Raw genomic sequence first — 55,722 nt, 5'->3', positions numbered from 1 at the left:
CAGCGCGGCGCTCATCCACCACCAGCCCTTCGAGCCTAGGCGGAAGGCCCTTGCCATCACGCACGAACAGGGTCAGCACGGTTTTCTCATGGGGGTGGGTGCTTGAGGCGCGGCGGTAGGTGGCCCGCAGGCCAAAGGCCCGCTCCTCCTCGCTCAACTGGTAACGCCCGGTATCGATCTGCAACCCCTGCAAGGCCAAGCCATCGGAACGCCGGGCCAGGTCCTTGTTGTAGCTGGCCACGGCCCAGCCGCTGTCGTCGAGCAGCAGCGCCACATCCAGGTTGTAGCGAGGTACCTTGGCATTTTCGGCCCCTTGCACCGGCGTTGCTCGAACCCCGATGTTGATGCCGTCTTCCGCCGGCCAGGGTTTGCAGACGTGGAGTTCTCCCGGGGAATTGGGGCTGTTGTCGCACTCGGCCAGCGCCATCGTCGCCACACCCAGCAACGCGCACAGCACCAGCCCGCGGGTCGATTGTTCAAGCAGGTTCATCAAGCTTCCTTATCGCTCGCCGGTATCAGATGCCACTGAAGCCATTGGGCAGGACGTAGCGTTGGCCATCGTAGTGCAGGGTGCTGACCACCGGTTTGGCGGCCACGGAGGTGGACTGGCATTCTTCCCCGACTTTTTTGCTCTGGGTACTGACGCTGACCGAACGCACGATCAGGTCGGCGTAACCGTGGCTGCGGGTCTTGGCGATATCCAGGGTGCGCGTGGTTTTAGTGCCCTCGCCGGCGCACTGGCCATCCCATTCGCCGTTGTAGGAATGGGCCACGAACTTCTCCAGCACCGGGCGCAGGGTACTGCCCTCGCGCACGTAGAGGCTGAGCCAGGTCTGATTGAACGGGTTGACCCGGGAGGAACCCTCGAACGCGGCCCGGACCCCGAACGCTCGAACCTGAGGCGTCAGTTGGAAGCGCCCGGTATCGAGCTTCACGCTCTCCAGGCGAAAGGCGTCGGAGACAAAGGCGGCAGGCTGCTCATAGCTGGCCAGGGCCTGTCCGCTGCTGCGGTCCAGCACTGCCAGTTGCAGGTTGTAGGTGCCGTCATCGGTGCCGGTGTCGCTGGGGTCCGGAACCTGCTCGGACAGCAGGCTGATGCTCTGGTCGGCAAAGGCCGGCCAGTCCTTGCACAGGGAAAAGCCCGGGACTTCGGCATTGCGTGGCGGCGGCAGGCACTGGGCGGCGGCGGATGTGGCACCGGCCAGCAGGGCCAGGCTGCCCAGAAGCGGGGCCAGGGAAGAGCAACGGATCATTCACGACTCCTTGTGACAGGCGGATAGAGCGCCATTTCAGGTCGCACTATCCTCCGCGGCGCGGGCGCTTTCAACGCCGGGAGCAGTTGCTCGGGAGTCTGTGGTGCCGGGCGTGCGGATGAACCCTTCGCTGGCTTGCCAGCGAAGGGTCCCGTCCCTCAGAACGCGTTGCGGAAAATCTCCTCGATCTGCCGCTGATCCGCCGGACGCGGGTTGGTCAGGCCGCAGGCATCCTTGAGGGCATTGGCCGCCAATAGCGGAATGTCCTGCAACTTGGCGCCCAACTCGCGCAAACCGGCGGGAATCTCCACATCACGGGCCAGGGTGCGGATCGCCGCGATGGCCGCCTGGGCGCCCTCTTCCGGGCTGAAACCGCGAATGTCCGCTCCCAGCGCGTGGGCCACATCGGTCAGGCGCTGGGCGCATACCGTGGCGTTGAAGCTCTGCACATGGGGCAACAGCACCGCGTTGCACACGCCATGGGGCAGGTCGTAGAAGCCGCCCAGCTGGTGGGCCATGGCGTGCACGAAACCCAGGGACGCATTGTTGAATGCCATGCCGGCGAGGAACTGCGCATAGGCCATGTTCTCCCGTGCCAGCAGATCGTTGCCGTCGTGCACCGCCTGGCGCAGGTTGGCGCTGATCATTTCCACGGCCTTCAGGGCGCAGGCGTCGGTGATGGGGTTGGCGGCGGTGGACACATAGGCTTCCACCGCGTGGGTCAGGGCATCCATGCCGGTGGCGGCGGTCAGGCCCTTGGGCATCGCCACCATCAGTGCCGGATCGTTCACCGACAGCAACGGCGTGACGTTGCGGTCGACGATGGCCATTTTCACGTGGCGCGATTCGTCGGTGATGATGCAGAAACGGGTCATTTCGCTGGCAGTGCCGGCGGTGGTGTTGATGGCGATCAAGGGCAGTTGCGGCTTGGCCGACTGGTCGACGCCTTCGTAATCGCGGATCTGCCCGCCATTGGTGGCACACAGGGCAATGCCCTTGGCGCAGTCATGGGGCGATCCGCCGCCCAGGGAGATGACGAAATCGCACTGTGCCTGCTGCAATTGCGCCAGGCCCTGCTCGACGTTGGCAATGCTGGGGTTGGGCTTGGCACCGTCGAAGATCACCGAATCGATGTCCTGCATGGCCAGCTTCTCGGCCACCATGCTGGCCACGCCAGCCTTGGCCAGGCCCGTGTCAGTGACGATCAGCGCCTTGCGAAATCCATAGTTGCGGATGGCGCTCATGGCCTCGTCGAGACAGCCGATGCCCATGATGTTCACGGCTGGAATGAAAAAGGTGCTGCTCATCAGAAGGTCTCCCGGCGAATGCCGATTTCACGGTGTCGATGCAATGTTTGCCAAACAGGATCGACCGATCGGTCACCGGCGTTGTTGATCTGGCTCAAGGGTCGGTCGTGATAAAGTCGCCAGCCGAAATACCTCCAGCCTTGAGACCGATGACCGCGATGATGGATTTCCAGGAATTTGATGCCGAACTTGAAGACTGGAACGCCCTGGGTGCCAGCACACCGTTCAGTGGCCTGCTGATCGGCAACGGCGCCAGCCGTGCCGTGTGGGAAGACTTTGCCTACGACTCACTGTTCGAAAACGCTCGCACAGTGGAAGAAAAACCCCTCAGCCAGTCCGAGCTCAGCGTATTCGAGGCCCTGCAGACCCGCAGTTTCGAGCAGGTACTGGGCGCCCTGAAAACCACCAGCCGAGTCAACAAGGCCCTGGCAGTCAGCTCGGCGGCGCCGCGCAATCGCTACTACGCCATCAAGGAAGCGCTGATCAACACCGTGCACGCGGTGCACATTCCCTGGCGCCTGGTCCAGGAGCAGAGCCTGGCGGCGATCAACCAGGAACTGCGGCGCTATCCCACGGTGTTCACCAGCAACTATGACCTGCTCAACTACTGGGCCGTGCAACAGGACAGCCAAGGCATCGACGACCTGTTCCACGGTGCCGATCCGGCCTTCGAACTGGGCAGCGCCCCTAGCGCCCCGACCCGCATTCTCTACCTGCATGGCGGCCTGCACCTGGTGCGCAACCTGGACGGCAGCGCGCGCAAGCTGACCTCCACCGAAGGCACCCTGCTGGGCAGCTTCGCCATCAACAACACCCTCAAGACCCTGGACGACGTGCCGCTGTTCGTCAGCGAGGGGCCGCTGGCGGACAAGCTCAAGACCATCCGCAGCTCGGATTACCTGTCGTTCTGCTACCAGCAGTTGCTGGATCACAGCGGCGCGCTGTGCATCTTCGGCCACAACCTGGGGCCCCAGGACAGCCACCTGGTCCAGGCGATCCGCCAGTCGGCGACCCAGACCCTGGCGATCTCCATCTACCCGCGCAGCGCGGCGTTCATCCAGCACCAGAAACGCCACTACGCCAAGCTGTTCGAAGGCCTGGACCTGAGTCTGCGTTTCTTCGACTCCAAGACCCACGCCCTGGGCAACCCGGCCCTGTCGGTGCCCGTGGAGCGCTGAGCACTCCCGCCCTGTAGGAGCTGGCTTGCCAGCGAAGACGTCCGCCAGGGCGATGCATGTCTTGGTGCTCATTCGCCAACCAGCCGGCGCCTGGCGGCGCTGAACGCCTTCAGTCCTCGCTGCTGTGCACCACCACCAGCAACTGCGCCTGCTCGTCCCCCACGGAACGGATGCGGTGGGGTTTCTGCGCATTGAAGTGCAGTGCATCGCCACGGTTGAGAATCACCCGCTCGTTCATGAAATCCACTTCCACCTGGCCTTCGTGGACGAACAGGAACTCCTCCCCCAGGTGTTCCTTGAAGGTCTTGTCACTGAATTCCCGGGCCGGGTAGATGATGAACGGCAGCAGGTTGCGCTCGCTGACCTGATGGGCCAGCACCGCATATCCCGGCGTCTGCCCGTTGGCTGCCAATGACTGGCGCTGGTCGCTGCGCACCAGGCTGTAGCTGTCGAGGCTGATGCTGTCCTCGGCGAACAGTTCCTCGACCTTGACGTTCAGCGCCTTGGCCAGCTTCAACGCGGCAGCGATCGACGGCGTGTTCAGCCCGCGCTCGACTTTCGACAGATAGCTCTTGGTCATCCCGGATTTCTCGGCCAGGGCTTCCAGGGTCACGCCCAGTTTTTTTCTCAGTAATTTCAAACGGATAGACATGTAGAGCGGTTAATCCATCTAGAAAACAACGATTGGCGCTTGCCAATGACACAAAGTGTCATATAGCCTCTTAAGTGTCATCGCGATTCACCAAGCGCCGTCGCAAGCAGCAGGTGAAGCGCAGATCCGACGTCCATTGCACTTCTCAAAGGACCTTCGACATGGCCAAGACATTAGCATTGCCCAAAGACCAACTGGTCAAGCAAGCCCTGACCCAGATGCAAAATACCCTGGCGGATAATACGTGGACCGACCGACAAAAGCTGGCCCTGACCTGCCGCATTCTGTTCGAGAACGGCCACGACTCGGGCCTCGCCGGGCAGATCACCGCCCGCGGCCCGCAACCCGGCACCTACTACACCCAGCAACTGGGCCTGGGCTTCGATGAAATCAGCGCCAGCAACCTGCTGCTGGTCAACGAAGACCTGGAGGTCCTCGAAGGCCACGGCATGCCCAACCCGGCCAACCGCTTCCACAGCTGGGTGTACCGCGCCCGGCCGGACGTGAACTGCATCATCCACACCCACCCGACCCACGTCGCCGCGCTGTCGATGATCGAAGTGCCGCTTGCGGTGTCGCACATGGACCTCTGCCCACTGTACGAGGACTGCGCCTTTCTCGAAGCCTGGCCAGGGGTGCCGGTGGGCAACGAAGAAGGCGAAATCATCTCCGCCGCCCTGGGCGACAAGCGCGCGATCCTGCTTTCCCACCACGGCCAGCTGTCCACCGGCGCGAGCATCGAGGAAGCCTGCGTGATCGCTCAACTGATCGAGCGTGCGGCCAAGCTGCAACTGCTGGCCATGGCCGCCGGCACCATCAAGCCGATCCTCCCGGAGCTGGGCCGCGAAGCCCACGACTGGATTTCCAAGCCCAAGCGCCACAGCGCCGCCTTCAACTACTACGCTCGGCAAAACCTGAAAAAACACGCCGACTGCCTGAACTGATCCACCCCTTATGCCTTGCAGGAGTTGCACCATGCCTACTACCCAGATCCACGGCATCATCGGCTACACCGTCACCCCCTTCGGCCCCAACGGCGAAGGCCTGGACCTGGACGCCCTCGGGCGTTCCATCGACCGCATGATCGACGCGGGCGTCCACGCCATCGCCCCCCTGGGCAGCACCGGCGAAGGCGCCTACCTGAGCGACGCCGAATGGGACCAGGTCAGCGAGTTCAGCATCCGCCACGTGGCCAAGCGCGTGCCGACCATCGTCAGCGTCTCCGACCTGACCACCGCCAAGGCCATCCGCCGCGCGCGTTTTGCCGAAGCCAAGGGCGCCGACGTGGTGATGGTGCTGCCCGCCTCCTACTGGAAGCTCAGCGAAGCCGAGATCCTCGTTCACTACCAGGCCATCGGCGCCAGCATCGGCGTGCCGATCATGCTCTACAACAACCCGGCCACCAGCGGCACCGACATGTCGGTGGAACTGATCCTGAAGATCTTCCACGCCGTGGAAAACGTCACCCTGGTCAAGGAAAGCACCGGCGACATCCAGCGCATGCACAAGCTGCAACTGCTGGGCGAAGGCCAGGTACCGTTCTACAACGGCTGCAACCCGCTGGCCCTGGAAGCTTTCGCTGCCGGTGCCAGTGGCTGGTGCACAGCGGCGGCGAACCTGATCCCGCAGCTCAATCTCGACCTCTATCAGGCCGTGCTGAGCAACGACCTGGCCCGCGCCCGGGCGCTGTTCTACCGCCAGTTGCCGCTGCTGGACTTCATCCTCAAGGGCGGTTTGCCGGCCACGGTCAAGGCCGGGCTGGAACTCGCCGGGCTGCCCACCGGCGAGCCGCGCAAGCCGGTATTCGCGCTGAACGAGGGCGGTCGCCAACAGTTGCAGACGCTGCTGCAGAGCCTGGGTTGATTTCCTGAAAAAAAAGCCCGGACAGCTGACACCGTCCGGGCTTTGGCATGGGCCGCGTCCAAGCGTGGCTCAGTGACTGTCCAGCGCCACCGGGGCCTGGGCCTTGAACTGCGGGTCCTGCAGCATCTGCGCAATGAAGTCGTCGGTGATGCGCCGCACATGCTGGTATTGGCCGCCATCAGTGTTGGCCCAACCACGCCAGGAGCGGGTCTGGTTGCTGACCCGATACTTGGCCACCTCCTGGTCACCGCGGCTGACATGGAACATCACCTGGCTGTCCCAAGTGGTCCGGCCCGGCACGATAAACAAGGTCATGGCACTGAGCAGCCCCATGGGAATGTTCTGCCAGCCAAAGTAATCACTGTTGGCCATCACGATCACGTTGTAGCCATCGGCACTGAACCCCGGCTGCACCTGCTCGAAGGTGCCGCGACGACGCAGTTCGTCACGGATCAGGCCGGCAGGGATGGCCCCCATCACACTGACGCTGATCGCCGGTAGCCGCTGCTGATAATCCACCTCGGCCCGCTTGAGACTGTGGCTGGTCTGGCAACCGCCAAGCCCCAGCATCAGCACCATCAAAAACCACAATTGATTACGCATTACAGATCCCCCGACAGCATGGCCTTGAGCATCGACGACTTGGGCCCCTGCTCCCTGACGATCAACGACGTGACCTCCTCCATCTTCTCCAGATCGACCCGTTGCAGGTTCGGCACCTGCGGGTATTTGGCGCGCACCAGGGCGGCGTCGCGCTCCAGGTGGTCGCTGTGCAGAAACACGCACTTGGCCCCCGACGCCGACAGGCAGCCGGCGCGAAAATCACCCAGGTAATAAGCCTTGCCGGCTTCCAGTTCCAAGGGGATGGAGAAATCTTCGCGGCTCCAGGCGGTGGCATTGCCGCGGTCGAAGTGCAGGTTGTAGATCTCGTAGCGCCCGGGTTTGAGCGGCATCACGAACAGGCTGCCGATGCCGTGCCAGGTCTCGCGCACATCCCGTGGCGTGCGGCCGTAGATCTGGTTGTACAAGCGCGCCGAGGCGAACCCGTCACCGCCGCGCGGGCGAATCAGCAGCATTTGTTCGTTGGCGGTGTGCACCGCCTTCGGCCAGATGCCGACCACCCCCACCACATAGGCCACCCCCGACTGCGAGTCGGGGCGCATGCTCTCGGCAACTTTCGTGGAAGACAGGCTGTAGCAACCGCTCAACGCCAGCAGCGCGGCGAGTAATACGAGAGGGCGAATCATGAGGTCGCAGATCCCTTGGACAATGATTGATAACGTCAACCAGAGTGCCAGGCCTGCCGAGCGCCCGGTGACGGGCGCGGAGGATAAGGCAAATGATGGCATTGCGCCATAACTCCGTCGCCAATCGGCTGGCGGCCTGCCAGATCACAATACGCTGCCCTCGCCCGGCCTCCAGGCAAATGCCAGGTGCTCGTGAAAACCCGCTGGCAGCACAAAGCCCGAACGCTGCATGGGTTCGGGCCTGGTGCTGTCGAGGGTGTGTGGAGCCGGGCCTAAACGGACGTCAGGTCCTTGATGTTGTGGCTGGGGCCGTTGGCCTTGACGCTGGCGATGCCCTTTTCCCGGGCCGCTTCCGAGGAATAGGTTTCACTGTTGCCGATGATCTGGTGGTTGGCCGCCTTGAGGTTGAAATAGGGTTTGCCATCCTTGGCGCTCTTGCGCTCGTAGCGCTCTTCCAGGGGACTGTTGGCCTGCACCGAGGCGATGCCGTTCTCGGCTGCGGCGCGGGTGGTGTACTGCTCGCTGCTGAGAATGACCTCGGCATTGGCCGCCTTGAGCACGAAGCGAAACTGGCCGTTGCTGCTTTTCTTCAACTCATACCATCCGGACATGCTGTAGCTCCTGGGTTGATCGATGGGCGTTGCGCCTTGAGAGTAAAGACTCTTTCAGCCATTCAGCCATTGCCCCGGTGGCTGAAGAAACGGTTTTCCACCCGCGCCAGCCCCAGGTGTTCACGCAGGCTGTGGCCGGTGTAGCGCTGGCGAAACAGACCCCGGCGCTGCAGCTCGGGGGTGATCAGTTGCACGAAATCGTCGATGGCCCCCGGCAGATGGGTGAACAGCACATTGAAGCCGTCGGCGGCGTATTCCTGGTACCAGGTAGCCAGCTCATCGACGATCTGCCCCGGCGTGCCCACCAGTACCTTGTGCCCGCTGGCCGACAGGCTGCGCAGCAGTTGCGCCAGGCTCGGCCGCTCCCGGCGGATCAGTTCCTGCACCAGGTGCCGGCGGCTTTTATGCCGCTCGGTGGGGGCGGCGTCGTCCAGCAACGGCACCTGCGCATGCAGGGGCAGATGCGACAGGTCGATACCCAGGTCCAGCAGGTAGGACAGGGCCTTGAGTTGTGCCTGGGGGTCCTGCAGTTCCTGCAATTGCTGGTACTTCTCCTCGGCTTCGTTGAGGGTGCGGCCCACCGTGGGGGCGATGCCGGGGAAGATTTTCAACTGCCCGGCATGACGCCCGTAAGCGGGAAGCCGTTCCTTGAGTTCGCGATAGAAAGCCTTGGCCTGCTGCAGGTCGGTCTGGGCGGTGAACACCAGCTCGGCGCAGCGCGCCGCCAGCTCACAGCCCGGCCCGGACGACCCGGCCTGGGCGATCACCGGCCAGCCCTGCAATGGCCGCGGTGCATTCAACGGCCCCTGTACCTGGAAGTGCCGCCCCCGGTGCTGCAACAGGTGCATGCGCTCCGGGCGCAGCCACTGGCCGCTGGCCTTGTCCCGGGGAAAGGCGTCGTCGGCCCAGCTGTCCCACAGCCCGCTGGCCACACTGAAGAACTCCTCGGCCCGGGCGTACCGCTCGGCGTGGCTCAGGGGTTCGGGGTGGTTGAAGTTCTCGCCGCCGACCAGCCCGGTTACCAGGTTCCAGCCAGCCCGGCCCTCACTCAGGTGGTCCAGGGAGGCGAACTTGCGCGCCAGGTTGTAGGGCTCGTTGTAGGAGGTGCTGGCGGTGGCGATCAGGCCGATATGCCGGGTCACCACCGCCAGGGCCGGCAGCAGGGTCAGCGGGTCCCAGCGCAGGCTGTAGGAACTGCGGGCCAGTACTCGCGGGTCCAGGTCCCCCACCGCCACGTTGTCGTTGAGAAACAGGGCGTCGAAACAGCCCCGCTCCAGGGTTTGCGCGTAGTGCCGGTAGCGCTGGAAATTCAACGAGGCGTCGGCATCCGCCTGGGGATGGCGCCAACTGCCACCATGGGCGCCGGAGCCGGAGAGAAAGGCCCCCAGCCCCATCTGCCCGCCGCGCTCAGCCACGGCTGGTGCCCTCCTCGGCCGTCGGCACCGGCGCCGGGGCCGTGCGCAAGAGCAGGCTCACCGAGGCCCAGACCAGCAGCGTGATCACCGCCAGAAAGCCCATCACCGCGCGGTAACCATTGAGAAAGGCGCCCTGGGCATCGTCCAGCGGCGTGGCGGAAAAGTGATGGAACAGCCCCACCCCCACCGCCAGCCCGACACCGCCACCGACGTTGTGCAAGGTCATCAGCGAGCCCATGGCCACCGAGCCCACTTCCTGGGGCACCGAGGAAATCCCCAGCACCGTGGACGGCCCGAGAATGCTGGCCCACCCCAGGCCCATGACGACAAAGGCGCCCAGCAGATAAGGCAGCGAAGTCTGGCCATCGAAACCGGCCTGCAACAACGCCGACAGCACGAACAGCAGCAGCCCGGTCTTGATCAGCAGCGCCGGCCCCTTGCGATCCACCAGGCGCCCCACCAGCGGTGACAGCAGCGCCACCCCCAGGGTGGTGGGCAGCAACAGCAGGCCGCTGGCCTGCACCGTTTCGCCGCGGATCTGCGCCAGGTACAGCGGCATGACGAAAAACGCCACACAGTAGAACAGCGCCAGGCCGAAACTGGCCGCCACTCCGGCAACGAAACGCCGGTTGGCGAACAGCTTGAGGTCGATGATCGGCGCGGCCACCCGCCGCTCCACCGCCAGGAATGCGCCCAGGGCCAGCACCGCCAGCGCCACCAGGGCCAGGGTCAGGGGTGAGCCCCAGCCCCAGCTGCCGCCCTGGACGATCACCAGCACCAGGCTCGGCAGGCCGATCAGCAACAGCAGCGCGCCCCAACCATCCAGGCGCGCCCCGGTCTCGGCCGAACGCGACTCCTTCACGCTGAAGCTGCAAATGCCCAGGCTCAGCAGTACGAAGGGCACGTTGATGAGAAAGATCCACTGCCAGCCGAAGGCGCTGGTTATCAGCCCGCCCAACACCGGGCCGACCGCCAGCCCCACTCCATTGACCCCGAACAGCACGCCGAAGGCCCGGCCCTGCTCGGCGGTCTCGAAGGTGCTGGAGACAATCGCCCCCGAGGCGGTATAGAGCACCGCGCATGCCAGCCCCTGGGCCACCCGCGCACCGATCAGGGTATCGATCTGCCCCGCCAGCCCGGCCGCCAGGGAAGCCAGGCCGAACACCGTCAGGCCGATGAACAGCACCCGCTTGCGCCCGTGCAGGTCGGCCAGGCGCCCCACCAGCACCATGAAGCTCGACAGGGCCAGGATGAAGCCGTTGATCACCCATTGCAGGGCGTCCACCGAGGCCCCGAGGTCGGCCTGCAGGGCCGGTAACGCGGTGTTGACGATGGTGAAATCCACACAGCCGAGAAAACTGGCGATGCTCACACCGAGCAATGCCCACCATTTGCGTTGCTGTTGCGCAAAAACGCTCATGGAAACTCCTTGTCAGTCATAAAAAAACGCTCTGTAGGAGCCCGCTTGCCGGCGAACAGCCCCTTGAGTCCGGCATCGCCGGCAAGGGCGCTTTCGCTGGCAAGCCAGCGCCTACATTGATCGCGGCGGATCAGATGGCGATGGCGCCGCTGGTCCAGTTGGGGTGAATGGCGCCGGGCAAGGTGAAGGGAATCGGGATCCCCCGCTTCTTGAACTTCAGGGGCAGCCAGCGCACCCGGTCCGGGCTGTGGGGTTCGATCAGCAACTCGCGGCTGGTGGCCATGGCCGTGGTCATCTGCTGCGGGTAGAGCACATAGTGGTAACCCTCGTCGGCCCACAGCGGCAGGATGATCGGGATCTCTTCCAGGATGTACTCCCGGCACTGGGCCGCCGCCCGCTCGATGTCCGCGTGTTCGTCACGCAGGCGCAGGCGCTCGGTGAATACGCCGATGGTGCTGTCGATGGCGTCGCGCAGTTCCTCGCGCTGCTGGTAGACCTGGTTCAGTTGCTGGCGCAGCTCGGCATAGCGGTCGCTGGCCAGTTCCTGGTTCCAGCGGGTGATGTGGTACGGCACCCGCAGGCCGTCGAGGATGCTCTGGTTGCGCGCCAGCCAGGCATCGCCATCGCGGATCGCCGCCGACAGCGCCTCCCCGGGGGACTTGCCGTGCTTGTTGTGGCGTTGCAGGGTATCGGCCACCACCACCTTGACGTGGCTGAAGCCGGACTGGTTGATCAAGTGAATGGTGGACCGCAGCTTCTGGTCCTCGTGATATTCCTGGCCGACGCTGACCGCCAGTACCACGCGCTTGCCGTCGAATTCGTGCTCCTCGCCGCCCTTGTTGAAGTAGGCCTTGAGGTTGATTTCCTGCACCTTGCTCATGAGTTCAGCTCCAGTAGGCCAAAGGCTGGTGTTCGCCGTAGTAACCGATAAAGACCCCGAGGGTGACCCGGGTGCTGCTGGCCGAAGGGCGCACGGCGTGGATCAGCCGCGGGTTGAGGAGGATCAGGTCGCCGGGCTCGGGCTTGACCACGAAATCCGGCGGCGGCAGCAGGTGGCGTTCGATGCCGTAGGCCCGTTCGCCCTTCAGGCGGTTGTACTCCTGCTCGTCCGGCTCGATGCCCCAGATCTCCAGCTCTCCGCCGTCCTCGGGGATTTCCAGGTAGATGTTGGTGGACAGCTGGGTCAGCAACTGCGGGCTGTGGCCCTCGGGGGCATTGCGTTCAAGCTTGTCGGTGTGGGGCGTGAGATCGACCCCAGAACCCTGGAAGCGGGCAATGCCGACGAAACACTTCTGCCCGTCCACCTGCAACAGGTGCGCGCCCTGCGGCCAGACTTCGTCCAGCAGCAGGCGCAGTTCGTCGATGGGCGAGGCCAGTGGCCGGAACAGATTGCGGATCTTGCGAATGTTGGGCAGGGCCAGGGCGTGGTATTCGGCCCGGCTCTGCTCATCCTGGATCTCGATATAAGCCTTGCCGACCCGGACGAACTCCTGCTGCTGGCTGAAGGCACTGCGCAGTTCCTGCTGATACAGATGATCCCGCGCCACCTGCAAGGTATCCGGTGGGCAGAAACCTTTGAGCTGAACGCCGTAAGAGCGTTTTTCCACAACATCGAGGATATGCCGCGCTTCAAGTTTGTCGGCCGTAGTGACTGTGAACATGCAAGCTCCCTTAATTCCCTGGAAGTAGCGACGAAGTACAACATCGGTAGAACGTAATAATTTGTTTCAGGGCCACCTTAGGCAGTTGCGATGGCCTTGTGAAATATCCTTTATCTCTAATATCCAAACTTAAAAATGTATCGAAAATCAGGCAAATAGCGGCCACCACAGGCACTTTGAAAGTGCTGCGAAAAGATTATGAAATTTGCTGATAGTTAAATTAAGCGAAGGACATTATTGCTCTTTATTTATTTAAAACCTCCCGAGATCAATTAATAAAACTGCCACACACTCATTCAACTTCATTGAATTGAGCATCCATGTAAGCTGCGGCATCGAAAGTCTTCTGAATAATGCCCTCCTCGCGGTAGAGATCGGCGGTGTGCTGCACGTCCTCCACCACGGCCGGGCCTACGGCGATACGCCGGGGCACCGAGTAGCGATTGGAACGCTCATGCACCTCCACCGACAAACCGCTGTAGCCGGCCTGGATCTTTGAAAACTCGCTCTGGTGCTGGTTGGCCCAGGCATAGGCACGATCCAGGCGCTGCAGGAAGTCGGCGATCTGCTGCGGCTTGTCGCGAATCGCCTGGTCGTTGGCCACCAGCAGCATGTGCCCGGCGAACAGCCCTTCGCCACTGACCAGCACCCGGCTGCCGCCCTCCATCTGCACCATGCTGGTATAGGGGTCCCAGGTCGACCAGGCATCGGCCTGGCCGTTGCTCAGCAGGCTGCGGGATTCGGCCGGCTGGAGAAAGATGAACTGCGCATCCGCGCCGTGCAGGCCCACCGACCGCAGGGCGGCCAGGGCCAGGAAATGGCCGATGGAGCCCCGGGTGGTGGTGATGCGCCGGCCCTTGAGGTCGGCGGCCTGCTTCAGCGGCGAATCCTCCTTGACCACGATCGCCACCGCGGTCGGCGTGACCTTGAGCTTGATCACCCCCACGGTCTTGAGCGGCGCCCCGGCCGCGGCGGCAAACACAAAGGGCGCATCCCCCAGGCTGCCGATATCCACCGCCCCGGCGGCCAGGGCCTCGGCGGTGGGGGCCGCGGCAGCGAAGGAGGCGAACTCGATGGGGTACGGCACCTGCTCCAGCTCGCCTGCCGCCTGCAGCAGAATCTTCAGCGACTGCTTCTGGCTGGACACCCGTAGCGCCGGCTGCGCCAGTGCACTACCCAGCCACAAACACAACACCAGCCCTTGCAGGAGCCGGCCTGCCGGCGAACCGCCCCTGCCCCCTGCGCCCTTCATGCCGCCGCCTTCGCTGGCAAGCCAGCTCCTACCAGGTGAACGACCGGCAGGACGCCACGGCTGTAGGAGCCAGCTTGCTGGCGAATGGCCCTTGAACCCTGCGCCGGTCATGCCGCCGTCTTCGCTGGCAAGCCAGCTCCTACCAGGTAAACGACCGGCAGGACGCCACGGGTGTAGGAGCCAGCTTGCTGGCGAATGGCCCTTGAACCCTGCGCCGGTCATGCCGCCGTCTTCGCTGGCAAGCCAGCTCCTGCGAGAGTGATCGTGGTCATGCTCAGAACGCCAGGCTGACGCGGCTGTAGTAGTAGCCGCCGCCCAGGCCATAGGGCGAGAACATTCCGTATTCATAGGTTCCCGCCCAGGCCTTGAGGCCGATCTTGTCCGGGTACACGTCGAACAGGTTGTTGGCGCCCACGGCCACGGTGAGGTTCTGGGTCACGTCGTAGGCCACGTCCAGGTCGGTGATCCACTTGGCGCTGTAGGTGCGATCGTTGCTCGGGATGTTCGAGCCTTCGGTGTACTCGCCAAAGCGGGTCAACTGCAGGTTGGTGGTCCAGTCGCCGACCTTGTAGTTGCCGGAGAGGATCCACTTGTCCTTGGGCGTGGATTTAGTCAGGTCGATCTGCTGCTGGCGGTCGAACAGCACATACCCCGCCCCCAGGCGCGACAGGGCCGCCGGGGTGTCCGCCAGGTCGCGGATGGTGGTCTTGTTGTGGTTGTAGGCGACGCTCCATTTCGCCGTGCCGTACTCGCCGAAGGACTGGCGGTAGTCCGCCACCAGGTCCACGCCCTTGGTCCGGGTGTCGGCAGCGTTGGTGTAGTACTGCCCGGCGAGGTTCGGCGAGAGGCCGTTCTCCACCAGGATCTGCGACACCGCCGGGCCCTTGAGGATGCCGGTCTGGAGAATGCGCTTGTCGATGTCGATCAGGTAGAAGTCGGCCGTCAGGCGCAGCCGATCGGTGGGCTCGGCGGTGAACCCCAGGCTGTAGTTGCGCGAGGTTTCCGGCTCCAGGTCCTTGGCGCCCAGGGCCACCGCTTCCGGCGAGTTGGGGCGCATCTGCTTGGTACGCACCGAGGTGGTGGTGCCACCGGCGCCGAATTCGGTGACCGTGCTGGTGGTGGAAAAGACGCTCTGGGCCAGGGACGGTGCACGGAAACCGTTGCTCACCGCAGCCCGCACCGCGTACCCGGGGAGGAACTCGTAACGGGTGGTGAGCTTGCCGCTGGTGGTGTCGCCTACCCCTAGGTTGTACTTCTCGTAGCGCGCCGCCGCACCGACGTACCAGTTGGGGGTGATGTTCAGGCCCAGGTCGATATAGGCCGCCTCACTGTGGCGCTTGAGGCTGTAGGCATCTTCCGGGGTCGTGCCGTTGACCGAGAACAACCCCGGGTCCGGCACCACACCGGCGAAAGGCCCGGTGTTAGGGACATAGCTGCCCTGGTTGTAGGAGTTGGCCTCGCCCTCCTCCAGCGCATATTTCTCCCAGCGGTATTCCACGCCGAAGGAGGTTTCCAGCGGGCTGCTCCAGCCGATGTCCAGGGCCCGGGAGAAGTCCAGGTTGTTGGTCCACTGGTCGAACACCAGGTTGCCCAGGTGGAAGTCGTGCTGGCTGTAGGGGCCATTGGAAATGTTCAGGTTGTTGGCCGTGTCGAGCACGCCGCGATCCTTGCCGTAGGTGCTCGACAGGTCCCAGTCCCAGCCACCGAGCAGGCCCTTGGCACCACCGGCGACCTGGAAATCGGTCTCGTGGATTTCCCGCCGCGCCTGGCCGCCGTTGGGGTAAGGCGCATTGGGAATGCCCGCCAGGCTGGTGATGTCGGTGGGCTTGCGGTGCCCCAGGTCCTTGTTGCTGTTGCGGTAGCTCAGGGTCGAGAACGAGTACAGCTTGAGGTCGTCCTCCAGAGGCAGCTCGGCGTTGTAGGCCAGGCTGGTGGTGCGGTCGCGGCCCAGGCCGTACTCGGTGCCCCAGCCCTGGCGATTGCTTTCCCGGGGGTCCGGCGAGCCGTCGGCCTGCTTGAAGTACAGCTGGCCGCTGGCGGCACTGGAGCGCTCGTAGGGTTCCTGCAGCTTGGCGTCCCAGGACAGGTTGATGAAGCCGCCGTTCTCTCCCAGTTTGTTGCCCCAGTTGAAGGCTTCGTGGCCGGTGGTGCCGTCGCCGTCGTAGTACTGGCCCAGGGTGGTGTCGGAGGTCAGGCCTTCGGCATTGCGCTTGAGGATGATGTTGATCACCCCGGCGATGGCGTCGGAGCCGTACTGCGCCGCCGCGCCGTCGCGCAGCACTTCGATGCGCTCGATGGCGGCGGTGGGAATCAGGTCCAGGTCCACCGGCACCGAGGCGTTGCCGACCCGTGCGCCGTTGTTGATCAGCGCCGAGTTGTGCCGGCGCTTGCCATTGATCAGCACCAGCACCTGGTCGCCGCCCAGGCCGCGCATGCTCACCCCGCGCACCAGGAACGCCGTGCCGCCGCCGTTGATGGTCGGTACGTTGAACGACGGCAGCAGGCGCCCGAGCATTTCTTTCAGGCCGTTCTGGCCGATGCTGCGCAACTGCTCGCTGTCGATCACATCGATCGGCGCCGGGCTGTCGGTCACCGTGCGTTGCTGGCTGCCGCGCACCCCGGTGACCACCACCGTGCCTAGGGTTTCGTCGGCCGCCAGCAGTTCGGCGGGCAGCGCCAGGCCCAGCAGGCCAAGGCTCAGGGGGGCCGCGCCGAAGAGGATTTTATGCAAGGAAATACTCATGACTTCAGATCCTTTGACAGGCGGCTCAGCGCGCTCGGGCGGCAACGGTTTCGACTTCGATCAAGGCGCCGGGCAGCACCAGCCCCGCCACTTGCACCGTGGTCCGGGCGGGCTTGAGCGGCTGCTTCTGGGTGCCGAAGAACTCGCGGAAGGCCACTTGCAGGCCGTCGAAATCCAGCTTGCCGCCCAGGGCCGGGTCCCCTACCAGGTAGATGCGCAGTTGCACCACGTCCCCCAGGGTCAGGCCCTGGCTGGCGAGGATCGTCTCCACCTTGCGCAGCACCACCCGGGCCTGGGCCTCGGTGTTGCCCTCGACGTGGATCTGCTCCTTGGACGCCTTGGGGTCCACCGGGTCCGGCAGCAGCCCGGAGAGGTAGGTCACCTCGCTGTTGGCGGGCAGGGTCACCGATTGCAGGATCGGCGAATTGGGGTAGCTGGACGGCACGCGCTGGATTCCCGCGGCCCAACTGCTGCTGGCGGCGAACAACAGCCCCAGCCCTACGACGGTGTTTTTCAAAGACATGCAAAGACGCTCCCAAGGTTGTGTGTGCCAGCCTCGGAGGTCCGCTACCCGGCATGGGTTACCGCTGTTGTGTGAGTGCTCGGCTTTTTCAGGCCGTTTGCTGTAGCGACGAGCCTTGCGCCCGTTGGAAAAGTTGCCGCACCACCCGCCGCGCCGCGCCGGCGGCGGCTTCCTGCCAGATGCCCACGCCGCTGTGGGCCAGGCCGTCGCTGGTGAGGTAGACCCGGCCCTGGGGCTGGTTGAGCAGGCCGTAGTCCGGCTCGGCCACTTCATGGCTGATCCAGGGGCCGAAGTTGTAGGGGATCTTGCTCCAGGCAATCACCAGCGGATTGCGCAGTTCCTGGCTGTGCCCGGGGTGCAGGAGCTCCACCGCCTGACGGGAAATCTCGATCTGCTGGGCCAGGGTTTTCTCCCCGAACCGTCGGGCGGTTTCGCCGTTGTTGTAGGCCGCCACCAGCACCCCTTCGGCCTGGTTGAAACCGCCGCTGGGGTACCACAGCCCGGAGGCTTCCTGGTTGATGAACGACAGCCCGCCGTAGATCTGGTACTGGCTTTCCCAGAAGCGCCGCGACTGCCAGGCCACCTTGTTGGCGTAGCCGAACTGCACCGCGCCGATGGCCTGGCGCACCGGGGCGCTGAAGTTGTTCTGCACCTTGGCCAGCAGCGGCAGGGGCAGGCTGCTGATCACGTAGTCGGCCTTGAGGTTGTGGGTGCGGCCGGTGCGCCGGTCCAGGTAGACCACTTCGGCGCTGTCGGCCTGGTTGCTGATGGAACGCACCTCGCTGTGCAGCCGCAACTGGCCTTTCAGGCGCCGGGCAAAGGCCTGGGGAATGCGGTCCATGCCGCCCACCGGCTGGAACATGGTGGGCGAGAACTCCGGGTATTCGTCGATCATCAACGCCGTGGTCAGCGCCGGGTTGAGCAGGGTCTGCAACGGCAGCGGATCATTCTTCTGCGCCAGCTGGTCGCCGGCGCCGGGCCAGACCTTGTAGCCGGAGCGGGCCGAACCCAGGTACTCCAGCTTGTCGGAAAGATCACCCCAGGTTTTCAGGAAACTCAGCAGGTTGCTGCGATCGGCTGGTGTCAGCTCCTGATCCAGGGCATGGCGATTGACGGCCTTGGCCAGCAGCTCGGAAAAATGCCCGCGGCTGTCATTGACCGCCTGGCGGATCTGCAACGCCGGCTGGTCAAGGTCCGGACGCACCAGGGCGTTGCGGCTGGTATTGACCAGCACCTCCAGCTCCACCCCCAGCTCGCGGCAGTAGCCGAGCATCAACTGATGGTGGCTGGGCAGGCGGCCGGCCCCGGCATTGAGGTAGAACCCCTCCCCGAATTGCGCGACCTGGGTGCTGCCGTCGCTGTACTCCACCCGATCGCCACCACGCACCGTCCAGTTGCGCCCGCCGACCCGGTCCCGGGCTTCCAGCAAGGTCACCTTGAACCCGGCCTTGCTCAACTCGTAGGCGCTGACCAGGCCACCGATCCCGGCGCCGATCACCACCACGCTGGCCCCCTTGCCCAGCGCCGCCGTGGGCAGCGCCGCGTAGTTTTCCTCGAACGCTTCGGCCGTTGCGCTGGCGCCGAACAGGCCCATGACCGCACTCGCCGCCTGGACCCCGCCGACAGCGGCAATACGGGCGATCAATTGTCTTCTGGTCAGTGGCATGCAAGCGCTCCCTGCTGCGGATGGATAGTGCGTTCGGTTATAGATCGGCGACTTATGCAGCCACTTGGGTCTATGTGAAGCCATCCTAGGGGCGCTTATTTAATAAGAGAAATACATTTTAAGCATATGCAAATATTACTTTGTTTCATATTCAAGCCAAAAGATTCTGCGCTCCGCGCATAGCCCTGCGCCTGGCCGTGCCTGGCCATACTCGCCCCGCCAGGAACCGGCTTGCCAGCGAAGAAGCCCCACGGCTCGCGCCGGCATCAGCGCCCCTTCGCCGGCAAGCCGGCTCCCACGGCCTGGGCGGCGTCGAGAACGCGCAACAAGTTGCCGCCCCAGATCTTCGCCAGGTCCGCTTCGCTGTAGCCCGCCGCCAACAGGCGCTGGGTAATCCGTGGCAGTTGCGCGACATCTTCGAGCCCCTGTACCCCGCCACCGCCGTCCCAGTCGGCGCCGATGCCCACATGATCCGGGCCGACCACTTCCAGGATGTGCAGCAGGTGGCGCAGGTAATCGTCCAGGCTGGCCCTGGGCTGCGGGTAGCGGGCTTCGACCTGGCGAATGCGTTCGGCCAGGTCCGCCACCTGTTCCGGGCTCATGCTCGCCGCCAGGCGGAACTCGCGGTACAACGGCCCCAGGGCCTTGTCCCGCTCGGGATTGGGCGCAAGGTTGATCAGGTCGCTGGGAAAGCTGTTGACCTGCACCACACCGCCCCTGGCCGCCAGTTGCCGCAGGCGCCGGTCATCCAGGTTGCGTGGATGGGCGGTGATTGCACGGCTGCTGGAATGGGAGGCAATGATCGGCGCCCTCGACAGCGCCAGGACCTGGTCGAACACCTGGTCCGAGGCATGGGAGACATCCAGCAGTATCCCCAGGCGATTGGCCTCGGCCACCAGCTCCCGGCCCGCCGGGCTCAGGCCGCGCCACTGCGGCAGGGCGGTGGCCGAGTCGGCGAAATCGTTGTTGGCCGAGTGCACCAGGCCGAGCATGCGCAGGCCCTGGCGGTAATAGGTGTGCAAGCGTGCCGGATCAGCGGCCAGGGGCTGGGCGTTTTCCATGCTGATGAAAACCACACGCTGGCCACGGGCGACGATGGCCGGTACATCGCCAGCCGTCAGGGCCAGGGCGAAATCATCGGGGTGGGCACCCAGCAGGTCGCGGATCCGCGCCAGCACCGCCAGCCCATGTTCGCTGGCCAGGGTCCGGCCTTCGGCGGTGAGCGGCCCCTGGGGGGTGAAAATGGCCCAGAAACCGCCGTCCAGGCCGCCCTCTTTCATCCGTGGCAGATCGACCTGGGACAGGTCGTCCTGGTAGCGATGGCGCTGGGTGATGTCCCAACCGGGGCGGGCCAGTTGCATGGGGGTATCGAGGTGGCTGTCGAGCACGATCAAGCGCTGGTGCAGGGCTTGGGCGGGGCTGTCGGCCAAGGCCCAGGGGCTGGCCAGCGCCAGGCACAGCAAGGTTCGGGTAAACATGCGGCCTCCTGGCCAATGAAAGAATTTCCCCCCGGATCGCAAGAGCTGGCTTGCCAGCGAAAGCGTCATCCTGGCCAGCGCAAGGCTTGAGGGCCTCTTCGCCGGCAAGCCGGCTCCTACATGGGGTGTCGGGTGTTCCGTAGGAGCTGGCTTGCCAGCGAAGGCGTTCTCGCCCTTTCGCCGGCAAGCCGGCGGCTACAGGCTCAGGTCCAGTGGAAGCTGCGGTCCCACAGGCCGGATACATCCAGTTGCTGGGGCAGTACGCCGGCCTCGAAGAACAGGTCGGCCACGTCCTGCTGGGATTTCACCGCTGCGTCGTCCACCGGTTGCAGCAGGCGCGGGCCGCTCTGGGCCCGGTACTGGGCAAGGAACACTTCCCGGGGCATGCCGAGAATCTGTGCGCTCCTGGTCGCCCATTCCTCGGGGTGGCTGGCAATCCACTGCCAGGAGCGGTACTCGCGCAGGATGTAGTCGGTGATCGCCGCGTGCTTGGCCGGGTCGGCGATGCTCTGCTGGTTGGCGGCGATCACGTAGTTGCCGGACAGGTAGCCCTGGCCGGTCTTCAATACCCGGGCCCCGGCCCGCAGTTCCGCCAGCTGGATGAAGTAGCCGAAGCTGACCCAGGCATCCAGGGCACCGTTCTGGAACGCGGCGAAACCGTCCTGCGCAGTCAGCGCCATGGGCACGATATCGGCAAAGCCCAGGCCCTGCTCCTTCAGCGCCTTGAGCAGGAAGTAATGGGAACTGGTGGAGCGGATATAACCGATGCGCTTGCCCTTGAGCTCGGCCACCGACTGCACTGCAGAGCCCTTGGGCACGATGAAGGCCTGGTTGTTGACGTCGCCGGTGAGCACCGCGATCAGCTTCACCGGGGCGTGGTTCTTGATCCCGAAGATCGGCGGGATCTCGCTCATCGGCGAGATGTCCAGGGTGCCGCTGACCAGGGCCTCGAAGCTCAGGTTGCCGCCGGTGAACTCAGCGTACTTGACCTTGTAGGGCGGCGGCTCGATGCCCGCCTCGGCAAAGAAGCTCGGCGCCGCCCCCTTGTAGGTGGCGACGTTCAGGGTGACCCCGGACAGGTCCACGGAGGCTCCCAGGCCCAGGCGCGGCAAGGCCGCGGCCAGACCGGCCAGGGCCGAGAGTTGGAGAAAATGACGACGCTGCATGGGCAATGGTCCTTAATCGAGAAAGTCCGGTTCTTCGCGCACGATCCGCTCGCGGTAAGGCTGGAAACTGAACCAGCCGCCAAACTCGGTGCCGACCTGGCGTGCGGTGTGGCGCGCCACCTCATGGGGAATGGGCCGCGGGGTGCCGGCAGCTTCGGCCAGCAGTTGAGTCTGGGCGGCGTTGTCCATGGCGATGAAGCGCCACACCGCCGCCTCGACGGTTTCACCCACGGTGAGCATGCCGTGGTTCTGCAGGATCAGCGCCTTGCGCCCCGCCAGTGCGGCGGCGATCCGCGCGCCCTCGCTGGCCTCCAGCACCACCCCGGAAAAGTTGTCGAACAGCCCGTGCCTTTCATAGAAAGCGCAGGCGTCCTGGGTCAGCGGATCGAGCAAGCGCCCCAGGCTCGACCAGGCCTTGCCGTACAGCGAATGGGCATGGGCCGCGGCGACCACCTCGGGATGGGCTTCATGCAGCGCCGCATGGATGGCGAACGCCGCCAGGTTCAACGCGCCCTCGCCTTCGATCACTGCCCCTTCGGGGTTGACTAGCAACAGGTCGCGGACCCGTACATGGCCGAAATACACCCCCACCGGGTTGACCCAGAAATGGTCCGGGCGCCCCGGGTCACGCACCGTGATATGCCCGGCGCCGCCCATGTCGAACCCCAGCCGGGCGAACACCCGGAACGCCGCGGCCAGGCTCTGCTTGCGCTGCAGGCGCTCCAGCTCGACGGTGGCCTGCTGGGGCGGATGCTCCCAGCGAAAAACCGTATGGCCATCGCGGGGCAAGTCATACACCGCGGGGCGAAAATGTGCGGTCATATCCGCTCTCCTTGAAATTGTCGAAAAGGCCCGCAGGGCCTTGCTTGGCGATCTCCCGCCGAACCTTCAGCGGTCTTGAGAACCCCGGCGGCCCTTCGGGCCGTGCGCTGCCTGCGGCAGCGGCTACACGAAGCGCTGCCGGCCAGGGCTGGAACCGCGCGTTAGTAGCCACGCTGGATCTCCACCGGGTTTTCCAGGGGTAAACCATCGCCCCAGCGCTGGAGATTGCGTCCCAGCAGGCGCGCGATATTCAGGTAGACCCGGGGCGAATTGGCCGAGGTGTGGGGCGACAGGCGAATACCCGGGTGGCGATAGAAAGGATGCCCCTCGGGCAACGGCTCGGGGTCGGCCACGTCCAGGCTGGCCAGGGCGATGCGCCCGGTGTCCAGGGCCTGCAACAGCGCCGGCTGATCGATCAGCGCACCGCGAGCGATATTGATCAGGTGCAACCCTGGCTTGGCCGCTGCCAGTACATCGGCATCAATGATGCCCCGGGTCTGCTCGGTCAACGGCACCGCCAGCAGCAGGTGATCGGCGCGGGCAAACAGCTCCTGCAGGTCGGCCACCGCCTCCACCCCGGGCACCTCGAACGGCTGCGCCGAACGCCGCAGGGCCAGTACCTGCATGCCCAGGGCCTGGGCCTTGGGCGCCAGCTCCCGGGCGATGCTGCCAAAGCCGAACAGCCCCAGGGTGCTGCCGGCCACCGAGGCCAGCGGCCGTTGCTGCCAGTGCTCGGCGCGCTCGATCCACACCTGGGGCAGTTGCTTGGCGGCAGCGAAGATCGCCGCCAGGGCAAACTCGGCAATGCTTTCGGCGGTGCTGCCTCGGGCACTGGCCACCGGCAGGTCCTGGAACAGCCAGCGAGGAAAATAATCCAGGCCCGAAGTCACCAGTTGCACGAAGCGCAGGCCAAACGGCCAGCCCGCCGGCGGCACTGGCGCGTTGCGAAAATCGGCGTGGGGCGCGGCCAGCAGCACCTCGATATCGGCGGGCAAGCCACACGGCAGGCCCCGGGGCAGGCTCAGTACTTCCACCCCCGGCAGCCACTGGCGCAACTGCTGGTTGAAGTGCTCGTCGAGCTGGCTGGCGATGCGCGTCACGCCTGGGCTCCGCGGCTGGGCAAGGCAAAGGCGGCGCGCCCCACGGCACCGAGAATCGCGTCGTTCTGCGGGGTATGAATGCGGCTGCACAGCACATCGCGGTAATGCCGCTCGATGGGGTTGCCCCGGGCCAGCCCGGGGTTGCCGATGGCTTCGATGCCCAGCTCCACGGCGCTGATGGCGTTGCTGGTCACCAGGTATTTGATCTGGGTCGCCTCCCCCGGGGCGATCCGCCCTTCGGCGGCGGCATCGAGCAGCACCCGGTTGTTGAGCAGCAAGGCGTCGATGCGCCCGATCAGTTCCTGAAAGCGCGGCAGGCTCGACAACGGTGCGCCAAGATTGGCCGGGGCACGCTGGGCCAGCCAGCCCAGCAGCCAGTCGCGGGCGGCCCGGGCCACGCCGTCGTAGATGGCAGAGAGCAGCACCGCCAGCCAGAGCACGCCCTTGCTGTCCAGCTCGGAAGGCCGGGGCACGTGAGCCGGCTGGATATCCACCGCCTGTTCCTCGGGCACGAACACCTCATCGAAGATCACGTCGTGGCTGCCGGTGGCGCGCATGCCCAGGTGGTCCCAGGTTTCCTCGACGCTGATCCCGGGGCTGTCACGGTGGACCAGCCAGGTACCCACTTGCGGCTCGGCCTCGTCGCTGCGGGCCCAGACCGCAAGCCAGGTCAGCCCGGGAATGCCGGTGGAGTAGATCTTGCGCCCGCTGAGCAGCCAGCCGCCCTCGACCCGTCGTGCCAGGGTCGCCGGCAAACCGCCCCGGGCCGGGGTACCCAGGTCCGGCTCGACCCGCAGGGCGTTGATCAGGGCACCCTCTTGCACCGCCTCCCGGGCCACGCGCTGGCGCAGGTGCAGCGGCCAGGCCGTGTTCTGTTGCAGGCGCGTGTGCTGCAGGTACTGCATCACCAGCACCAGCGCGGTGGAAGGCTCGCCCCGGGCCACGGCGCCTATCACTCGTCGCGCCTGGGCCAGGGTCGCCTCGCTGCCGCCCAGGGCCCGGGGCACGGTCAGGGCCAGCAGGCCATGCTGGTGCAGGCGTTGCAGGTTGGCGTGGGGAAATTCGCTGTGACGGTCGTAGTGCGCTGCGGTGGCGGCGAACTCTTCACTCAGTTGCTGCAGCAGGTCGGCGAACTCGCTGGAGTCTGGATCAGGGACGGGACGGGACACGGACGGAGACGGTTGCACGCTGGAAAGGCTCATCGGCTGGCAGTCCTGCTCAAGGGAAGGGAGATGTCGACGGCCGGCTCGGCCTCGGTTTCCACACCCAGCAGTTGCAGCAACCGCGCGCGCAGTGCCTGGAACCCAGGGGTGGAGGCCTGACGCGGACGCGGCAGGCGGATTGGCAATTGCTCGGCGATTTGTCCGTTGGCCAGCACCAGCACCCGATCGGCCAGCAGCAGCGCCTCGTCGACATCGTGGGTCACCAGCAGCACCGCCGGGGTGTGCACCCGCCACAGGCGGATGATCAGTTGGTGCATGCGGATCCGGGTCAGGGCGTCCAGAGCGGCGAAGGGCTCATCCAGCAGCAACAGGTGCGGCTCGCGTACCAGGGCCCGGGCCAACGCCACTCGCTGGGCCTCGCCGCCGGACAAGGTGCCTGGCCAGGCATTGAGCCGGTGGGCCAGCCCGACCTCCTCCAGCGCTGCCTCGGCCCGCTCCCGGGCCCCGGCCCCACGCACGCCAAGGGCAACGTTGCGCCACACGCGCTTCCAGGGCATCAACCGTGGCTCCTGGAACACTGCGGCCATGGCCGAAGGCACCTGCAACTGGCCCTGGTCGATGGGTTCCAGCCCGGCCAGGGTTCGCAGCAAGGTGGTCTTGCCCGAACCGCTGCTGCCCAGGAGGGCCACGAACTCCCCGGGAGCGATGTCCAGATCCAGGCCATCGAGCACCGCCTGCCCGGCAAAGCGCCGGGTGATCCGGCGGCATTCGACGGCAGCGCGCAGGCGGCCCTGCTGGGGCAATGACAGAGTCATGGGTCAGTTCCTGATAAAGGTCGGGCGCCAGGCCAGGGCGCAACGTTCAAGGCCGCGCACCAGCCCGTCGATGCCCAGGCCGAGCACGCTGTAGACCAGGAGGCAGATGACGATCACGTCGGTGCGCATGAAGTCCCGCGCGTCGTTGACCAGGTAGCCGATACCGGCGCTGGCGTTGATCTGCTCCACCACCACCAGCCCCAGCCAACTGATGCCGAAGGCATAGCGCAGGCCGACGAAGAACGCCGGCAGGGCCCCGGGCAGGATCACGTGGACGATCAGTTCCCAGCGTTTGAGGCCCAGCAGGGTCGCGGCCTCCACCAGCTTGGGATCGAGGCTGCGAATGCCGGAAAACAGCGTGAGGTAGATAGGAAAGGTAGTGCCCAGGGCGATCAGCGCGATCTTCGGCGTCTCGCCCACGCCGAACCAGAGAATGAACAGCGGCACTATGGCCAGGAACGGCAGGGTGCGCAGCATCTGCATGGGGGAATCGATGGCGAGCTCGCCGCGCCGGGACAACCCGGCCACCAGGGCCAGGAGCGTGCCCAGGCTGACGCCGATGGTCAGGCCACTGAGGGCGCGCTTGAGGGACACCCACAGGTGCCCGGCCAGTTCGCCGCTGCCGAGCATCTGCCACAGGGTGCCGCCGATGGTACTGGGAGCGGCGATGATCCGCGCCGGCAACAGCCCGCTGCGCGAGGCCAGTTCCCACACCAGCAGAAGCAGCAACGGGCTGACCAGGCGCAGCAGCAGGTTGCCCAGGAGCTGGTATCCGGGGCGCTCGGCCCAGCGACGGGACGAGGTGAGGGGGGCTGGCGCAGGCATCGCAACATCCTTATTTCAGCGCGTTCGAGCCCCATGCTAACTACATAAAAAACGTCCGTGAAATTCGTTTTGGTTCTAACTTAATATACAAAAATTGCATTCAATGATTGCCAAGACATGCAAATCAATAATCAAAAACAATCCGAAGGAGCCGGCTTTCCGGCGAACAGCCCCCTGAGGTTTGCACCGGCCTCGAGGGCGCCTTCGCTGGCAAGCCAGCTCCTACGGCGCAGCCTTGCCGACCCGGGCGGCGACCATCTCGCCGAACATGCTCACCGGCTCTTGCAGGTTGCCGAGGAACCGCGGGTGGACCAGCCACAGGTCGATCACCGGCTTGAAGTCGCTGACCGGGACGATCTCCAGCTTGTCCCGATGGCTGCTGTTTTCCAGCAGCGGCAGCGGCACCAGGCCATAGCCCAGGCCATTGGCGATCAACCCCAGTTGCAGCTCGGTGCCGAAGGTTTCCAGGTTGATCTGCAACGACAGCCCCTGTGCGCTCAGCGCCCGTTGCAGGCCGGCACGAAAGCCGCAGCCGTCCGGGTTCAGCACCCAGCCGCGCTGGTAACAGTCGGCCAGTTTGCACGAGCGCTTGCGCACCTCGCCCTTGGCCGCCACCACCACCAGGTTCATGCTGCCCAGGGAACGGCCCACCACGCCTTCGGGGAAGACCTTGCCAGCGGGAAACAGCGCCGCCACCACATCCAGCTCACCGTTCTCGACCTTGCTCAACAGGTGGCTGCCCCAGCCCGTGGCCACCGAGGTCTGCAACTGCGGATACAGCGCCTTCAACTGGCTCAGGGCATCGAGCAGCACCACATCGCCGATGGTCTGCGGCACGCCGATGCGCAGGGCACCACTGGGGGCGCCGTCATTGGCCACCAGTTCATTCAGCGCGTCGATGCTGCGCAGCACTTCCAGGCACTGGCCATAGACCCGCAAGCCCATGCTGGTGGGCTTGAGCGGCTTGGTGTTGCGGTCCAGCAATTCCACCCCCAGGGCTTCCTCGAAATTCTGCACCCGGCGGGTAATGGCTGGCTGGGTCAACTGCAGGGCATCGGCCGCCTGGCTGATGGTCTGGCAGCGGATTACCGCCACGAACGCATTCAGATCATCTATCTTCATTCTTTTTTCGCATAATAAATGACTGGAAAAATGTTCGATAAGAATAATACCTTTTAGCTCGCCCGTGTAGTTCGCGTCATTTGCCTTGTGTCCACGGAGGGAGCCCATGCCCCACAACGCCACGACAGTCGCCATCGAATCAGCCAACTTCGCCCGCCTGCGGGACTTTATCGCCGCTCTGGCCGAGCTGCTGGACAGCCATCCCGATGAAGCCCGGGTGCTGGACCAGGGCGCCGCGCTGCTGCACCAGCTGGTGAGCCAGGACGACTGGCTGCCCGCGGCCTTCGCCCAGCCGGATCCGCAGCGCTACCAGCAGTTCCTGCTGCATGCCGACTCGCGCCAGCGCTTCTCCATCGTCAGCTTCGTCTGGGGCCCTGGGCAGCGCACACCGATCCACGACCACCGGGTCTGGGGCCTGATCGGCATGCTGCGCGGCGCCGAGGACAGCCAGGGGTTCGAACGCCTGGCCGACGGCCGCCTGCAGCCTGCCGGCGCGCCGCTGCGCCTGGTGCCGGGCCAAGTGGAAGCGGTGTCGCCACGCATTGGCGACATCCATCAGGTGAGCAATGCCCATGCCGATCGGGTATCCGTCAGCATCCATGTGTATGGCGCCAATATCGGTGCCGTGCAGCGCGCCGTGTACGACCTGGACGGCCAGGAAAAACCCTTTGTCTCCGGCTACTCCAACCATTTGCTGCCTAACCTCTGGGACTTGTCGAAGGAGCCCCTGCAATGACCGATTTCCCGACCCGCAGCCCGGCACAGATCCGCCAGGCCCTGCTCGACCGCCAGGAGCTGGCACTGATCGATGTGCGTGAAGAAGCGCCCTTCGCCGAGGCCCACCCGCTGTTCGCGGCCAACATCGCGCTGTCGAAACTGGAGCTGGAGGTGTATGCGCGCATCCCCCGCCGCGACACCCCAATCACCCTCTACGACCAGGGCGAGGGGCTGGCCCAGCGCGCCGCCACGCGCCTGCGGCAACTGGGCTACAGCGATGTCGCCCTGCTGGCAGGCGGCCTGGAGGGTTGGCGCAGCGCCAGTGGCGAGCTGTTCAAGGACGTCAACGTGCCGAGCAAGGCCTTTGGCGAACTGGTGGAAGCCGAGCGCCACACTCCTTCCCTGGCCGCCGAGGAGCTCCAGGCACTGCTCGACCAGCAGGCCGACCTGGTGGTGCTCGATGCCCGGCGCTTCGACGAATACCAGACCATGAGCATCCCCGGCAGCACCAGCGTGCCCGGGGCCGAACTGGTGCTGCGGGTGCGTGAGCTGGCCCCCGATCCCCGCACCCGGGTGGTGGTCAATTGCGCCGGGCGCACCCGCAGCATCATCGGCACCCAGTCCCTGGTGAATGCCGGCATCCCCAACCCGGTGGCGGCACTGCGCAATGGCACCATCGGCTGGACCCTGGCCGGGCAGAAGCTCGAACACGGTCAGAGCCGGCGCTTCAAGGCCATCAACGAGGCCCAGCGGGCCCCAGCCCAGGACGCCGCTCGGGCCGTGGCCGACCGCGCCGACGTGGCACGCATCGACCTGGCCCAGTGGCGGCGCTGGCAGGCCGACCCCAAGCGCACCAGCTACCTGTTCGATGTGCGCACCCCGGAGGAATTCGCCGCTGGCCACCTGCCCGGCGCCCGCTCCACCCCCGGTGGGCAACTGGTGCAGGAAACCGACCACTTCGCCAGCGTGCGCGGTGCGCGCCTGGTCCTGGTGGACGACGACGGCGTGCGCGCCAACATGAGCGCTTCCTGGCTGGCCCAGATGGGCTGGCAGGTGGCGGTGCTGGACGGCCTGCGCGACAGCGACTTCAGCGTGCGCGGCCCCTGGCAGGCGCCACTGCCGGACACCTCGCCGGCCGAAGAAATCAGCCCCCGCACCCTCGCCACCTGGCTCCAGGAGCCCGGCACCCTGGTACTGGACTTCACCGCCAGCGCCAACTACGTGCAGCGCCACATCCCCGGCGCCTGGTGGGCATTGCCCAGCCAGTTGCAGGAAGCCCTGGCCCAGTTGCCACAGGCGGAGCGCTATGTCCTGACCTGCGGCAGCAGCCTGCTGGCGCGCTTCGTGGTGCCGCAGCTGCAGGCCCTGACCCAGCGTCCGGTGTTCCTCCTCAGCGGTGGCACCGCGGCCTGGATCGAAGCCGGCCTGCCCGTGGAAGAAAGCCGCCAGCAACTGGCTTCACCCCGGATCGACCGCTACCGGCGCCCCTATGAAGGCACCGACAACCCGAAAGAAGCCATGCAGGGCTACCTGGACTGGGAATTCGGCCTGGTGGCGCAGTTGGGCCGGGATGGCACCCACGGCTTCTTCGTCATCTGAACCGCTTCGCTGGCAAGCCAGCTCCTACAGACCCCGCCTCTGCACTGTAGGAGCCGGCTTGCCGGCGAAGAGGCCGCAGGCCTGGCATCGCTCGCAAGGGCACCCTCGCGGGCAAGCCCGCTCCTGCGAGGAGGGGTATTTCGGGCGCGTAGGCGGTGCTGGTCGATCATCAATCTGCCCGGATGGCAAATAGCAATAATTCTCGATATCATTCGCGACCTTGTGCTCACCGCGTCGTCAAGAAGGATATCCATGTCTCGCTCCAAGCCCGACTCTGCGTCGGCGGACTCTGTTCGCGGGTTCTATGCGGACATCCTGCATTTCCTGCGTAAACGCACGGACAACGCCAGCGACGCGGCGGACATGACCCAGGACGTGTTCACCCAATGGCTCGACTACCGTGACCGGGCCCAGGTCGAACAGCCCCGGGCCTTCCTGTTCCAGATGGCACGCAACCTGCTGCGTGATCATTGGCGGCGCCAGCAGGTACGCTCCCGGGCTCATCAGGACGGGCACCACGAGCAAAGCCTGGACAACGAGCCCCTGGCCGACGAGCAGCATGAGCCCCTGCCCGCGGCCCAGCGCCTGCAACGCCTGGAACAGTTGAAAGAAGTGCTCGCCCAACTCTCGCCGCGCCGCCGCGAAGCCCTTATGCTGCACCGCTTCGAAGGGCTGAGCCAGACGCAGATCGCCGAGCGCATGGGCATTTCCGTGAGCATGGTGGAAAAACACATCGCCTTTGCCCTGCTGCACTGCAAGCAGCACCTACAACGAGAAAACGGCAAGGAGCAGCCTGAATGACCCGCTTTTCCGGCACCCACAACGACCTCGACAGCGAGCAGATCGACGCCGAGGCCGCCAGCTGGTTCGCCCGCAACCGCAACGACCCGGACCGCGCCACGCGCAAGGCCTTCGATGCCTGGGTCAGCGAGCCGGCCCACGCCCGGGCCTATGCCGAGTTCGAAGAACTGTGGGTCGATCTTGCGCAATTGCAGCAACTGAGCCGGCCCATTCCCCTGCCCCGGCGCAAGCCCGCCCCCTGGCGCCCGGCCCTGGCGGCGGCCGCGGCGGTGCTCTGTGCGGTGCTGGCAGTCAACCTGGGCACGCCCCAGGGGCCCTACATCCAGCAGGTGGCGGCCCAGGAAAAGGGCGCCCGCGCCTTCAAGCTGCCCGATGGCAGCACCCTGTACGTCAACGCCAACACCCAGGTGAAAGTGGATTTCAGCGCCCAGCAGCGTGATATCTACCTGCAACAGGGCCAGCTGTACCTGGAAGTGGCCGCCGACAAGGAGCGCCCGCTGTGGGTGCACAGCGGCGCGGCCAAAGTGCGGGTGGTGGGCACCGCCTTCGACGTGCGTCGTGGCCAGCGCCAGCTGGTGGTCAGCGTCGCCCACGGCCAGGTGGCCTTCAGCCCGGACGGCAAGCCCGGGGAGTTGACCCTGCTCGGCGCCCGCCAGCAAGCCACCTATGACCTGCACAAAGGCACCCTGCGCCAGCAGACCCTGGACAGCGATGAGGTCGCGGACTGGCGCAGCGGGCACCTGGCCTTTCGCAACCGCGACCTGGCCAGCCTGGTGGATGAGTTGAACCTGTATCGGCGCCAGCCGGTGCAACTGGCCGAGGGTTCGCTGGGGGCCTACAAGGTCTCGGGCAACCTCGATGTCAACGACCCCGACGCCCTGATCAAGGCACTGCCCGTGCTGATTCCGGTAAAAGCCGTACCCCTGGCCGACGGCCAGCTGAGGCTCGAGGCTCGTTGATCCACTCATATGAGAATATTTTGCATTCGCATATGAGGTTTTTTTTCACTGCCGCGTCTTCCTCCCGTCTGCGATCTGTACGCAGCGCTTTTTTGGCCTTTAAGCCGCTCTGGGGGAAGTCATGTTTCGCGCGCTCTTGCCTGTTCCGTTAGTCCGTACCCGCCCTACCCTGCTCGCCGCCTGCCTGGCATTCAGCCTGCAGGCCTACGCCGGGCCGCTGCATTTCCAGTTGCCGGCGCAGCCTCTGGCCGCGTCCCTGAGCCAGATCGCCCAGCAGGCGAAGATCCAGCTGCTGTTCGATGAGCAACTGCTGCGCAACGCCAAGGCGCCGGCCCTGCAGGGTGACTACAGCCCGGAAGAGGCGATTCGCACCTTGCTGCAGGACGGTCGGTTCAACCTGGTGAAGGTCGACAACACCTACATCGTGCGCCCCGCCGACACCAACCTGAGCAGTGGTTCGGCCCTGCAACTGGGGGCCATGAGCGTGATCGGCAACGGCACCGAAGTGGATTCCTCGAGTGTCGGCCGCTCGACCCTGAACCAGGCGGAAATCGATCGCCACCAGGCCACCAACGTGGTCAGCCTGATCGACACCCTGCCCGGCGTGAGCCTGGGCGGCTCGCTCAAACCCGGTGGCCAGACCATCAACATCTGGGGCCTGGGGGACGCCGAAGATGTGCCGATGAGCGTCGACGGCGCCACCAAGAGCGGCTTCGAACGCTACCAGCAGGGTTCGGTGTTCATCGAGCCGGAGCTGATCAAGCGCATCGAAGTGGAAAAAGGCCCGCACTCCCCCGAGACCGGCAACGGTGGTTTCGGCGGCACCGTGCACATGGAGACCAAGGACGCCCCGGACCTGCTGCAGGAAGGTCGCAACGCCGGCGCCATGGTCAAGTACGGCTACAGCAGCAACAGCCATGAACAGGCCTACACCGGCGCGGTGTACGGCCGTACCGATGATCACCGCTTCGATGCCCTGGCCTACTGGACCAAGCGCGACGGCGACGACATGAAGATCGCCAGCGCCCAGCCCGACCCGCGCAACGCCTACCCGATCAACCCCAAGCGCCTGCCCAATACCGCCCAGGACATGGAAGGCGAGCTGTTCAAGCTGAACATGCAACTGACCGACGAACATCGCCTGGGCTTCAGCTACATGCGCTCCAACAGCGACATCTGGGCGCCCTTCTCGGCCAAGAGCTACCCGACGCCACCGAGCCAGAGCGACATCAACAAGTACGGTTATGACGGCGCCACCCGCCGCTTCCTGGCCCAGCGCAATACCATCGACACCACCTGGATCGCCAAGTACCAGTACACCCCCGTGGACAATCCATGGATCGACTTCGAGGCCAAGTACTCCGATTCCACCACCGACCAGACCGACGAACGCGGGCCGAACGCCTTCTTCCAGCCGGCCTCCGGTGGCCGCAAGATCACCGTGGGCTATGACGACAAGATCCTGGCCCTGAAAAACACCAGCCGCTTCAGCACCGGCCCGCTGGAACACGCGCTGACCAATGGCATCCAGATCCGCAAGCACACTCGCGAAGTGGACATGTGGATGCCGGGCAAGACCTATGAAGTACCCAAGTACAACTACGGCCACTACCAGCCTGGCTTCATGCCCCACGGCAAGGTCGACAACAATGCCTTCTACATCCAGGACGCCATCACCCTGGGGGACTTCACCCTGACCCCGTCCCTGCGCTACGACCATGTGCGCAACCGCGGCGAGAAGAACGACGCACCGTTCTACAACAGCCCCGACCCGGTGGCGGGCCACGATTACGGCGACAAGACCTACACCGGCTGGTCGCCTCGGCTGTCGGCGTTCTGGACAGTGACCCCGCAATTCGCCCTGTTCGCCGACTACAGCAAGACCTGGCGCGCGCCGGTGATCGACGAGCAGTACGAGGTCCAGTCGGCCGCCTCCACCCGTTCCGCCACCAGCCGAGACCTCGACCCGGAACGCATCACCGCGTTGCGCGCCGGTAACATCACCAGCTTCTCCGACGTGTTCACCCAGGCCGACCGCGTCCAGGTGCGTACCACGCTGTTCCACAACACCATCAAAGACGAAATCATGAAGAACCTCGGGATCGGCTGCCCCGAGCAACTCAGCAGCGGCAAGAGCATCGGCCAGGTGTGCAACCAGCCGACCATAGGCGTCTACCGCAATATCGGCGACCTGACCATCAAGGGCTTCGAGGTGGAAAGCTTCTACGACTCGACCTACCTGTTCGGCTCGCTGTCCTACTCGTGGATTACCGGTAAGCATGAAGGCGCCTACACCAACCCCTGGGGGCCGAACGTCTGGGCCCGGGACATTCCGCCACGCAAGTGGGTGGCCAGCCTGGGGGTGAAGATTCCACAGTGGGATGCGCAAGTGGGCTGGCAGGGCCAGTGGGTGCGCCAGACTGACCGGGTACCCAGCGACATCTATGCCGGCGGCCCGGCCAGCGCCTTGGGCGACGCCTACTGGGACCAGTACAAGAACGACCGCTACAACGTGCACGGCCTGTTCGCCAACTGGAAACCCCAGCAGCCTTACCTCAAGGGCACCGAAGTCAACTTCACCCTGGACAACATGTTCAACCGTGACTATCGCCCACCACTGAGCGGCGATAACGCATCCAGCCTGGGGCGCAACGCCAAGATCAGCGTGACCCGCTTCTTCTGACGGCAACTGGCTGCGGTGCATCGGACGCACCGCAACAGGCCAGCCGTTGGCCATTACGGATGTATTGCAAACCGTTAGCCAAGCCCTGCCGCCCGCACCTGCCGGGCTAAGATCGACTCCCCTCTGAAAACCGCTGAAATGCCTTTGGGCGCTTTCAGTCAACTCCCCATTGATTCCGTACGACACTTGTCGTACAAACCAGAAGACGTCATGGACAGAGGCTTCAGGAAGGTCAGGCGGGACCTGATCAATGCCTTACAAAGCGGCCACTATCTGCATGCCGCGCGCGGCTCGATCGAGGTCAAGAACCTGCTGGCCACCGGCGAGATCTCGACCAGTCAACTGATCGAGGTCATCAATGCCTGCAAGGGCCAGGACCACAGTTGCAGCGCCCACCACAGCGTCCCGGGCATCGCGGTCCACGTGCTGAAAAAGGCCGGCTGGTACATCAAGTTCTACTTTATCGAGCCAGATGTGTGGTTCATCAGCGTTCACCGATGAGGGCATCCCATGAAACTCTTTCTGCAAGGCGACCGGGGCAAGGCGCTCTGCGAGCATTGCCAACAGGTCGTCGGCATCACCTACCTGCGGCGCGACGTCCCTTTCAGCGACGGCCATGGCCTGGCCCGGGACATCCTGGTGGGGGTTTGCGACCTCTGCGCCACGGTGGTGGCCATCCCGCCCCAGTCCACACCGGCGATCAAGGAAGCGCGCAAGCAATCATTGACCTCCATCGAGGCGCGGCTGCCGGCGGTCTACCTCGATGTACTGGATGCGGCGATGCACTGCGTGGCCCCGGATGCCGGAGTGCAGATGCGCAAACTGTTCCTCGGCTACTACTTCAGCGCCCCCGCGGCGTCTTCCCTGGAGCAAGTGCACAGCGGCTTCGTCGCGTACCTGGCCGAGCAGGCCGAGGCCCGCCAGTTGCCTGCCGTGCATGCCATGAAACGCCTGTCGCTGAAGGTCAACCACTATGTGGCCGAGGATCTTGCGCGCCTGCTGCAAGCCACCCGGATGACCCAGACCGAGCTGCTGAAAGCGCTGATCGCGCAGATGCGCCTGGATGTGCTCGAAGGCGGCAACCCCGCGGTGATCGCCGACCTGCGCCAGCTGGCGCGCCTGGGGCTTTGACCTTCAGCCTTTGCCCCGGCCCGCGACCCGCCCCGCCCGCAGGAAATCCCCCCAGCGCCGCACCAGGTAGTTGTGCTCGTCCATCACCGAGTTCCACACGGCGATATGCCCCATGCGCTGCTGGTAGGAACCGCCATCGCGGGTCTCGCCGATATCGATCAGCGGTTCGCCGTCGCTACCCGGCAACTCTTCCCGGGCCGGTTTGCCGGCGTACCAGTAATCCCACTCGGCGCTGCTCAGGTGATCGCGGGTACGCGCCGGGTTGCCGATGTAGTAGCCCTGGCGTGCCATCACCGCACCGGGCCAGCCCGACAGCCACCAGTTGAGGTAGGCATAGGCTGCATCCAGCACCGCGCCCTTGGCGTGGCGCGACAACGACAGCCCGCCGAACCAGGCGCGGTAGCCTTCCTTCGGCACTGCCAGGCGGTATTTGACCCCCGCCCGGTGCAGGCGCATCAGCGTCGGCGACCACAGGCTCTGGATATCGATGCGCGGGCTGAGCATCAATTGCGCGGCCTCTTCATCGTCCGACCAGAACGCCGCGAAATGCCCTTCACGCTGCTTGCGCACCAGGATCCCTGCCAGCCGGTCGATCTCTTCGATGCTCAGGTTGCCGATGTCCTTGAAGGATTCCAGGCCACAGCCCTGCACCGCCAGGGCGGCGTCCAGGGCACCGATCGCTGCATCGCTCTGCAAGGCAATGCGCCCGCTCCAGGCCGGCTCCAGCAGCCAGCCCCAGCTTTCGTTGGCGCTGGAAAAACCCGCCGGCAGGCGCTCCGGGCGGTAGGCGAAACTGTCGGCGTTGTGGGTCAGCGGCAGCATGCTGATGCGCTCGCTGGCCGTGCTGCCCAGGCTACCGTCGTGCTGCACATAGAGCCGTTCGCTGGGCACGCTGCCACTGCCCAGGCGATCGTCCGGCGACAGGCGCCCGCGCTTGGGCAGGTCGTTGATCTCGTGCCACAGGGCAATGCGCCGGGTATCGATGGGCTGGATCGCCTGGGCCGGCCAGACAAAATCGACGTTGTGAAACCACTGGTCATAGAGGTCGTAGCTGTCCGGCTGCATCACCGCGATGCGCTGGGCCTGCTCCACATCGTGTACCTGATACACCAGGCGGATGCCCAGGTCCTGCTCGGCACGCACCCGCAGGGATTCGAGCAGGGTCACCGAGGTGCCCAGCACCCGCAGGGTGACTGGTTGCGTCGCCGCCATCAGGCACCCTCCCCGGCGGCCGGGGCGAAACTGCGGGCGAACACCTCGAAGGAGCGACGTAGTTGTTCGGGCTCCAGCCCGCGCAGGATAAACACCAGCCGCGAGCGATGGTCGGCACTGGGCCAACGGGGCAGATGCACGGGTGCGTGCAGGCAATGCTGCACGCCATGGATGACGATGGGGGCCTGGTTGGCGTTGATGTTGAGCAATCCTTTCACCCGCAGAATTCGTTCGCCGTGGCATCTTAGCAGCATCGACAACCAGACCCCGAAGCCCACCCAATCCAGGGCTTGCTCGAACTCCAGGCTGCACACTTGCGCCGCGCCATGCTGTGGCGCAGCCGCTTTGAGTGGCCCCTGCAACTGCCAGCGCGCCACTTCCCGCTCTGCCGTCGCACCGCGCAGCCCCTCCCCCAGCAACAGCTGATCGCCACTCTGGATCGCCTGGGTCAGCAACAGGGGCGCCCCGGGATTGAGCCGCTGCAAATGCTCGCGCAATGCCGCCTGGGTTGCTTCGTCGACACAATCGGTCTTGCTCAGCAGCAAGCGATCCGCGGCCGCCACCTGGGCCAGCCACTCCGGGTGCAGGCGCTCCTGCAACGCCGCGTGGCTGGCGTCCACCAGGGTCACCAGCAGGCCGATGTGCACCCGCCCGCGCAATTGCGGATCGTTGTTCACCGTGGCCAGGATCGGCGCCGGGTCGGCCAGCCCGGTGGTTTCCAGCAGCACCCGGCGAAAGGCCGGAACCTCGCCCCGGCTACGCCGCGCCAGGAGCGCCAACAGCGCCTCTTTCAGTTCGCCGCGAACCGAACAGCAGACACAGCCGCTGGGCAGCAGCACCGTGTCCGGCGCCACCTCCTGCACCAGCAAATGATCGATGCCGATATCACCGAACTCGTTGATCAGCAGCGCCGTGTCCCCCAGGCTCTGGTCCTGCAACAGGCGGTTGAGCAAGGTGGTCTTGCCACTGCCGAGAAACCCGGTGATGACGTTCAGGGGCAGGCTCATGGCTGTTGCTCCAGGTGCTTGAGGATCACAGGGTCCAGAGGATCGAGGGGCCGGCCGAGCATGGATTCGGCCAGGCTCCACAACTGCTCCAGGCCGCTGGCCAGTTCCTGGCGGCCGGTCGCCCCCAGCAGCAGATAGGCCGAGCCCTGGAAGTCTTCGACCTTGAGCCGCAACGGCACCAGTACCCGGTTGATCGCGGCGATTCTGCGCAAGCGTTCGCGACGCCGGGGCAGTTCATCCCCCAGCGGGTCGCTCCAGTGCACGTCTTCGCCCAGCAGCCCGCATAACCCGCACATGCTCAGCCCTCCTTCATGGCATGACATCCCCGGAGTTCGGGCCCAGGGTCTGGCCGACGAACAGGTTGCCCCCCGGCTCGCTGGCCAGCAGCACCGCGGTGGGCGCCACTTCATCGGCCAGGCCGAAGCGCCCCAGGGGCAGCTCGGCGGCCTTGGCGGTTTTCCAGGCGCTGCTGATGCCAGACACCAGCGGCGTCTCGATCGGCCCCGGGGCGATGGCGTTGACCAGTACGTTGTCCTTGGCCACTTCCAGGGCCAGGGACTTGGTGAAACCGATGACCCCGGCCTTGGCCGCGGCGTAGTGGGTCAGCTCGGCGCCGCCCTTGATTCCCAACTGCGAGGCGACGTTGATGATCCGCCCCCAACGCTGCGCCAGCATATGGGGCAAGGCCCGCTGGCTGGCGACGAAGACGCTGGTGAGATCGACCCGCAGCATGTCGTTCCACATCTCAATGGACAGATCGACGCAGCGCGCCTGGGTCAGCATGCCGGCGTTGTTCACCAGGATATCGATACCGCCGAAATGCTCGACACAGGCATCGACTCCGGCCTGGGCCCCTTCGACGCTGCCGACATCGGCCACGCATTCGACGACTTCAGCGCCCAGCTCGCGGCAGGCTTGGGCGCTCTCGGCCAGGCGCGCGGGGTCGCGGTCAGCCAGCAGCAGGCGTGCTCCCGCCACCGCGTAGGCCCGGGCGATAGCGGCGCCGATACCGCTGCCGGCGCCGGTGATCACGGCGCGGCGGTTGTGCAGGTGTTGCATGGGACTTTCTCCTTCAAGGGTGTGCGGTTCGCTGGCCAGCCTGCTCCTACGGAGGCGGTGAGCCGCCTGCACGAGCCGGCTGGCTGGCGAAGGGGTTCAATCCGGCCAGCGCACCGTCAGGCCGCCATCGATGACGATGCTCTGCCCGGTGAGGTAGCTGGACTCCTCGCTGGTGAGAAAGCGCACCAGGGACGCCACTTCATCGGCCCGCCCGACCCGGCCCAGGGGGATGGCACGGGCCGCCTTGGCCAGGCCTTCCGGGCCCAGGGAGTTCTGGCTGTCCAGCGACTGCGGGGTCTCGATCAACCCCGGGATCACCGCGTTGCAGCGAATGCCCCTGGCCGCCAGTTCCACTGCCAGCGAGCGGCACAACCCCGGCACCCCGGCCTTGGCCGCTGCATAGTGAGCGTGCTCCTGCCAGCCGTAGACGCCACCGGCAATCGACGAAATCGCCACCAGGGCACCGCCCTCACCCATGTGTTTGACCGCCGCGCGGAAGGTGCGCATGACCCCGGTCAGGTCCACATCGAGCATGGCGTTCCAGGCCGCGTCGGTCATGTCCAGCAAGGGTGCGCGGCGCAGCAGGCCGGCATTGGCCACGGCGTAATCGAGGCGGCCAAAGTGCGCCACTGCCTGCTCGGCCAGGGCGTCCACCGAGGCGCTGTCGGTCACGTCCAGGGGCAGCATCAGGCAGTGCCCGCCCGCCTCGGCCACGAGGTCGCGGGTGGCTTGCGGGTCATGGGGGTCGGCGGGGAAATACCCGCCCACCACCGCCACACCGGCCCGTGCATAGGCCACGGCCAGGGCCTGGCCGATGCCGCTGGCGGCACCGGTGATCACGGCGACTTTTTGAGTCATGGATAACTTTCCTTATTGAACGGATTCAGGACGCACATGGCGCGCGGCGAACATCAGCGCACCGGAGAGGAAACAAGGCAGCGCGCCGAAATACAGCGCCGAGGTCTGCCAGTCGCCACCGGCGGACAGCACCTGGGTGGCGCCGAAACCCGCCACCACCGCGCCGATCGGCCCCATGGCGTGGATGATCGCGCCGCCGGTGGCGCGGATGCTGGTAGGGAAGCTTTCGCTGATGAAGAACAGCGCCGCCGAGTACGGGCCGATCAGGAAGAACAGGCCCAGGCTGTAGAGACCCACCACCATCGGCATGTTGCTCGGGCCGTAGAGCATGCCGGCGAACGACAGGCCGCCGAGCATCCAGCCCAGGCCGATGACATTGCGCCGGCCGATCTTGTCGCCCATCCAGCCGTGGCTCAGGTAGCCGCAGTAGCCCACCAGGTTGGAGAGCACCAGGATGATCAGCGAGTTCTCGAAGGAGATGTGGTGCACGCTGACGATCACCGACGTGCCGAGCACGCTGAACACCTGGATCGCCGCCCAGTTGAGCAGGATCGCCGCGCCGATCACCAGGGTCGCGCGCCGCGCCGGGCCACGAAAGGCCGCAGCCAGGCCGGCCTTGCTGTGCTCGTCATAGTCCACGCCATAGGTCAGCGCCACCGCCTGGGCCTCGCTCACCGAACCACTTTTGCGCAGCTGGCTGATGCGCTGGTGGATCTGGAACTGCGGGCTCTCCTTGAGCTTGCGCGCCATCACCGCAATGACGATGGCCGGGATCGCGGCGAAGATGAAGCAGCCTTGCCAGCCGATGATCGGCAGCAGCACCGCGGTCAACCCGGCGGCGATCAGCGCCCCCACCGGCCAGCCACCCTGCACCAGGCTGTAGATGAAGCCCCGGCGCTTGGCCAGTTGCGGGTCGTCGGATGCCGCGTACAACTCGCTGAGGTAGGTGGCGTTCACCGTTTCCTCGGCATAGCCCAGGCCGCCCAGGGAGCGGATCAGGATCAGCGGCGACTTGCCCCAGGCGCCGCCGATGGCGGTCAGCGCCGAGCAGATGGCCGAACCGCTGACGGTGAAAATGATGCCCATGCGCCGGCCCAGCTTGTCCACCAGCGGCCCGATGGCCAGGGCCACCACCGCGGTGCCCACCGCCACCCAGGTGGCGATCTCGGCCTGCTCGACCTCGCCCCAGCCGAAGTGCCGGCCGATCTCCGGCAGCAGGGTGCCAAACAGAATGAAGTCGTACACCGCAAACACCCAGGCGAAGAAGGCGATCCAGGTGGCGAAGCGCACTTGGGCCGGGGTCAACTGCTGGGGTTTCCAGCCAGTCAGGTCGAGCTTGTTATAGATAGACATCAGTCACGCCTCGATGAAGTGGCCGGGGTCAGCGGTTGCGCGGGTGGCGGCGGATAAAGTCGTCGGCGATCTCGTCGAAGGTGACGAAGCGCACGCCGGCATGGCTCTGGATGTGTTCGATCAGGCGTTCGAGCATCAACAGCACTTGCGGGCGGCCGGAGACGTCGGGGTGGATGGTCATGGTGAACACCGCGTGCTCATGCTCGCGGTAGACCCAGTCGAACTGGTCGCGCCACATTTCCTCCAGGTGCCGCGGGTTGACGAAACCGTGGCTGTTGGGCGCCTTCTTGATGAACATCATCGGCGGCAGGTCGTCCAGGTACCAGTTGGCCGGGATCTCCACCAGGTCGGTTTCCTGGCCCCGCACCAAAGGTTTCATCCAGGTGTCGGGGTGCTGGCTGTAGTCGATCTTGGTCCAGCTGTCGCCGACCCGCACGTAGTAGGGATGGAAGTCGTTGTGCATCAGGCTGTGGTCGTACTTGATGCCCTTTTTCAGCAGCAGCTCGTTGGTCACCTTGCTGAATTCCCACCAGGGCGCAACGTAGCCGGTGGGGCGCTTGCCGGTGACCCGGGTGATCAGCTCGATGGATTTGTCGAGGACGATCTCTTCCTGTTCCGGGGTCATGGCGATGGGGTTTTCGTGGCTGTAGCCGTGCACGCCGATCTCGTGGCCGGCCTCGGCAACCGCCTTCATCTGCTCGGGAAAGGTCTCCATGGAGTGGCCGGGAATGAACCAGGTGGTGCGCAGGCCATAACGCTCGAACAGCTTGAGCAGGCGCGGCGCGCCGACCTCGCCGGCGAACAGGCCGCGGGAGATGTCGTCCGGCGAATCCTCGCCGCCGTAGGAACCGAGCCAGCCGGCCACCGCGTCCACATCGACACCAAATGCACAGAGAATTTCTTTAGCCATGAGCGGCCTCCAGTGATTGCTTGTGGTTGAAAAAAATCGTCGGAGCTAGCGCGGCAACGCCACCTCCAGCGCCAGGGCCGCATCCAGCAGTTGCCGGTCATGGCCCTGGGGCAGGCTCAGCAACAGCCCGGTGGGCAAGCCCTGGGCATCGCGGCCGCTAGGCAGGGCCACGCCGGGCATGTCGAGGAAACTGCCGGGCATGGTCAGGCGCAGGGTCGCCAGGTTGGTCCGGGCAAAGAGCTCGTCGTCCTGCTCCAGGGGCGCCAGGGGCGGCGCCACATGGGCCACGGTGGGGGTAATCAGCACCGCGCCGTCCAGTTCGTCCTGCACCTGTTGCTGCAACTGGCGCCGCGCCTGGTACAGCCGCAGCAACTGGCTGGCGGGCATCTGCCGGGCGCTTTCCAGGCGCCGTCGCACCCGCGGATCGAGCTGTTCGGCGTACTCGCTGTCGAGCAACGGCTGGTGCAGGGCGAAGGCTTCGGCGGCGCCGAGCCAGCCTTGTTCCTGGATCAGTTGCAGGGTGGCTTGCAGGCTGTGCAGCGGCCGTTGCTCCACCAGCGCCCCGGCCTGTTGCAGGCTTTCGATGACCACCCGCAGATTGGCCCGCACGGCGGCCTGGGTACGGCTGTCGTCAAGCACTTGCGAATCGACCCAGAAGCGTTGCCCGGCCAGGCTGCGGGGCGGCGGCAATTGCCGGGGGTCGCCACCGCGCAACAGCTCGTCGATCAGCCAGGCATCGCGCACGCTGCGGGTCAGCGGCCCGAGGCTGTCGAGGCTTTCGGCCAGGGGAAACACCCCCTCGCGGTCATAGCGCAGGGAGGTGGCGCGGTAACCCACCAGGCCATTGAAGGCTGCGGGAATGCGGATCGAACCGGCAGTGTCGGTGCCCATGGCGATCGGCACGATACCGGCCGCCACCGCCACCGCGGAACCTGCCGAGGAACCACCGGGAATCCGTGGCTGGGCATCACTGTGGGGGTTGATCGGAGTGCCGAAGTGCGGGTTCAGGCCGAGCCCGGAATAGGCGAACTCACTGAGGTTGGTCTTGCCCAGGCTGACCAGCCCGGCCCGGCACAGCTGCCGTACGCTGGGCGCATCCACCTTGGCCGGCGGCGCCTCGCGACGCACCTGGGCGGCGGCGGTGGTGATACTGCCGGCCAGGTCGAACAGGTCCTTCCAGGCCAGGGGCACGCCATCCAGCAGGCTCAGCGGCTGGCCGGCCCGCCAGCGGGCAGCCGCCGCCTCGGCCTCGCGCCGGGCCCGGGCCGGGCACAGGGAAATGAACACATGGGGCGTTGCCTCGGCCAACGCCAGGGCCTGCTCCAGAACCTGGACCGGATCGGTGCGGCCCGAGGCAAAGGCTTGCGCCATGGCCGTGGCGTCATTCAGCGAATCAGGGTGCATGGCTCACTCCGCAAAAATCTAAAAATGTACTAAATATTAAAATGTACATTTTATACAGAGCAGATTCCGTGCCAGCTCAAAACGCAGGGAGCACCGCGTGCTTTCGGAAAATCCCCCAGATTCGCCTGTAATAGCGAGCCAGAGTGGGTTACTGACAGAGATCGCGCGACAACCGACGGAGAAAATCCTCGCCCAAGGGTCTGCCATTGAAATAATGTATCTTTTATTAAAAAGTACATTTTGGTGCAGAAAGGTAACAACCCACCCAGGGCGGCCCCAGGACGGGGCAACCAAACGTGGCACTCAGTGACACTTGGCAACTGTGAGAGAATCCCCGGCCACCGCGGCCCGGCAACGGGCTCGTCACCCACCGGCAACAGCCCCTAGAGGAACCGATGAAAGCAGTGTCAGCAGAGGACCCGCGCACCGCATCGCGCTACGCCATGATCCGTCAGGTCTTGCGCGACGCCATCCTCCAGGGCACCGCCCTGCAGGGCCTGGTGCTGCTGGAAGCGCCCCTGGCGGAACTGTTCGGCACCAGCCGAGTGCCGGTGCGCAAGGCCCTCGATCTGTTGCACGGCGAAGGGCTGATCAGCCGTTTTGACGGCCGCGGCTACCTGATCAACCCCCAGGGCCTGGAGATCGAACCGCTGCGCCTGCCCCTGAGCCATGCCCACCTGGGGCTGGCCAGCGACGAAGAACTGGTGGACACCCGGCCCCTGGGGGAACGGATCTACGAAGAACTGGGCAGTGCCCTCTCCACCTGCATCGCCTTCGGTCACTTTCGCCTCGACGAACAGGCCGCAGCCGAGCACTACGGCGTCAGCCGCGCGGTGGTCCGCGAAGCACTGATGCGCCTGCGCGATCGCGGCCTGGTGGAAAAGGAACCCTACTCCCAATGGCTGGCCGGACCGCTGACCGCCCGGGAAGTCACCGAAGACTACGAACTGCGCGCCTGCCTGGAACCCGAAGCCCTGCGCCAGAGCGCGCCGGGCCTGGGCCGCGAACGCCTGGAACAGATGCTGGAACGGGTGACCCAGGCGCAACAGGCCGAGCACTGTGGGCTGGAGGCCCTGGAACGCCTGGAAGAAGACCTGCACCAGCAATGCCTGGGCGGCTTGCAGAACCGCAAGATGGCGGCGCTGATCCGTCAGGCCCAGAGCCCGATGATCATCAACCGGATCTTCTACCGCCTGCTGGGCATCGGCGCCGACCCGGCGATGCTCGCCGAGCACCGACTGATCCTCGAACTGCTGCTGCACGGTGCCTACGACGCTGCGGCCCTGAACCTCAGAGAACACCTGCAACGCGCCCGCCAGCGCATGTTGCAACGCCTCAAAGTGCTGTCGGTGCTCCCGGAACCGGAACTACCCGGCTTCCTCAGCAAAATCAGCTGAGCCCCGTAGCCGCCGCCGAGCCCGCGAGGCTGCGCAAAGGTCCGCAGGACCTTGCCTGGCGATCGCCTGCCAAACCTCCAGCGGCCCTCAGAACCCCGCGTCCCTGCGGGCCGTTCGCAGCCTGCGGCAGCGGCTACAGTGCGTTGCGCTTTACCAGGCTGAGGTCGGGGACGGTGCTGCGGCGCTGGCTCAGGTAGCGGGTGCAACTGACCCGCAGGAAGGAGGCGAAATTCACCACTTCGCCACGGTAATCCATGACCTCTTCATACAGTTTGGCGATCAGCTGGTTGGTGGTCATGCCGTCCACTTCGGCGATCTCGCTGAGGATGTCCCAGAACTGGTTTTCCAGGCGCAAGGTCGTGACCACGCCACAGATGCGCAACGAGCGGGAACGGGATTCGTAGAGAATCGGGTCGGCTTTGACGTACAGCTCGCACATGGCGTGGCCCTCGCTTACAGGGTGATTTTGGTGCCCAGCAGGCCCAGGAAACCGGCCAGCCAACTGGGATGCGCCGGCCAGGCCGGGGCGGTGGCCAGATTGCCTTGAACGTGGCCCTGCGTCACCGGGATATCGATATAGGTGCCCCCCGCCAGCCGAACTTCCGGGGCGCAGGCCGGGTAGGCGCTGCATTCGCGGCCTTCGAGGATGCCCGCCGCCGCCAGCAGTTGCGCGCCGTGGCACACCGCGGCAATCGGCTTGCCGGCCTGGTCGAATTCCCTGACCAGTTGCAGGACCTTTTCGTTCAGGCGCAGGTATTCCGGGGCACGGCCACCGGGGATCAGCAGGGCGTCGTAATCGCTGGACTTCACTTGGGCGAAATCGAAGTTCAGGGCAAACAGATGGCCCGGCTTTTCGCTGTAGGTCTGGTCGCCCTCGAAGTCGTGGATCGCCGTGCGCACGGTCTGCCCGGCGCTCTTGTCGGGACACACCGCATGCACGTTGTGACCGACCATCAGCAGGGCCTGGAACGGCACCATCACTTCGTAGTCTTCGACGTAATCGCCAACCAGCATGAGAATCTTTTTCGCGGCCATGGAGTGGACTCCTTCAGTGAAAGACGGGGGCGCAAGGAGTATTCAAGGTAGCCCCAATCCACCGGCCCGGGTAATAACCCGGTACTACAGCGACAACTGTACGGACAACTCTGCACCCAGCTGTAGCACCAGGATCGCGCGGCTTTATGGCTAGATGCAGGCACCTGTGTCCCTGTACGAATTCTGGTAGCCATCATGTCCTCGCGCGAAAACACCGGCATGGCCCTCGGCCTGCTGGGTGTCATCATTTTCAGCCTGACCCTGCCCTTCACCCGGATAGTGGTAGAGCAGATGCACCCCTTGCTCAACGGCCTGGGCCGCGCGCTGTTCGCGGCGATCCCGGCGGCCTTGCTGCTGCTCTGGCGCCGGGAAAGATGGCCGACCTGGAAACAGGTCAAGGGCCTGAGCGTGGTGATTCTCGGGGTGATCCTCGGCTTTCCAGTGCTTTCGGCCTGGGCCATGCAGACCCTGCCCGCGTCCCACGGCGCGCTGGTCAATGGCCTGCAACCGTTGTGCGTGGCGCTGTATGCGGCGTGGCTGTCCCACGAGCGGCCATCGAAGGCCTTCTGGGCTTGCGCCGCCCTGGGCAGTGCGCTGGTGCTGGGTTATGCGCTGCTCAGTGGCGCGGGCAGCATCCAGGCCGGTGATGTGCTGATGCTCGGGGCGATTGCCGTGGGCGGCCTGGGTTATGCCGAAGGGGGCCGGCTGGCGCGGGAGATGGGTGGCTGGCAGGTGATCTGCTGGGCTCTGGTGCTGTCCACGCCGCTGCTGATCGGCCCGGTGTGGTACCTGGCGGCGCAGCACCAGGGGGCGATTTCCATGAGGACCTGGTGGGCCTTCGGCTACGTTGCGCTGTTCTCGCAGTTCCTGGGTTTTTTCGCCTGGTATGCCGGGCTGGCCATGGGCGGAATTGCTCGGGTGAGCCAGATCCAGCTACTGCAGATCTTCTTCACCATCGCCTTTTCCGCCCTGTTCTTCGGTGAGCAGGTGCAGCCCATTACCTGGGTGTTCGCGGTGGGCGTGATCCTTACCGTGGTCCTGGGGCGCAAGACCGCGGTGCGCCCGGCCACACCGCTGCCCACGCCGCCGGCCAGCCCTCAGCCGAGGTAACCGTCGGCCTTGAGCAGGGTTTCCAGGCAGTGTTCGCTGATCTGGTAGAAGGCCTTGAGCTCTTCGATCCTGGCCAGCAGCTGGCTGGGATCCTGCGGTTCGGCACGCTTGACCGCCAGAATCATCTTGTTCTTGTTGGTGTGCTCCAGGGAGATGAATTCAAAGACCTTGGTTTCATAACCGCAGGCTTCGAGGAACAGCGCCCGCAGGCTGTCGGTGACCATTTCCGCTTGCTGCCCCAGGTGCAGGCCGTATTGCAGCATCGGCTTGAGCAGCTGCGGGCTCTGGATCTGCTGGCGGATCTGCTTGTGGCAGCACGGCGAGCACATGATGATCGCCGCGCCGGAGCGGATACCGGTGTGGATCGCGTAGTCGGTGGCGATGTCGCAGGCGTGCAGGGCGATCATCACTTCCAGCTGGCTGGGGGCCACGCTGCGCACGTCACCGCACTTGAACACCAGGCCCGGGTGCTCCAGGCGCTGCGCGGCGGCGTTGCACAGGGTCACCATGTCTTCACGCAACTCGACGCCGGTGACTTCGCCCTCGGCCTTGAGGGTATTGCGCAGGTAGTCGTGGATGGCGAAGGTCAGGTAGCCCTTGCCGGAGCCGAAGTCCGCCACCCGCACCGGCTGGTCGAGCTTGATCGGCGAGCTGCCCAGGGCGTGGCTGAAGACCTCGATGAACTTGTTGATCTGCTTCCACTTGCGTGACATCGCCGGAATCAGCTCATGCTGCTTGTTGGTCACCCCCAGGTCGGCGAGAAACGGCCGGCTGAGGTCGAGGAAGCGGTTCTTCTCCCGGTTGTGCTCGGCGGACGGCGCATCGCGCTGGGTTTGCGGCTTGCCCTTGAACAGCGAACTCTTGCCCTTCTTGCTGTATTCGAGCTGTACCTCGTCGGTGAGGGTCAGCAGGTGGGCGTTCTTGAACGCAGCCGGCAGCAGCTCGGCGATGGCGGCGATGCCTTCGTCCAGGGAGAAGTTCTTGGTGATGTCCCGGGTCTTGTAGCGATAAACGAAGGACAGGCACGGCTGCTCCTTGACCGTCAGTTGCTTGATGATCAGGCGTTGCAGGTCCGCCTCCGGGCCCACGTGCTTGGCCAGTACCAGCTTGATAAAGGCGTTCTGCGTGAGGCTGGTGTCGAGCAGTTGCAGGAACTGGGCGTGATGATCCGGCGCGGGGCGGGCGGAAGGTGCGGTAACAGACATGGGGGCAGGAGCCTCGGGCGATGCGCGGTGTCGATCAGGGAATGGCGGGTATTTTAGGGAGCAAGCCCCGTCGGGGCACGAAGTTATTCACCCGACGGTAAAAAATCGTCGCCCCCCGGAAAAATCCCCCCAATCCAGCCCCGTAGGAGCTGGCTTGCCAGCGAAGGCGTCCCCAAAGGCGGTGCAAGGCTCACGGACCTCTTCGCCGGCAAGCCGGCTCCTACACAGGTAGCACGCCATAGTCCCCAGCTGGGTGGGTCAGTTGAGCACCACCAGGCGGTTGGGCAATTCGTTGCGTACCTGGGTCAGGGGCACATGGGTCTTGAGCAACTCGCCGCTGGCTTCAATGCAATCAAGGAAGCCCTGCAGGGTCTGGCCTTGCCGGACCTGCTGGGTAAAGGCCTGGACAATCGCGTTCCAGTGCTTGTTGTCCAGGCGCCTGGAAATGCCTTCGTCCACCAGGATCTCCACATAGCGCTCGGCTTCGCTGACAAAGATCAGCACCCCGGTGCCGCCCACGGTGTGGTGCAGGTTCTGTTCGAGGAACTGGCGCCGGGCCAGGTTGGAAGCGCGCCAGTGACGCACCGATCGCGGAATCAGCCGGGTGGTGACCCGCGGCAGGCGGAACACCAGGCACAAGACGATAAAGGTCGCCCACTGCGCCAGCAGCAACAGGTGCATGTTCAGCCAGCCGGTGGCGTAGTGCACCAGCCCCGGCACCACCAGCGCCAGCAGGCTGGCCCAGAGCAGCGGGATATAGGCGTAGTCGTCGGCCCGGGCCGCCAGTACCGTCACCAGTTCGGCGTCGGTCTGCTGTTCCACCCGGGCGATGGCTTCGGCCACCTGCCGTTGTTCGAATTCACTGAGTAATGCCATGTCGTTGGATTTCCGCTTTTTATTGTCAGTTACCAGCCGCCGGAGGAACCGCCGCCGCCAAAGCTGCCGCCGCCACCACTGAAGCCGCCCCCGCCGCCGGAGCCGCCACCAAAACCGCCGAAGCCACCGCCTCCGTCACCGCCGCGCCCGCTGGTGGTGGTGATGAACCCGAGCGCCTGCGCCACCATCACCACCAGGATGAACAGCAGCACCATGAAGATGAACAGCCACGGGTGACGCTGGACAAAATCGTCCTGGTCGCTGCTCTGGCCGCCGCTGTCATAGGCCGTGGCCGGCTCGTCCAGCGGCGTGCCGCCGAGCACCAGGAGCATGGCCGAAACCCCGTCGCTGATGCCCTTGCTGAACTGCCCGGTCTTGAACGCCGGGGTGATCACCTGGTTGATGATCACCGAGGCCTGGGCGTCGGTCAGGCGCTCCTCCAGGCCGTAGCCCACTTCGATGCGCAGCTTGCGCTCGTCCCGGGCGACGATCAGCAGCGCGCCGTTGTTCTTGTCCTTCTGGCCGATGCCCCAGTGGCGCCCCAACTGGTAGCCGAACTCCTCGATGCTGACGCCTTGCAGGTTCGGCAGGGTCACCACCACCAACTGTTCGCCGGTGGCCTGTTCGTGGGCTTGCAGTTGCCGAGTCAGCAGGGCGCTGATGCTCGGCTCGATCATCTGCGCGTCGTCCACCACCCGCCCGCTCAGGGCCGGAAACCTCAGCTCGGCCTGGGCCGAGACCGCAAAGACCCAGAGCAACAGCACCAGGCCAATTTTATAGAGTCGCATCAGCACCTCATCCTTAATGTTTGTCCGCGTGTGCTACCAACTGCCGGACGCCCCGCCACCGCCAAAACTGCCGCCGCCCCCGCTGAAACTGTCCGAGCTTGAACTGGAGCTGGAGCTGCTGGAGTCGAACCAGTCGAACGCACTGCTGCTCGAACCGGTGTCGCGCTCGGCCCTGGTTTCGCGCCTGGCCGAATCGCCGCTGGCAACAACCGGCGAGTCATCGCCGCTGCGCCATTGGGTCAGGAACCCGAACAACGGTACACCGACGAACACCAGGTAGAACAACCTCTCGAACCACCACATCCACTCGATGTCCTGGTACCAGCTTTTCTCCACCGAGCGGTACACCAGCATCGGCCGGTCGGTGGACGACAATACGCTCACGATGGACGTGGCCCCGGCAATGATCCCCGAGGAATACAGGTCGTCTTTGAAGTACGGAATGATCGAACCATCGATGATGAAGTGGGCCACTATGTCGTTGAGCCGCCCCTCCAGGCCGTAACCGACCTCGATCCGCACCTTGCGATCGTCCTTGGCCACCAGCAGCAGGACGCCGTTGTTCTTGTCCTTCCGGCCGATCCCCCAGTGCCGGCCCAACTGCAGGCCGAACTCCTCGATGCTATGGCCACCCAGGCTCGGCACCGTGGCCACCACGACCTGGTCGGTGGTGGTCTGCTCGAGCCGCTCCAGCATCTGCGCCAGGTAGACCTGCGCGGATGGCGTGAGCAACTGCGCGGTGTCCACCACCCGCCCGGTCAGCTTGGGAAACAGGCGTTCAATCGGTGCCGCTGTCGCAGTGGTCGGTGCGGGCTCGACCTGGACAGCGGGTTGCGACGAACGCAACGGCACCCCATCCGTGGGTGTGGGCCCGGGTGGTTGCGCCAGTACGGCGCCACCCACCAGCCAAAGCCACAGCAGCGCGCCTTGCAGCACGCGCCGCCCGGGGCTCATCAGAATTTGACTTGCGGCGCTTTGTCGGCGTCGGGGCTGGTGGCCTCGAAGGATTCACGCACCGGCATGTCGCTGTACATCAGGCTGTGCCACAGGCGGCCGGGGAAGGTACGGATCTCGGTGTTGTACTTCTGCACCGCCAGGATGAAGTCGCGACGGGCCACGGCGATGCGGTTCTCGGTGCCTTCAAGCTGGGATTGCAGGGCCAGGAAATTCTGGTTGGCCTTGAGGTCCGGGTAGCGCTCGGAGACCACCATCAGGCGGCTCAGGGCACCGCTCAACTGGTCCTGGGCCTGCTGGAACTGCTTGAGTTTTTCCGGGTTGTCCAGGGTGCTGGCGTCCACCTGGATCGAGGTGGCCTTGGCCCGCGCCTCGATCACCGCAGTGAGGGTCTGCTCTTCGTGCTTGGCGTAGCCCTTGACGGTTTCCACCAGGTTGGGGATCAGGTCGGCGCGGCGCTGGTACTGGTTCTGCACCTGGCCCCAGTCGGCCTTGACCTGCTCGTCCAGGGTCGGAATGTTGTTGATGCCGCAGCCGCTGAGCAGGCTGGTAAGCAGCAACAAGGCAGCGATGGGCCAGCTCGAACGCAGGCTTTGAGTGATGTTCATGGGTGAGGCTCCTTGCACAACCTGATTGAAATGAAGCTTTTGCCCGCTTTCACACATCCTGTGGGCAAAATCTGCCTGCGCCACTGGAATGCATCGGGCTGATGGGCTAAAAGATGCCCAGCGCGAAAAAGAGTTCAGAAATAAGGCGGTGTGAAAACGTCGCGAGTGAAGGCAAGACAAGGCAAAAACAGGCGAGGAAGCGGAGTGTAGGAGCCTACATGAGCATTCCGAGCCTGTTTTTAACGCCGTATTGCCGAACGCAGCAGTTTTCACATGGCCTGAAGTGTGCGGGAATTATCTGAACAACAATAGTCGCTCCCTAAATTTTGGCTGTTCGACGCGTCACTCATGCGTCGGTCTTGAGCCCTTGAGAACAATATTCATGAAGAAGCTGTGTTTGCTGGGCCTGCTGGTCAGCCTGGCCAGTCACCCTGTATTGGCCGAAACTGCCCCGGTCCCCCTGGAAAACAAAGAAGCCTTTATCAGCGACCTGCTCAAGCGCATGACCCTGGAAGAGAAGATCGGCCAGCTGCGGCTGATCAGCATCGGCCCGGAAATGCCCCGCGAGCTGATCCGCAAGGAAATTGCCGCGGGCAATATCGGCGGCACCTTCAACTCCATCACCCGCCCGGAAAACCGGCCGATGCAGGACGCGGCCATGCGCAGCCGGCTGAAGATCCCGATGTTCTTCGCCTACGACGTGATCCACGGCCACCGGACCATCTTCCCCATCAGCCTGGCCCTGGCCTCCAGCTGGGACATGGATGCCATCGGCCGCTCCGGGCGCATTGCCGCCAAGGAAGCCAGCGCCGACAGCCTGGACATCACTTTTGCACCGATGGTCGATATCTCCCGCGATCCGCGCTGGGGCCGTACCTCCGAAGGCTTTGGCGAAGACACCTACCTGGTCTCGCGCATCGCCAAGGTCATGGTCAAGGCCTACCAGGGCCAGAGCCCGGCCCTGCCGGACAGCATCATGGCCAGCGTCAAGCACTTCGCCCTGTATGGCGCGGTGGAAGGCGGTCGCGACTACAACATCGTCGACATGAGCCCGGTGAAGATGTACCAGGACTACCTGCCGCCCTACCGCGCGGCGATCGACGCCGGCGCCGGCGGGGTGATGGTGGCCCTGAACTCGATCAACGGCGTGCCCGCCACCTCCAACACCTGGCTGATGAACGACCTGCTGCGCAAGGAATGGGGCTTCAAGGGCCTGGCGGTGAGCGACCACGGGGCGATCATCGAACTGATCCGCCATGGCGTCGCCAAGGACGGACGTGAAGCGGCCAAACTGGCGATCAAGGCCGGCATCGACATGAGCATGAACGATTCGCTGTACGGCAAGGAGCTGCCGGGGCTGCTCAAGTCCGGCGAGATCGAACAGAAGGACATCGACAACGCCGTGCGTGAAGTGCTGGCCGCCAAGTACGACATGGGCCTGTTCAAGGACCCGTACGTGCGCATCGGCAAGGCCGAGGACGACCCCGCCGACACCAACGCCGAAAGCCGCCTGCACCGCAGCGATGCCCGGGATATCGCGCGACGCAGCCTGGTGCTGCTGAAGAACCAGAACGACACCCTGCCACTGCAGAAAACCGCGAAGATCGCCCTGGTGGGCCCGCTGGCCAAGGCGCCGATCGACATGATGGGCAGTTGGGCCGCCGCCGGGGTGCCGGCGCAATCGGTGACCCTCTACGACGGCATGCGCAATGTACTGGGAGACAAGGCCCAACTGGTGTACGCCCGGGGCTCCAACATCACCGCCGACAAGAAGGTGGTGGACTACCTGAACTTCCTCAACTTCGATGCCCCGGAAGTGGTGGACGACCCGCGCACGGCGCAGCAGATGATCGACGAAGCGGTGAACGCCGCCCGGCAATCGGATGTGATCGTGGCCGCGGTGGGTGAATCCCGGGGCATGTCCCACGAATCCTCGAGCCGCACCGACCTGCACATTCCTGCCAGCCAGCGCGACCTGATCAAGGCCCTCAAGGCCACCGGCAAGCCACTGGTGCTGGTGCTGATGAATGGCCGGCCGCTGTCGCTGCTGGAAGAAAACCAGCAGGCCGATGCGATCCTGGAAACCTGGTTCAGCGGCACCGAAGGTGGCAACGCCATCGCCGACGTGCTGTTCGGCGACTACAACCCGTCGGGCAAGCTGCCGATCACCTTCCCCCGCTCCGTGGGGCAGATCCCCACCTACTACAACCACCTGACCATCGGCCGGCCGTTCACCCCGGGCAAGCCGGGCAACTACACCTCGCAGTACTTCGACGACACCACCGGCCCGCTGTTCCCGTTCGGCTATGGCCTGAGCTACACCAGCTTCAGCCTGTCGGACATGGCCCTGTCCTCCACCACCCTGAACAAGAGCGGCAAGCTCGACGCCAGCGTGACGGTGAAGAACACCGGCAAGCGTGACGGCGAAACCGTGGTGCAGCTGTACATCCAGGACGTGGCCGGCTCGATGATCCGACCGATCAAGGAATTGAAGAACTTCCAGAAAGTCATGCTCAAGGCCGGTGAAGAGAAAGCCATTCACTTCACCATCACCGAGGACGACCTGAAGTTCTACAACGCGCAGCTCAAGTACGCCGCAGAGCCGGGCGACTTCAATGTGCAGATCGGCCTGGATTCCCAGGACGTCAAGCAACAGAGCTTCGAACTGCTCTGAGCCTGCCAGCGGCCGGCGCAGGACCTGCGCCGGCCGACTCCTTCTGTAATCCCCACAATCGCTGCAATATCTGTCGCCGCTGCCGAGCCTGCGAGGCTGCGCAAAGGTCCGCAGGACCGTGCTTGTCGATCTCCCGCCAAACCTCCATCGGACTCACGACCGCCGCGACCGCTTCGCGATCGTTCGCAGCCTGCGGCAGCGGCTACAGCCTGCCGTGTCAGCCGCGTGAGTCAGCCGCGCCGATCCAGCAGGTTGACCACCAGACGGTCGACCCAACCCCAGATCCGCTGCTTGATCCGCCGCCACAGCGGTCGCTTGCGCCACACCGCCAGGCTGACTTCCTCGCTCTGGGCAAAGTCGGCGTCAAAACTCGCCACCACTGCCTGGGTCAACGCAGGGTCCAGGGCTTCCAGATTGGCTTCCAGGTTGAAGCGCAGGTTCCAGTGGTCGAAGTTGCACGAGCCCACGCTCACCCAGTCGTCCACCAGTGCCATCTTCAGGTGCAGGAAACGCGGCTGGTACTCGAAAATCCGCACCCCGGCCTTGAGCAGGCGCGGGTAGTAGCGGTGCCCGGCATAGCGCACCGCCGGGTGGTCGGTGCGCGGCCCGGTCAGCAGCAGGCGTACGTCGAGGCCTCGGGCCGCCGCCTTGCGCAACGAACGGCGCACTGACCAGGTGGGCAGAAAATACGGAGTCGCCAGCCAGATGCGCCGCTGCCCGCTGCTCAGGGCCCGGATCAGCGAATGCAGGATGTCGCGATGCTGACGGGCGTCGGCGTAGGCCACCCGGCCCATGCCCTCGCCGGTATCGGGCAGGCGCGGCAGGCGTGGCAGACCGAAATCGGCACCGGGCTTCCAGGCCCCGCGATACAGGTTGGCGCTCCATTGCCGGTCGAACAGCTGCTGCCAGTCGCTGACCATGGGGCCGGCAATCTCCACCATCACCTCATGCCAGTCGCAGCTATTGTCCTCGGGCTTCCAGAACTCATCGGTGACTCCGGTGCCGCCCACCACCGCCAGGGCCTGGTCCACCAGCAGCAGCTTGCGATGATCGCGGTACAGGTTGAGAAAGCCCTGGCGCCATTTCAGCCGGTTGTAGAAGCGCAGCTCGACACCGGCCTCGGTCAGGCTGCGGCGCAGGGCCTGGGTAAAGGCCAGGCTGCCGTAGTCGTCGAACAGGCAGCGCACCCGTACCCCGCGCTGCGCTGCCTGCACCAGGGCCTGGACCATGGCCTCGGCGCAGGTCCCGGCTTCCACCAGGTACAGCTCCAGTTCCACCTGGTGCTGGGCGCGGGCAATGGCCACCAGCATCCGCGGGAAGAACTGCGGGCCGTCGATCAGCAACTCGAAGCGGTTGCCTTCGCGCCAGGGGAACACCGCTGCGCGCATGTCAGCGCGCCGTGAAGATCAGCACCGCACCCACCGGCACCGAGAAACTGATGGCCGACAACCCGGCCATCTTGCGCAGGCTGTCGAGGCCGGGGGCCAGGTTGAAGTCCTCGGCGTTGAGCACCAGAGGCTCCAGGGTCACCACCTGGAAGCGCCGGTCATCCAGGCGGGTGGCCAGCAGTTCGGCGTTGTAGGTGTGTTCCTCGCCGTGCAGGGCGACGGTGACCGGCAGCAGCAATTCGATCTGTGCGCCGGGGGCCAGGTCGTTGATCGGTCGCAGGTTGATCTGTGCACTGATCCGCGCCTCGGGAAACTGGGCGATCTGGAACAGTTCCTGGCGCATGCGCTCATCGCGCAAGGGAATCCCGCTGCTCACCGACTCCAGTTCGATCTGCAACTGCGCCTGGCCCTTGCCATCGACCTTGCCATGCAGCACCAGAAAGCGCTGGACCTCGGAAACACTGGCGTTCTTGGTGGTGACGAAGGACACGCGGGAAGATTCGTTGTCCAGGTACCAGTTGGCCTGGGCCGGCAGGGCCAGTACCCCGAGCAGGCTGAAAAGAAGGCGGATCGGCGTACGCATGCAAGCTCCCATGTACAGAAGGCGCCACCTTAACCGCCCGCCAGAAGGCTGGCAAACGTCACGGCAGGCGGCGCAGTAGAGCTAGAAGCGGTAGGTATAGTTCAGGTAGAAGCGTTCGGCGCTATGGCT

The 55,722-nt window shown here is 65.1% G+C and carries 54 protein-coding genes (2 of these 54 running past the window's edge); 13 read left to right on the top strand and 41 right to left on the bottom strand.

The features are described 5' to 3' along the window. The 3 genes from BM382_RS15445 to yiaY all read right to left on the bottom strand — a co-directional run. Positions 1 to 490: the 5' portion of a PA3715 family protein gene (locus BM382_RS15445; RefSeq protein ID WP_015634482.1), read on the bottom strand. The gene continues 242 nt to the left of window position 1, outside the view; the window shows 490 of its 732 coding nt (coding positions 1–490); its start codon is at positions 488 to 490; its stop codon lies off the left edge, out of view. A 25-nt stretch (positions 491 to 515) separates the two neighbouring features. Beyond that, a complete protein-coding gene (locus BM382_RS15440) occupies positions 516 to 1,253 on the bottom strand; it encodes a PA3715 family protein (protein WP_053149500.1) in 738 nt (245 codons plus the stop codon). Positions 1,254 to 1,411: 158 nt separating this feature from the next. Further along, complete coding sequence (yiaY, locus tag BM382_RS15435) at positions 1,412 to 2,560, bottom strand: L-threonine dehydrogenase (protein ID WP_011059741.1); 1,149 nt, start codon at positions 2,558 to 2,560, stop codon at positions 1,412 to 1,414. Positions 2,561 to 2,718: 158 nt separating this feature from the next. Between yiaY and BM382_RS15430 the strand changes: the two genes are divergently transcribed. Further along, the gene (locus BM382_RS15430; RefSeq protein WP_041752724.1) at positions 2,719 to 3,738 is read left to right on the top strand and encodes a DUF4917 family protein; all 1,020 of its coding nucleotides are present in this window, start codon (positions 2,719 to 2,721) and stop codon (positions 3,736 to 3,738) included. 109 nt (positions 3,739 to 3,847) lie between these two features. Here the strand turns inward: BM382_RS15430 and BM382_RS15425 are convergent, their stop codons facing one another. After that, positions 3,848 to 4,390 (bottom strand): helix-turn-helix domain-containing protein, encoded by a 543-nt coding sequence (locus tag BM382_RS15425; RefSeq protein ID WP_011059739.1) that lies wholly within the window; start codon positions 4,388 to 4,390, stop codon positions 3,848 to 3,850. Positions 4,391 to 4,551: 161 nt separating this feature from the next. Between BM382_RS15425 and BM382_RS15420 the strand changes: the two genes are divergently transcribed. Further along, entirely contained in the window at positions 4,552 to 5,334 is a 783-nt protein-coding gene (locus BM382_RS15420; protein ID WP_011059738.1) for an aldolase, read from the top strand. A 31-nt stretch (positions 5,335 to 5,365) separates the two neighbouring features. After that, a complete protein-coding gene (locus BM382_RS15415; RefSeq protein ID WP_072443235.1) occupies positions 5,366 to 6,253 on the top strand; it encodes a dihydrodipicolinate synthase family protein in 888 nt (295 codons plus the stop codon). Between the two features lie 69 nt (positions 6,254 to 6,322). On the opposite strand, the gene BM382_RS15410 is transcribed toward BM382_RS15415, so the two are convergent. The 19 genes from BM382_RS15410 to BM382_RS15320 form a co-directional block, all read right to left on the bottom strand. Further along, the gene (locus tag BM382_RS15410) at positions 6,323 to 6,856 is read right to left on the bottom strand and encodes a hypothetical protein (protein ID WP_072443233.1); all 534 of its coding nucleotides are present in this window, start codon (positions 6,854 to 6,856) and stop codon (positions 6,323 to 6,325) included. After that, positions 6,856 to 7,500: a hypothetical protein gene (locus BM382_RS15405; RefSeq protein WP_011059735.1), complete on the bottom strand. Its 645-nt coding sequence runs from the start codon at positions 7,498 to 7,500 to the stop codon at positions 6,856 to 6,858. Before BM382_RS15405 ends, BM382_RS15410 begins: the two co-directional genes overlap by 1 nt. Positions 7,501 to 7,772: 272 nt before the next feature. Next, complete coding sequence (locus BM382_RS15400; protein ID WP_011059734.1) at positions 7,773 to 8,111, bottom strand: YegP family protein; 339 nt, start codon at positions 8,109 to 8,111, stop codon at positions 7,773 to 7,775. A 62-nt stretch (positions 8,112 to 8,173) separates the two neighbouring features. Continuing rightward, entirely contained in the window at positions 8,174 to 9,505 is a 1,332-nt protein-coding gene (locus BM382_RS15395) for an LLM class flavin-dependent oxidoreductase (protein ID WP_019094811.1), read from the bottom strand. A gap of 13 nt (positions 9,506 to 9,518) precedes the next feature. Continuing rightward, the gene (locus BM382_RS15390; RefSeq protein ID WP_072443231.1) at positions 9,519 to 10,946 is read right to left on the bottom strand and encodes an MFS transporter; all 1,428 of its coding nucleotides are present in this window, start codon (positions 10,944 to 10,946) and stop codon (positions 9,519 to 9,521) included. Between the two features lie 130 nt (positions 10,947 to 11,076). Beyond that, the gene (locus BM382_RS15385) at positions 11,077 to 11,826 is read right to left on the bottom strand and encodes a tRNA-dependent cyclodipeptide synthase (protein WP_011059731.1); all 750 of its coding nucleotides are present in this window, start codon (positions 11,824 to 11,826) and stop codon (positions 11,077 to 11,079) included. A 4-nt stretch (positions 11,827 to 11,830) separates the two neighbouring features. Beyond that, the gene (locus BM382_RS15380; RefSeq protein ID WP_011059730.1) at positions 11,831 to 12,607 is read right to left on the bottom strand and encodes a 2OG-Fe(II) oxygenase; all 777 of its coding nucleotides are present in this window, start codon (positions 12,605 to 12,607) and stop codon (positions 11,831 to 11,833) included. Positions 12,608 to 12,899: 292 nt separating this feature from the next. Continuing rightward, positions 12,900 to 13,859: an aliphatic sulfonate ABC transporter substrate-binding protein gene (locus BM382_RS15375; protein WP_239690413.1), complete on the bottom strand. Its 960-nt coding sequence runs from the start codon at positions 13,857 to 13,859 to the stop codon at positions 12,900 to 12,902. A gap of 274 nt (positions 13,860 to 14,133) precedes the next feature. Continuing rightward, positions 14,134 to 16,602 (bottom strand): TonB-dependent receptor plug domain-containing protein, encoded by a 2,469-nt coding sequence (locus BM382_RS15370; RefSeq protein WP_015634472.1) that lies wholly within the window; start codon positions 16,600 to 16,602, stop codon positions 14,134 to 14,136. A gap of 25 nt (positions 16,603 to 16,627) precedes the next feature. Further along, a complete protein-coding gene (locus BM382_RS15365) occupies positions 16,628 to 17,125 on the bottom strand; it encodes a RidA family protein (RefSeq protein ID WP_072443228.1) in 498 nt (165 codons plus the stop codon). Between the two features lie 88 nt (positions 17,126 to 17,213). Next, positions 17,214 to 18,791 (bottom strand): flavin monoamine oxidase family protein, encoded by a 1,578-nt coding sequence (locus BM382_RS15360; RefSeq protein ID WP_015634470.1) that lies wholly within the window; start codon positions 18,789 to 18,791, stop codon positions 17,214 to 17,216. A gap of 266 nt (positions 18,792 to 19,057) precedes the next feature. Continuing rightward, positions 19,058 to 20,269 (bottom strand): dipeptidase, encoded by a 1,212-nt coding sequence (locus tag BM382_RS15355; protein ID WP_019094807.1) that lies wholly within the window; start codon positions 20,267 to 20,269, stop codon positions 19,058 to 19,060. Positions 20,270 to 20,472: 203 nt separating this feature from the next. Next, a complete protein-coding gene (locus tag BM382_RS15350) occupies positions 20,473 to 21,435 on the bottom strand; it encodes an ABC transporter substrate-binding protein (protein WP_011059724.1) in 963 nt (320 codons plus the stop codon). A 12-nt stretch (positions 21,436 to 21,447) separates the two neighbouring features. Next, positions 21,448 to 22,257: a class II aldolase/adducin family protein gene (locus BM382_RS15345; protein ID WP_072443226.1), complete on the bottom strand. Its 810-nt coding sequence runs from the start codon at positions 22,255 to 22,257 to the stop codon at positions 21,448 to 21,450. Positions 22,258 to 22,418: 161 nt separating this feature from the next. After that, a complete protein-coding gene (locus BM382_RS15340; protein WP_011059722.1) occupies positions 22,419 to 23,357 on the bottom strand; it encodes a D-isomer specific 2-hydroxyacid dehydrogenase family protein in 939 nt (312 codons plus the stop codon). Continuing rightward, positions 23,354 to 24,559: an acyl-CoA dehydrogenase family protein gene (locus BM382_RS15335; RefSeq protein ID WP_015634467.1), complete on the bottom strand. Its 1,206-nt coding sequence runs from the start codon at positions 24,557 to 24,559 to the stop codon at positions 23,354 to 23,356. Before BM382_RS15335 ends, BM382_RS15340 begins: the two co-directional genes overlap by 4 nt. After that, positions 24,556 to 25,335, bottom strand: a complete 780-nt coding sequence (locus BM382_RS15330) for an ABC transporter ATP-binding protein (RefSeq protein ID WP_011059720.1) — start codon at positions 25,333 to 25,335, stop codon at positions 24,556 to 24,558. The genes BM382_RS15335 and BM382_RS15330 overlap by 4 nt, the downstream gene beginning before the upstream one ends. A gap of 3 nt (positions 25,336 to 25,338) precedes the next feature. Then, positions 25,339 to 26,160 (bottom strand): ABC transporter permease, encoded by an 822-nt coding sequence (locus tag BM382_RS15325; RefSeq protein ID WP_011059719.1) that lies wholly within the window; start codon positions 26,158 to 26,160, stop codon positions 25,339 to 25,341. A gap of 222 nt (positions 26,161 to 26,382) precedes the next feature. Beyond that, on the bottom strand, positions 26,383 to 27,282 hold the full coding sequence (locus tag BM382_RS15320) for a LysR family transcriptional regulator (RefSeq protein ID WP_011059718.1): 900 nt from the start codon (positions 27,280 to 27,282) through the stop codon (positions 26,383 to 26,385). 106 nt (positions 27,283 to 27,388) lie between these two features. Here BM382_RS15320 and BM382_RS15315 point away from each other — a divergent pair, with 106 nt between their 5' ends. The 7 genes from BM382_RS15315 to BM382_RS15285 all read left to right on the top strand — a co-directional run bounded on the left by BM382_RS15315 (position 27,389) and on the right by BM382_RS15285 (position 35,172). Next, positions 27,389 to 28,018 carry a cysteine dioxygenase family protein gene (locus tag BM382_RS15315; RefSeq protein ID WP_011059717.1) on the top strand — a complete coding sequence of 210 codons (630 nt, stop codon included), beginning with the start codon at positions 27,389 to 27,391 and terminating at the stop codon, positions 28,016 to 28,018. Further along, positions 28,015 to 29,598, top strand: a complete 1,584-nt coding sequence (locus tag BM382_RS15310; protein ID WP_072443224.1) for a rhodanese-related sulfurtransferase — start codon at positions 28,015 to 28,017, stop codon at positions 29,596 to 29,598. Before BM382_RS15315 ends, BM382_RS15310 begins: the two co-directional genes overlap by 4 nt. Positions 29,599 to 29,850: 252 nt before the next feature. Next, a complete protein-coding gene (locus BM382_RS15305; protein ID WP_011059715.1) occupies positions 29,851 to 30,399 on the top strand; it encodes an RNA polymerase sigma factor in 549 nt (182 codons plus the stop codon). Beyond that, positions 30,396 to 31,358 (top strand): FecR family protein, encoded by a 963-nt coding sequence (locus BM382_RS15300; protein ID WP_011059714.1) that lies wholly within the window; start codon positions 30,396 to 30,398, stop codon positions 31,356 to 31,358. The genes BM382_RS15305 and BM382_RS15300 overlap by 4 nt, the downstream gene beginning before the upstream one ends. 121 nt (positions 31,359 to 31,479) lie before the next feature. Next, positions 31,480 to 34,041, top strand: coding sequence for a TonB-dependent receptor (locus tag BM382_RS15295; protein ID WP_072443221.1), 2,562 nt, complete (start codon positions 31,480 to 31,482; stop codon positions 34,039 to 34,041). Positions 34,042 to 34,251: 210 nt separating this feature from the next. Continuing rightward, on the top strand, positions 34,252 to 34,542 hold the full coding sequence (locus tag BM382_RS15290) for a hypothetical protein (protein WP_239690412.1): 291 nt from the start codon (positions 34,252 to 34,254) through the stop codon (positions 34,540 to 34,542). Between the two features lie 9 nt (positions 34,543 to 34,551). After that, entirely contained in the window at positions 34,552 to 35,172 is a 621-nt protein-coding gene (locus BM382_RS15285) for a hypothetical protein (RefSeq protein ID WP_072443217.1), read from the top strand. 3 nt (positions 35,173 to 35,175) lie between these two features. Here the strand turns inward: BM382_RS15285 and BM382_RS15280 are convergent, their stop codons facing one another. The 8 genes from BM382_RS15280 to BM382_RS15245 all read right to left on the bottom strand — a co-directional run bounded on the left by BM382_RS15280 (position 35,176) and on the right by BM382_RS15245 (position 42,975). Further along, positions 35,176 to 36,384, bottom strand: a complete 1,209-nt coding sequence (locus BM382_RS15280; protein ID WP_011059710.1) for an ABC transporter substrate-binding protein — start codon at positions 36,382 to 36,384, stop codon at positions 35,176 to 35,178. After that, on the bottom strand, positions 36,384 to 37,391 hold the full coding sequence (locus BM382_RS15275; RefSeq protein ID WP_011059709.1) for a CobW family GTP-binding protein: 1,008 nt from the start codon (positions 37,389 to 37,391) through the stop codon (positions 36,384 to 36,386). The genes BM382_RS15280 and BM382_RS15275 overlap by 1 nt, the downstream gene beginning before the upstream one ends. Next, positions 37,388 to 37,687: a hypothetical protein gene (locus tag BM382_RS15270; protein WP_011059708.1), complete on the bottom strand. Its 300-nt coding sequence runs from the start codon at positions 37,685 to 37,687 to the stop codon at positions 37,388 to 37,390. The genes BM382_RS15275 and BM382_RS15270 overlap by 4 nt, the downstream gene beginning before the upstream one ends. Positions 37,688 to 37,700: 13 nt before the next feature. Continuing rightward, positions 37,701 to 38,450, bottom strand: coding sequence for an SDR family NAD(P)-dependent oxidoreductase (locus BM382_RS15265; protein ID WP_011059707.1), 750 nt, complete (start codon positions 38,448 to 38,450; stop codon positions 37,701 to 37,703). 96 nt (positions 38,451 to 38,546) lie between these two features. Next, positions 38,547 to 39,308, bottom strand: a complete 762-nt coding sequence (locus BM382_RS15260; RefSeq protein ID WP_019094798.1) for an SDR family NAD(P)-dependent oxidoreductase — start codon at positions 39,306 to 39,308, stop codon at positions 38,547 to 38,549. Positions 39,309 to 39,320: 12 nt separating this feature from the next. Next, positions 39,321 to 40,661, bottom strand: a complete 1,341-nt coding sequence (locus BM382_RS15255) for an MFS transporter (protein WP_011059705.1) — start codon at positions 40,659 to 40,661, stop codon at positions 39,321 to 39,323. A gap of 28 nt (positions 40,662 to 40,689) precedes the next feature. Next, positions 40,690 to 41,571, bottom strand: a complete 882-nt coding sequence (locus BM382_RS15250) for a polysaccharide deacetylase family protein (RefSeq protein WP_011059704.1) — start codon at positions 41,569 to 41,571, stop codon at positions 40,690 to 40,692. A 45-nt stretch (positions 41,572 to 41,616) separates the two neighbouring features. Further along, complete coding sequence (locus BM382_RS15245) at positions 41,617 to 42,975, bottom strand: amidase (protein WP_072443215.1); 1,359 nt, start codon at positions 42,973 to 42,975, stop codon at positions 41,617 to 41,619. A 395-nt stretch (positions 42,976 to 43,370) separates the two neighbouring features. Between BM382_RS15245 and BM382_RS15240 the strand changes: the two genes are divergently transcribed. Beyond that, positions 43,371 to 44,372, top strand: coding sequence for a GntR family transcriptional regulator (locus BM382_RS15240; RefSeq protein ID WP_011059702.1), 1,002 nt, complete (start codon positions 43,371 to 43,373; stop codon positions 44,370 to 44,372). Positions 44,373 to 44,505: 133 nt separating this feature from the next. Here BM382_RS15240 and BM382_RS15235 read toward each other — a convergent pair whose 3' ends face one another. Both BM382_RS15235 and BM382_RS15230 read right to left on the bottom strand, forming a co-directional pair. After that, entirely contained in the window at positions 44,506 to 44,811 is a 306-nt protein-coding gene (locus tag BM382_RS15235; RefSeq protein WP_011059701.1) for a ribbon-helix-helix domain-containing protein, read from the bottom strand. A 14-nt stretch (positions 44,812 to 44,825) separates the two neighbouring features. Beyond that, a complete protein-coding gene (locus BM382_RS15230; protein ID WP_011059700.1) occupies positions 44,826 to 45,407 on the bottom strand; it encodes a DJ-1/PfpI family protein in 582 nt (193 codons plus the stop codon). 195 nt (positions 45,408 to 45,602) lie between these two features. Here BM382_RS15230 and BM382_RS15225 point away from each other — a divergent pair, with 195 nt between their 5' ends. Then, entirely contained in the window at positions 45,603 to 46,517 is a 915-nt protein-coding gene (locus BM382_RS15225; protein ID WP_072443213.1) for a DMT family transporter, read from the top strand. Here BM382_RS15225 and BM382_RS15220 read toward each other — a convergent pair. The 5 genes from BM382_RS15220 to BM382_RS15200 form a co-directional block, all read right to left on the bottom strand. Next, complete coding sequence (locus tag BM382_RS15220) at positions 46,505 to 47,722, bottom strand: class I SAM-dependent methyltransferase (protein ID WP_011059698.1); 1,218 nt, start codon at positions 47,720 to 47,722, stop codon at positions 46,505 to 46,507. The two genes, BM382_RS15225 and BM382_RS15220, sit on opposite strands and share 13 nt — an antisense overlap. Positions 47,723 to 47,980: 258 nt before the next feature. Then, positions 47,981 to 48,598 carry a TPM domain-containing protein gene (locus BM382_RS15215; protein ID WP_011059697.1) on the bottom strand — a complete coding sequence of 206 codons (618 nt, stop codon included), beginning with the start codon at positions 48,596 to 48,598 and terminating at the stop codon, positions 47,981 to 47,983. Between the two features lie 29 nt (positions 48,599 to 48,627). Beyond that, a complete protein-coding gene (locus tag BM382_RS15210) occupies positions 48,628 to 49,386 on the bottom strand; it encodes a TPM domain-containing protein (protein ID WP_072443211.1) in 759 nt (252 codons plus the stop codon). A gap of 33 nt (positions 49,387 to 49,419) precedes the next feature. Further along, a complete protein-coding gene (locus tag BM382_RS32185) occupies positions 49,420 to 50,340 on the bottom strand; it encodes a TPM domain-containing protein (RefSeq protein ID WP_072443209.1) in 921 nt (306 codons plus the stop codon). Continuing rightward, on the bottom strand, positions 50,340 to 50,948 hold the full coding sequence (locus BM382_RS15200; protein WP_011059694.1) for a LemA family protein: 609 nt from the start codon (positions 50,946 to 50,948) through the stop codon (positions 50,340 to 50,342). The genes BM382_RS32185 and BM382_RS15200 overlap by 1 nt, the downstream gene beginning before the upstream one ends. 382 nt (positions 50,949 to 51,330) lie before the next feature. Here BM382_RS15200 and bglX point away from each other — a divergent pair, with 382 nt between their 5' ends. Beyond that, entirely contained in the window at positions 51,331 to 53,622 is a 2,292-nt protein-coding gene (gene bglX / locus BM382_RS15195) for a beta-glucosidase BglX (RefSeq protein WP_011059693.1), read from the top strand. Between the two features lie 230 nt (positions 53,623 to 53,852). Here bglX and BM382_RS15190 read toward each other — a convergent pair whose 3' ends face one another. From BM382_RS15190 to BM382_RS15180, 3 genes are all read right to left on the bottom strand, one after another. Further along, positions 53,853 to 55,010, bottom strand: coding sequence for a phospholipase D-like domain-containing protein (locus BM382_RS15190; protein WP_015634449.1), 1,158 nt, complete (start codon positions 55,008 to 55,010; stop codon positions 53,853 to 53,855). A gap of 1 nt (position 55,011) precedes the next feature. Continuing rightward, positions 55,012 to 55,593: a YceI family protein gene (locus tag BM382_RS15185; protein WP_011059691.1), complete on the bottom strand. Its 582-nt coding sequence runs from the start codon at positions 55,591 to 55,593 to the stop codon at positions 55,012 to 55,014. Between the two features lie 81 nt (positions 55,594 to 55,674). After that, positions 55,675 to 55,722: the 3' end of an OprD family outer membrane porin gene (locus BM382_RS15180; protein ID WP_019094793.1), read on the bottom strand. 1,260 nt of this gene lie beyond the right edge of the window; 48 of the gene's 1,308 nt are visible here — the last part of the coding sequence; its start codon lies beyond the right edge, outside the window; its stop codon occupies positions 55,675 to 55,677.

The organism is Pseudomonas sp. NFPP25 (assembly GCF_900116505.1).
Lineage (GTDB): Bacteria > Pseudomonadota > Gammaproteobacteria > Pseudomonadales > Pseudomonadaceae > Aquipseudomonas > Aquipseudomonas protegens.
Note: the sequence above shows the minus strand (reverse complement) of the source record. Positions and strands in the feature narration are given on the sequence as shown.

Excerpts from the sequence above, each read along its gene's own strand:
- BM382_RS15440 (WP_053149500.1), bottom strand. The coding sequence starts at position 1,253 with ATGATCCGTTGCTCTTCCCTGGCCCCGCTTCTGGGCAGCCTGGCCCTG.
- yiaY (WP_011059741.1), bottom strand. The coding sequence starts at position 2,560 with ATGAGCAGCACCTTTTTCATTCCAGCCGTGAACATCATGGGCATCGGC.
- BM382_RS15430 (WP_041752724.1), top strand. The coding sequence starts at position 2,719 with ATGATGGATTTCCAGGAATTTGATGCCGAACTTGAAGACTGGAACGCC.
- BM382_RS15425 (WP_011059739.1), bottom strand. The coding sequence starts at position 4,390 with ATGTCTATCCGTTTGAAATTACTGAGAAAAAAACTGGGCGTGACCCTG.
- BM382_RS15420 (WP_011059738.1), top strand. The coding sequence starts at position 4,552 with ATGGCCAAGACATTAGCATTGCCCAAAGACCAACTGGTCAAGCAAGCC.
- BM382_RS15415 (WP_072443235.1), top strand. The coding sequence starts at position 5,366 with ATGCCTACTACCCAGATCCACGGCATCATCGGCTACACCGTCACCCCC.
- BM382_RS15410 (WP_072443233.1), bottom strand. The coding sequence starts at position 6,856 with ATGCGTAATCAATTGTGGTTTTTGATGGTGCTGATGCTGGGGCTTGGC.
- BM382_RS15405 (WP_011059735.1), bottom strand. The coding sequence starts at position 7,500 with ATGATTCGCCCTCTCGTATTACTCGCCGCGCTGCTGGCGTTGAGCGGT.
- BM382_RS15400 (WP_011059734.1), bottom strand. The coding sequence starts at position 8,111 with ATGTCCGGATGGTATGAGTTGAAGAAAAGCAGCAACGGCCAGTTTCGC.
- BM382_RS15395 (WP_019094811.1), bottom strand. The coding sequence starts at position 9,505 with ATGGGGCTGGGGGCCTTTCTCTCCGGCTCCGGCGCCCATGGTGGCAGT.
- BM382_RS15390 (WP_072443231.1), bottom strand. The coding sequence starts at position 10,946 with ATGAGCGTTTTTGCGCAACAGCAACGCAAATGGTGGGCATTGCTCGGT.
- BM382_RS15385 (WP_011059731.1), bottom strand. The coding sequence starts at position 11,826 with ATGAGCAAGGTGCAGGAAATCAACCTCAAGGCCTACTTCAACAAGGGC.
- BM382_RS15380 (WP_011059730.1), bottom strand. The coding sequence starts at position 12,607 with ATGTTCACAGTCACTACGGCCGACAAACTTGAAGCGCGGCATATCCTC.
- BM382_RS15375 (WP_239690413.1), bottom strand. The coding sequence starts at position 13,859 with ATGAAGGGCGCAGGGGGCAGGGGCGGTTCGCCGGCAGGCCGGCTCCTG.
- BM382_RS15370 (WP_015634472.1), bottom strand. The coding sequence starts at position 16,602 with ATGAGTATTTCCTTGCATAAAATCCTCTTCGGCGCGGCCCCCCTGAGC.
- BM382_RS15365 (WP_072443228.1), bottom strand. The coding sequence starts at position 17,125 with ATGTCTTTGAAAAACACCGTCGTAGGGCTGGGGCTGTTGTTCGCCGCC.
- BM382_RS15360 (WP_015634470.1), bottom strand. The coding sequence starts at position 18,791 with ATGCCACTGACCAGAAGACAATTGATCGCCCGTATTGCCGCTGTCGGC.
- BM382_RS15355 (WP_019094807.1), bottom strand. The coding sequence starts at position 20,269 with ATGTTTACCCGAACCTTGCTGTGCCTGGCGCTGGCCAGCCCCTGGGCC.
- BM382_RS15350 (WP_011059724.1), bottom strand. The coding sequence starts at position 21,435 with ATGCAGCGTCGTCATTTTCTCCAACTCTCGGCCCTGGCCGGTCTGGCC.
- BM382_RS15345 (WP_072443226.1), bottom strand. The coding sequence starts at position 22,257 with ATGACCGCACATTTTCGCCCCGCGGTGTATGACTTGCCCCGCGATGGC.
- BM382_RS15335 (WP_015634467.1), bottom strand. The coding sequence starts at position 24,559 with ATGAGCCTTTCCAGCGTGCAACCGTCTCCGTCCGTGTCCCGTCCCGTC.
- BM382_RS15330 (WP_011059720.1), bottom strand. The coding sequence starts at position 25,335 with ATGACTCTGTCATTGCCCCAGCAGGGCCGCCTGCGCGCTGCCGTCGAA.
- BM382_RS15325 (WP_011059719.1), bottom strand. The coding sequence starts at position 26,160 with ATGCCTGCGCCAGCCCCCCTCACCTCGTCCCGTCGCTGGGCCGAGCGC.
- BM382_RS15320 (WP_011059718.1), bottom strand. The coding sequence starts at position 27,282 with ATGAAGATAGATGATCTGAATGCGTTCGTGGCGGTAATCCGCTGCCAG.
- BM382_RS15315 (WP_011059717.1), top strand. The coding sequence starts at position 27,389 with ATGCCCCACAACGCCACGACAGTCGCCATCGAATCAGCCAACTTCGCC.
- BM382_RS15310 (WP_072443224.1), top strand. The coding sequence starts at position 28,015 with ATGACCGATTTCCCGACCCGCAGCCCGGCACAGATCCGCCAGGCCCTG.
- BM382_RS15305 (WP_011059715.1), top strand. The coding sequence starts at position 29,851 with ATGTCTCGCTCCAAGCCCGACTCTGCGTCGGCGGACTCTGTTCGCGGG.
- BM382_RS15300 (WP_011059714.1), top strand. The coding sequence starts at position 30,396 with ATGACCCGCTTTTCCGGCACCCACAACGACCTCGACAGCGAGCAGATC.
- BM382_RS15295 (WP_072443221.1), top strand. The coding sequence starts at position 31,480 with ATGTTTCGCGCGCTCTTGCCTGTTCCGTTAGTCCGTACCCGCCCTACC.
- BM382_RS15290 (WP_239690412.1), top strand. The coding sequence starts at position 34,252 with ATGGACAGAGGCTTCAGGAAGGTCAGGCGGGACCTGATCAATGCCTTA.
- BM382_RS15285 (WP_072443217.1), top strand. The coding sequence starts at position 34,552 with ATGAAACTCTTTCTGCAAGGCGACCGGGGCAAGGCGCTCTGCGAGCAT.
- BM382_RS15280 (WP_011059710.1), bottom strand. The coding sequence starts at position 36,384 with ATGGCGGCGACGCAACCAGTCACCCTGCGGGTGCTGGGCACCTCGGTG.
- BM382_RS15275 (WP_011059709.1), bottom strand. The coding sequence starts at position 37,391 with ATGAGCCTGCCCCTGAACGTCATCACCGGGTTTCTCGGCAGTGGCAAG.
- BM382_RS15270 (WP_011059708.1), bottom strand. The coding sequence starts at position 37,687 with ATGTGCGGGTTATGCGGGCTGCTGGGCGAAGACGTGCACTGGAGCGAC.
- BM382_RS15265 (WP_011059707.1), bottom strand. The coding sequence starts at position 38,450 with ATGCAACACCTGCACAACCGCCGCGCCGTGATCACCGGCGCCGGCAGC.
- BM382_RS15260 (WP_019094798.1), bottom strand. The coding sequence starts at position 39,308 with ATGACTCAAAAAGTCGCCGTGATCACCGGTGCCGCCAGCGGCATCGGC.
- BM382_RS15255 (WP_011059705.1), bottom strand. The coding sequence starts at position 40,661 with ATGTCTATCTATAACAAGCTCGACCTGACTGGCTGGAAACCCCAGCAG.
- BM382_RS15250 (WP_011059704.1), bottom strand. The coding sequence starts at position 41,571 with ATGGCTAAAGAAATTCTCTGTGCATTTGGTGTCGATGTGGACGCGGTG.
- BM382_RS15245 (WP_072443215.1), bottom strand. The coding sequence starts at position 42,975 with ATGCACCCTGATTCGCTGAATGACGCCACGGCCATGGCGCAAGCCTTT.
- BM382_RS15240 (WP_011059702.1), top strand. The coding sequence starts at position 43,371 with ATGAAAGCAGTGTCAGCAGAGGACCCGCGCACCGCATCGCGCTACGCC.
- BM382_RS15235 (WP_011059701.1), bottom strand. The coding sequence starts at position 44,811 with ATGTGCGAGCTGTACGTCAAAGCCGACCCGATTCTCTACGAATCCCGT.
- BM382_RS15230 (WP_011059700.1), bottom strand. The coding sequence starts at position 45,407 with ATGGCCGCGAAAAAGATTCTCATGCTGGTTGGCGATTACGTCGAAGAC.
- BM382_RS15225 (WP_072443213.1), top strand. The coding sequence starts at position 45,603 with ATGTCCTCGCGCGAAAACACCGGCATGGCCCTCGGCCTGCTGGGTGTC.
- BM382_RS15220 (WP_011059698.1), bottom strand. The coding sequence starts at position 47,722 with ATGTCTGTTACCGCACCTTCCGCCCGCCCCGCGCCGGATCATCACGCC.
- BM382_RS15215 (WP_011059697.1), bottom strand. The coding sequence starts at position 48,598 with ATGGCATTACTCAGTGAATTCGAACAACGGCAGGTGGCCGAAGCCATC.
- BM382_RS15210 (WP_072443211.1), bottom strand. The coding sequence starts at position 49,386 with ATGCGACTCTATAAAATTGGCCTGGTGCTGTTGCTCTGGGTCTTTGCG.
- BM382_RS32185 (WP_072443209.1), bottom strand. The coding sequence starts at position 50,340 with ATGAGCCCCGGGCGGCGCGTGCTGCAAGGCGCGCTGCTGTGGCTTTGG.
- BM382_RS15200 (WP_011059694.1), bottom strand. The coding sequence starts at position 50,948 with ATGAACATCACTCAAAGCCTGCGTTCGAGCTGGCCCATCGCTGCCTTG.
- bglX (WP_011059693.1), top strand. The coding sequence starts at position 51,331 with ATGAAGAAGCTGTGTTTGCTGGGCCTGCTGGTCAGCCTGGCCAGTCAC.
- BM382_RS15190 (WP_015634449.1), bottom strand. The coding sequence starts at position 55,010 with ATGCGCGCAGCGGTGTTCCCCTGGCGCGAAGGCAACCGCTTCGAGTTG.
- BM382_RS15185 (WP_011059691.1), bottom strand. The coding sequence starts at position 55,593 with ATGCGTACGCCGATCCGCCTTCTTTTCAGCCTGCTCGGGGTACTGGCC.